The organism is Janthinobacterium agaricidamnosum NBRC 102515 = DSM 9628, from assembly GCF_000723165.1.
Lineage (GTDB): Bacteria > Pseudomonadota > Gammaproteobacteria > Burkholderiales > Burkholderiaceae_D > Janthinobacterium > Janthinobacterium agaricidamnosum.
Genome location: NZ_HG322949.1, coordinates 2,208,234 through 2,264,417 on the forward strand (window position 1 = coordinate 2,208,234; position 56,184 = coordinate 2,264,417).

At 62.0% G+C, this 56,184-nt stretch carries 57 protein-coding genes, 1 tRNA gene and 1 pseudogene (2 of these 59 running past the window's edge); 33 read left to right on the plus strand and 26 right to left on the minus strand.

Going from position 1 to position 56,184, the window contains the following annotated elements; genetic code table 11:
- A pseudogene (locus tag GJA_RS09430) lies at positions 1–287 on the plus strand (IS3 family transposase) (it extends 773 nt beyond the left edge of the window).
- Between the two features lie 15 nt (positions 288–302).
- On the opposite strand, the gene GJA_RS09435 reads toward GJA_RS09430, so the two are convergent.
- The 5 genes from GJA_RS09435 to GJA_RS28230 all read right to left on the minus strand — a co-directional run bounded on the left by GJA_RS09435 (position 303) and on the right by GJA_RS28230 (position 5,712).
- Positions 303–1,007 (minus strand): hypothetical protein, encoded by a 705-nt coding sequence (locus GJA_RS09435; RefSeq protein WP_144241468.1) that lies wholly within the window; start codon positions 1,005–1,007, stop codon positions 303–305.
- 168 nt (positions 1,008–1,175) lie between these two features.
- Positions 1,176–2,177 (minus strand): protein phosphatase 2C domain-containing protein, encoded by a 1,002-nt coding sequence (locus GJA_RS09440; RefSeq protein WP_038491377.1) that lies wholly within the window; start codon positions 2,175–2,177, stop codon positions 1,176–1,178.
- Positions 2,178–2,268: 91 nt separating this feature from the next.
- The gene (locus GJA_RS09445; RefSeq protein WP_081905311.1) at positions 2,269–2,790 is read right to left on the minus strand and encodes an SH3 domain-containing protein; all 522 of its coding nucleotides are present in this window, start codon (positions 2,788–2,790) and stop codon (positions 2,269–2,271) included.
- A 13-nt stretch (positions 2,791–2,803) separates the two neighbouring features.
- The gene (locus GJA_RS09450; RefSeq protein WP_038491379.1) at positions 2,804–4,393 is read right to left on the minus strand and encodes a hypothetical protein; all 1,590 of its coding nucleotides are present in this window, start codon (positions 4,391–4,393) and stop codon (positions 2,804–2,806) included.
- Positions 4,354–5,712, minus strand: coding sequence for an FtsW/RodA/SpoVE family cell cycle protein (locus GJA_RS28230; protein WP_051780555.1), 1,359 nt, complete (start codon positions 5,710–5,712; stop codon positions 4,354–4,356). The genes GJA_RS09450 and GJA_RS28230 overlap by 40 nt, the downstream gene beginning before the upstream one ends.
- A gap of 215 nt (positions 5,713–5,927) precedes the next feature.
- Here GJA_RS28230 and GJA_RS28235 point away from each other — a divergent pair, with 215 nt between their 5' ends.
- Together GJA_RS28235 and GJA_RS28240 are read left to right on the plus strand one after the other, a co-directional pair.
- Positions 5,928–6,317 carry a hypothetical protein gene (locus GJA_RS28235; RefSeq protein WP_051780557.1) on the plus strand — a complete coding sequence of 130 codons (390 nt, stop codon included), beginning with the start codon at positions 5,928–5,930 and terminating at the stop codon, positions 6,315–6,317.
- An 8-nt stretch (positions 6,318–6,325) separates the two neighbouring features.
- On the plus strand, positions 6,326–6,679 hold the full coding sequence (locus GJA_RS28240; protein WP_051780559.1) for a hypothetical protein: 354 nt from the start codon (positions 6,326–6,328) through the stop codon (positions 6,677–6,679).
- 44 nt (positions 6,680–6,723) lie between these two features.
- On the opposite strand, the gene GJA_RS09460 is transcribed toward GJA_RS28240, so the two are convergent.
- The 3 genes from GJA_RS09460 to GJA_RS09470 form a co-directional block, all read right to left on the minus strand.
- Positions 6,724–7,791, minus strand: a complete 1,068-nt coding sequence (locus GJA_RS09460) for a protein kinase domain-containing protein (RefSeq protein WP_051780561.1) — start codon at positions 7,789–7,791, stop codon at positions 6,724–6,726.
- A 135-nt stretch (positions 7,792–7,926) separates the two neighbouring features.
- On the minus strand, positions 7,927–8,373 hold the full coding sequence (locus GJA_RS09465; RefSeq protein ID WP_038491383.1) for a glycine zipper 2TM domain-containing protein: 447 nt from the start codon (positions 8,371–8,373) through the stop codon (positions 7,927–7,929).
- Positions 8,374–8,502: 129 nt separating this feature from the next.
- On the minus strand, positions 8,503–9,036 hold the full coding sequence (locus tag GJA_RS09470) for a GNAT family N-acetyltransferase (RefSeq protein ID WP_038491386.1): 534 nt from the start codon (positions 9,034–9,036) through the stop codon (positions 8,503–8,505).
- Between the two features lie 187 nt (positions 9,037–9,223).
- Here GJA_RS09470 and GJA_RS09475 point away from each other — a divergent pair, with 187 nt between their 5' ends.
- Entirely contained in the window at positions 9,224–10,660 is a 1,437-nt protein-coding gene (locus tag GJA_RS09475; protein WP_038491389.1) for a M20/M25/M40 family metallo-hydrolase, read from the plus strand.
- A 1-nt stretch (position 10,661) separates the two neighbouring features.
- On the opposite strand, the gene GJA_RS09480 is transcribed toward GJA_RS09475, so the two are convergent.
- Positions 10,662–11,519 carry an MBL fold metallo-hydrolase gene (locus GJA_RS09480; RefSeq protein WP_038491392.1) on the minus strand — a complete coding sequence of 286 codons (858 nt, stop codon included), beginning with the start codon at positions 11,517–11,519 and terminating at the stop codon, positions 10,662–10,664.
- 174 nt (positions 11,520–11,693) lie between these two features.
- Between GJA_RS09480 and GJA_RS09485 the strand changes: the two genes are divergently transcribed.
- From GJA_RS09485 to prpF, 6 genes are all read left to right on the plus strand, one after another.
- Positions 11,694–11,921, plus strand: coding sequence for a hypothetical protein (locus GJA_RS09485; RefSeq protein WP_038491395.1), 228 nt, complete (start codon positions 11,694–11,696; stop codon positions 11,919–11,921).
- A gap of 115 nt (positions 11,922–12,036) precedes the next feature.
- Positions 12,037–12,285 carry a hypothetical protein gene (locus tag GJA_RS09490; RefSeq protein ID WP_038491398.1) on the plus strand — a complete coding sequence of 83 codons (249 nt, stop codon included), beginning with the start codon at positions 12,037–12,039 and terminating at the stop codon, positions 12,283–12,285.
- Positions 12,286–12,752: 467 nt separating this feature from the next.
- Entirely contained in the window at positions 12,753–13,652 is a 900-nt protein-coding gene (gene prpB, locus GJA_RS09495) for a methylisocitrate lyase (protein ID WP_038491401.1), read from the plus strand.
- Positions 13,653–13,682: 30 nt separating this feature from the next.
- Complete coding sequence (prpC, locus tag GJA_RS09500) at positions 13,683–14,837, plus strand: bifunctional 2-methylcitrate synthase/citrate synthase (RefSeq protein WP_038491404.1); 1,155 nt, start codon at positions 13,683–13,685, stop codon at positions 14,835–14,837.
- A 15-nt stretch (positions 14,838–14,852) separates the two neighbouring features.
- Positions 14,853–17,450, plus strand: coding sequence for a Fe/S-dependent 2-methylisocitrate dehydratase AcnD (gene acnD, locus GJA_RS09505; protein ID WP_038491407.1), 2,598 nt, complete (start codon positions 14,853–14,855; stop codon positions 17,448–17,450).
- Positions 17,451–17,511: 61 nt separating this feature from the next.
- On the plus strand, positions 17,512–18,702 hold the full coding sequence (gene prpF / locus GJA_RS09510) for a 2-methylaconitate cis-trans isomerase PrpF (RefSeq protein WP_038491411.1): 1,191 nt from the start codon (positions 17,512–17,514) through the stop codon (positions 18,700–18,702).
- Positions 18,703–18,908: 206 nt separating this feature from the next.
- Here the strand turns inward: prpF and GJA_RS28245 are convergent, their stop codons facing one another.
- The gene (locus tag GJA_RS28245) at positions 18,909–19,148 is read right to left on the minus strand and encodes a hypothetical protein (protein WP_038491414.1); all 240 of its coding nucleotides are present in this window, start codon (positions 19,146–19,148) and stop codon (positions 18,909–18,911) included.
- Here GJA_RS28245 and GJA_RS26615 point away from each other — a divergent pair.
- Entirely contained in the window at positions 19,042–19,347 is a 306-nt protein-coding gene (locus GJA_RS26615; RefSeq protein ID WP_242404656.1) for a hypothetical protein, read from the plus strand. The genes GJA_RS28245 and GJA_RS26615 overlap by 107 nt on opposite strands.
- 121 nt (positions 19,348–19,468) lie before the next feature.
- On the opposite strand, the gene GJA_RS09525 is transcribed toward GJA_RS26615, so the two are convergent.
- Positions 19,469–19,555 (minus strand) — tRNA-Leu (locus GJA_RS09525).
- Between the two features lie 192 nt (positions 19,556–19,747).
- On the opposite strand from GJA_RS09525, the gene GJA_RS26105 reads away from it, so the two are divergent.
- Positions 19,748–20,692 carry a restriction endonuclease gene (locus GJA_RS26105; RefSeq protein WP_051780563.1) on the plus strand — a complete coding sequence of 315 codons (945 nt, stop codon included), beginning with the start codon at positions 19,748–19,750 and terminating at the stop codon, positions 20,690–20,692.
- 33 nt (positions 20,693–20,725) lie between these two features.
- The gene (locus GJA_RS09535; RefSeq protein WP_038491420.1) at positions 20,726–21,313 is read left to right on the plus strand and encodes a flavin reductase family protein; all 588 of its coding nucleotides are present in this window, start codon (positions 20,726–20,728) and stop codon (positions 21,311–21,313) included.
- Positions 21,314–21,354: 41 nt separating this feature from the next.
- Here the strand turns inward: GJA_RS09535 and GJA_RS28075 are convergent, their stop codons facing one another.
- Complete coding sequence (locus GJA_RS28075) at positions 21,355–21,942, minus strand: hypothetical protein (protein ID WP_156484111.1); 588 nt, start codon at positions 21,940–21,942, stop codon at positions 21,355–21,357.
- A gap of 63 nt (positions 21,943–22,005) precedes the next feature.
- On the opposite strand from GJA_RS28075, the gene GJA_RS28080 reads away from it, so the two are divergent.
- Positions 22,006–22,464, plus strand: coding sequence for a hypothetical protein (locus GJA_RS28080; RefSeq protein WP_156484110.1), 459 nt, complete (start codon positions 22,006–22,008; stop codon positions 22,462–22,464).
- Between the two features lie 298 nt (positions 22,465–22,762).
- Positions 22,763–23,149 carry a winged helix-turn-helix transcriptional regulator gene (locus GJA_RS09545; RefSeq protein WP_038491426.1) on the plus strand — a complete coding sequence of 129 codons (387 nt, stop codon included), beginning with the start codon at positions 22,763–22,765 and terminating at the stop codon, positions 23,147–23,149.
- 342 nt (positions 23,150–23,491) lie between these two features.
- Here the strand turns inward: GJA_RS09545 and GJA_RS27240 are convergent, their stop codons facing one another.
- Positions 23,492–23,920, minus strand: coding sequence for a hypothetical protein (locus GJA_RS27240; RefSeq protein WP_144241470.1), 429 nt, complete (start codon positions 23,918–23,920; stop codon positions 23,492–23,494).
- 27 nt (positions 23,921–23,947) lie between these two features.
- Between GJA_RS27240 and GJA_RS09555 the strand changes: the two genes are divergently transcribed.
- Complete coding sequence (locus GJA_RS09555) at positions 23,948–24,352, plus strand: response regulator (protein ID WP_038491432.1); 405 nt, start codon at positions 23,948–23,950, stop codon at positions 24,350–24,352.
- On the opposite strand, the gene GJA_RS09560 is transcribed toward GJA_RS09555, so the two are convergent.
- The gene (locus GJA_RS09560) at positions 24,318–25,250 is read right to left on the minus strand and encodes an alpha/beta hydrolase (RefSeq protein ID WP_242404497.1); all 933 of its coding nucleotides are present in this window, start codon (positions 25,248–25,250) and stop codon (positions 24,318–24,320) included. The genes GJA_RS09555 and GJA_RS09560 overlap by 35 nt on opposite strands.
- An 84-nt stretch (positions 25,251–25,334) precedes the next feature.
- On the opposite strand from GJA_RS09560, the gene GJA_RS09565 reads away from it, so the two are divergent.
- Complete coding sequence (locus tag GJA_RS09565) at positions 25,335–25,616, plus strand: hypothetical protein (protein WP_038491435.1); 282 nt, start codon at positions 25,335–25,337, stop codon at positions 25,614–25,616.
- Between the two features lie 4 nt (positions 25,617–25,620).
- On the opposite strand, the gene GJA_RS09570 is transcribed toward GJA_RS09565, so the two are convergent.
- Complete coding sequence (locus tag GJA_RS09570; RefSeq protein ID WP_038491438.1) at positions 25,621–26,193, minus strand: DUF2939 domain-containing protein; 573 nt, start codon at positions 26,191–26,193, stop codon at positions 25,621–25,623.
- Positions 26,194–26,307: 114 nt separating this feature from the next.
- On the opposite strand from GJA_RS09570, the gene GJA_RS09575 reads away from it, so the two are divergent.
- Complete coding sequence (locus GJA_RS09575) at positions 26,308–27,132, plus strand: hypothetical protein (protein ID WP_038491440.1); 825 nt, start codon at positions 26,308–26,310, stop codon at positions 27,130–27,132.
- Positions 27,133–27,210: 78 nt separating this feature from the next.
- Here the strand turns inward: GJA_RS09575 and GJA_RS09580 are convergent, their stop codons facing one another.
- A complete protein-coding gene (locus GJA_RS09580; protein WP_038491443.1) occupies positions 27,211–28,392 on the minus strand; it encodes a trans-sulfuration enzyme family protein in 1,182 nt (393 codons plus the stop codon).
- Entirely contained in the window at positions 28,389–29,768 is a 1,380-nt protein-coding gene (locus GJA_RS09585) for a pyridoxal-phosphate dependent enzyme (protein WP_038491448.1), read from the minus strand. The genes GJA_RS09580 and GJA_RS09585 overlap by 4 nt, the downstream gene beginning before the upstream one ends.
- Positions 29,769–30,059: 291 nt before the next feature.
- On the opposite strand from GJA_RS09585, the gene GJA_RS09590 reads away from it, so the two are divergent.
- Positions 30,060–30,611, plus strand: a complete 552-nt coding sequence (locus tag GJA_RS09590; RefSeq protein WP_038491450.1) for a thymidine kinase — start codon at positions 30,060–30,062, stop codon at positions 30,609–30,611.
- 232 nt (positions 30,612–30,843) lie between these two features.
- On the opposite strand, the gene GJA_RS09595 is transcribed toward GJA_RS09590, so the two are convergent.
- Both GJA_RS09595 and GJA_RS09600 read right to left on the minus strand, forming a co-directional pair.
- On the minus strand, positions 30,844–31,320 hold the full coding sequence (locus GJA_RS09595) for a hypothetical protein (protein WP_038491453.1): 477 nt from the start codon (positions 31,318–31,320) through the stop codon (positions 30,844–30,846).
- 244 nt (positions 31,321–31,564) lie between these two features.
- A complete protein-coding gene (locus GJA_RS09600; RefSeq protein WP_038491457.1) occupies positions 31,565–31,846 on the minus strand; it encodes a putative signal transducing protein in 282 nt (93 codons plus the stop codon).
- Positions 31,847–32,005: 159 nt separating this feature from the next.
- On the opposite strand from GJA_RS09600, the gene GJA_RS26110 reads away from it, so the two are divergent.
- Positions 32,006–32,593 (plus strand): hypothetical protein, encoded by a 588-nt coding sequence (locus tag GJA_RS26110; protein WP_242404499.1) that lies wholly within the window; start codon positions 32,006–32,008, stop codon positions 32,591–32,593.
- 13 nt (positions 32,594–32,606) lie between these two features.
- Here GJA_RS26110 and GJA_RS28590 read toward each other — a convergent pair whose 3' ends face one another.
- A complete protein-coding gene (locus tag GJA_RS28590; RefSeq protein ID WP_339325657.1) occupies positions 32,607–32,804 on the minus strand; it encodes a hypothetical protein in 198 nt (65 codons plus the stop codon).
- A gap of 130 nt (positions 32,805–32,934) precedes the next feature.
- On the minus strand, positions 32,935–34,905 hold the full coding sequence (locus tag GJA_RS09615) for a methyl-accepting chemotaxis protein (protein ID WP_038491461.1): 1,971 nt from the start codon (positions 34,903–34,905) through the stop codon (positions 32,935–32,937).
- A gap of 457 nt (positions 34,906–35,362) precedes the next feature.
- Here GJA_RS09615 and GJA_RS09620 point away from each other — a divergent pair, with 457 nt between their 5' ends.
- The 6 genes from GJA_RS09620 (at position 35,363) to GJA_RS09645 (ending at position 42,824) form a co-directional block, all read left to right on the plus strand.
- Entirely contained in the window at positions 35,363–37,639 is a 2,277-nt protein-coding gene (locus GJA_RS09620) for a carboxy terminal-processing peptidase (RefSeq protein WP_038491464.1), read from the plus strand.
- Positions 37,640–37,851: 212 nt separating this feature from the next.
- Complete coding sequence (gene alaC / locus GJA_RS09625) at positions 37,852–39,066, plus strand: alanine transaminase (RefSeq protein WP_038491467.1); 1,215 nt, start codon at positions 37,852–37,854, stop codon at positions 39,064–39,066.
- A 457-nt stretch (positions 39,067–39,523) separates the two neighbouring features.
- On the plus strand, positions 39,524–40,714 hold the full coding sequence (locus GJA_RS09630; RefSeq protein ID WP_038491469.1) for an acyl-CoA dehydrogenase family protein: 1,191 nt from the start codon (positions 39,524–39,526) through the stop codon (positions 40,712–40,714).
- A 9-nt stretch (positions 40,715–40,723) separates the two neighbouring features.
- Positions 40,724–41,863 carry an acyl-CoA dehydrogenase family protein gene (locus tag GJA_RS09635; protein WP_038491472.1) on the plus strand — a complete coding sequence of 380 codons (1,140 nt, stop codon included), beginning with the start codon at positions 40,724–40,726 and terminating at the stop codon, positions 41,861–41,863.
- 33 nt (positions 41,864–41,896) lie between these two features.
- On the plus strand, positions 41,897–42,376 hold the full coding sequence (locus tag GJA_RS09640) for a MaoC family dehydratase (RefSeq protein ID WP_038491476.1): 480 nt from the start codon (positions 41,897–41,899) through the stop codon (positions 42,374–42,376).
- Positions 42,369–42,824, plus strand: coding sequence for a MaoC family dehydratase (locus tag GJA_RS09645; RefSeq protein WP_038499282.1), 456 nt, complete (start codon positions 42,369–42,371; stop codon positions 42,822–42,824). Before GJA_RS09640 ends, GJA_RS09645 begins: the two co-directional genes overlap by 8 nt.
- 2 nt (positions 42,825–42,826) lie before the next feature.
- On the opposite strand, the gene GJA_RS09650 is transcribed toward GJA_RS09645, so the two are convergent.
- From GJA_RS09650 to GJA_RS09670, 5 genes are read right to left on the minus strand one after another with little or no spacing between them, the layout of a single operon-like run.
- The gene (locus tag GJA_RS09650) at positions 42,827–43,747 is read right to left on the minus strand and encodes a diguanylate cyclase domain-containing protein (protein WP_038491479.1); all 921 of its coding nucleotides are present in this window, start codon (positions 43,745–43,747) and stop codon (positions 42,827–42,829) included.
- Positions 43,744–44,955 carry a response regulator gene (locus GJA_RS09655; RefSeq protein WP_038491482.1) on the minus strand — a complete coding sequence of 404 codons (1,212 nt, stop codon included), beginning with the start codon at positions 44,953–44,955 and terminating at the stop codon, positions 43,744–43,746. The genes GJA_RS09650 and GJA_RS09655 overlap by 4 nt, the downstream gene beginning before the upstream one ends.
- Positions 44,952–45,176 carry a response regulator transcription factor gene (locus GJA_RS09660; protein WP_038491486.1) on the minus strand — a complete coding sequence of 75 codons (225 nt, stop codon included), beginning with the start codon at positions 45,174–45,176 and terminating at the stop codon, positions 44,952–44,954. Before GJA_RS09660 ends, GJA_RS09655 begins: the two co-directional genes overlap by 4 nt.
- Positions 45,177–45,218: 42 nt before the next feature.
- Entirely contained in the window at positions 45,219–46,478 is a 1,260-nt protein-coding gene (locus tag GJA_RS09665; RefSeq protein ID WP_038491489.1) for an acyl-CoA dehydrogenase family protein, read from the minus strand.
- Positions 46,479–46,491: 13 nt separating this feature from the next.
- Entirely contained in the window at positions 46,492–47,571 is a 1,080-nt protein-coding gene (locus GJA_RS09670; protein ID WP_038491492.1) for a phosphotransferase, read from the minus strand.
- 158 nt (positions 47,572–47,729) lie between these two features.
- Here GJA_RS09670 and GJA_RS09675 point away from each other — a divergent pair, with 158 nt between their 5' ends.
- From GJA_RS09675 to selA, 7 genes are all read left to right on the plus strand, one after another.
- Entirely contained in the window at positions 47,730–48,392 is a 663-nt protein-coding gene (locus tag GJA_RS09675) for a TetR/AcrR family transcriptional regulator (protein WP_051780570.1), read from the plus strand.
- Positions 48,389–49,264, plus strand: a complete 876-nt coding sequence (locus tag GJA_RS09680) for an alpha/beta hydrolase family protein (protein WP_051780572.1) — start codon at positions 48,389–48,391, stop codon at positions 49,262–49,264. Before GJA_RS09675 ends, GJA_RS09680 begins: the two co-directional genes overlap by 4 nt.
- 253 nt (positions 49,265–49,517) lie before the next feature.
- Positions 49,518–52,589: a formate dehydrogenase-N subunit alpha gene (gene fdnG, locus GJA_RS09690; protein WP_082771755.1), complete on the plus strand. Its 3,072-nt coding sequence runs from the start codon at positions 49,518–49,520 to the stop codon at positions 52,587–52,589.
- Between the two features lie 13 nt (positions 52,590–52,602).
- Entirely contained in the window at positions 52,603–53,526 is a 924-nt protein-coding gene (gene fdxH, locus GJA_RS09695) for a formate dehydrogenase subunit beta (RefSeq protein ID WP_038491500.1), read from the plus strand.
- Entirely contained in the window at positions 53,513–54,166 is a 654-nt protein-coding gene (locus GJA_RS09700) for a formate dehydrogenase subunit gamma (protein WP_038491503.1), read from the plus strand. The genes fdxH and GJA_RS09700 overlap by 14 nt, the downstream gene beginning before the upstream one ends.
- Before the next feature lie 168 nt (positions 54,167–54,334).
- On the plus strand, positions 54,335–55,360 hold the full coding sequence (fdhE, locus tag GJA_RS09705) for a formate dehydrogenase accessory protein FdhE (protein WP_038491506.1): 1,026 nt from the start codon (positions 54,335–54,337) through the stop codon (positions 55,358–55,360).
- Positions 55,336–56,184: the 5' portion of an L-seryl-tRNA(Sec) selenium transferase gene (selA, locus tag GJA_RS09710; RefSeq protein ID WP_422567907.1), read on the plus strand. 579 nt of this gene lie beyond the right edge of the window; only the first 849 of its 1,428 coding nucleotides appear in the window; it begins with the start codon at positions 55,336–55,338; its stop codon lies beyond the right edge, outside the window. The genes fdhE and selA overlap by 25 nt, the downstream gene beginning before the upstream one ends.

The window sequence follows — 56,184 nt, forward strand, 5'->3', positions numbered from 1 at the left end:
AATTCAGTAGCTACGACTGGCGCGACTTCCTGGACGAGCACAATCTTCAACAGAGCATGAGCCGGCGTGGTAATTGTCATGACAATGCTGTTGCCGAGAGCTTCTTCCAATTGTTGAAACGGGAACGAATTCGGCGCAAGACCTTTGACACCCGGGAGGAAGCGAAGCAGGAGATCTTTGATTACATCGAGATGTTTTACAATCCAAAGCGCCGGCACAGTTTCAGCAATGGCTTGTCGCCGGTCGAATACGAAAAGCGGTATTTCCAACGGCTCTCGAGTGTCTAGCAGACTCGTGGCGATTCAAACGGTCTCGGATGAGCTGCCGTCTATGCTGCTGTAATAATAGGTACGCTGGATGTTCTTGGTGGGTTTCAGTAGCAGGTAGGTAATGTAGGAAATCTGTTTGTCGGTGTTGTTGAAGATGTAGCGGGCGGGGTTCGTTCCGATCATTCCCGAGAGTGGAAAGGCGTAAACTGAACCTGCCGCAGTGCCGTCTGGCCGTTTCATGTAAGCAAACGCGGAATCCGATGAGCTGTATGTGATCTTGCTCAGTGGCTCGGTTGTCTTGATATCGTCGAAAACGGCTTTACTGGCGTACACACAAACCATGCCGACCGCGCAACCTCGCGCGACCGCGATTTCCGATGGCGTCGGCGGGGCGGCTTGCGCAGGCAAGGCCGCAGCCAGCGATGCGAGCGCGAGGCCGATGGCCATGGCTGCCATGGCCTTTGTCTTGGCCAGACGGCCGTGCAGGCGCGACCATAGTGCAGGGCCGGGCGCCGGGCGGCTCGCCCCGGGGTTGAAAACATCGCTTGCCCCGGCTGGGGCTGTAGCTCGGATTGCGTGCTGAACGTGGATGGGCATGATGGCTGCTCCTGTAAACAAAACTGCTGTTTGGCTGCAAGGATGGCGCCGGACCTGCGGCGCGGGCTTTTTTCCCAGGTACAACCCCATACGTCCGGTGCGGGTGATCCGGGTGACGACATTTTTCGATGGCCAGGCCAACGTGGCGCCAAAAAGAAGGGCGCGGGACTGAGGACGATATGGCCAGATTACGCACTTTTAGTAGCCCTGTGGCATCTTTTTTTGCAAGCTGGAATGATATCAAAAAATAATGTTCTTTTCCTGTGGGAACTTATCTCGGCCGGAAATCCATCACCCGCCGAACACCCCTCAATAGCGCGGTTCCATAGGAAAACCCTGGCGTGGCGGCGTTTCCGGCAATGCGGTTTCGTCAAGGTTTTGCGGCCTCAACCGTAACGCGATGGCGCTCAGGTTATCGACATGCAAGCCAGGAGGCGGGGTGTGCATGAAGGTGTCGAACAGGGTATCGACGGCGTCGGCCGCGTCGCGGCCATGCAGCAGTCCCGGCCACGACGCGACCCAGTCGGCCGGCTGGGCGCAGGCCCAGAAGCCGTCGGTGGCCAGCAGGTATAGCGCGTCGCGGCGCAAGTGCAGCACGCGGCGGTCGGCCAGCTGGCGCAAGAACGGCGGCAGGTTGCCGTCGTCCAGCGGACACAGCGGCGCGGCCAGCTGCTGCGGGTCGGTCATCGCGTTGCCGAGGATAAAAGCTTGCGAAATCTGGGCGCGGTGCTCGCCATGCACTTGCCGCCACCATTCCTGTTCGCCCAGCAAGCCATGCATGGCGTAGGTCGTGGCCGGCACATGGTCGATGGTCAGCGGCGCCGCTTGTCCGGCCGTGATTTCATACAGCCGCGAATCGCCGACGTGGTACAGCAGCGGCGCTTGCAGCGGCGGCAATTCCAGCAGGGTCAGCGTGGTGCCGGGCTGTTTGCCGGCGCTGCCGCCGTCCGCTGCGGCAAACTCGGCTTGCAAGCGGTCGTGCAGCCGGTCGAGATGGGCGCCCAAGGTCGCGACATCGTTGCAGGCGGGGATGGCCAGCAGGCCGGCCGCCGCCGCTTCCGCCGCTTCGCGGCCATGGCCATGGCCGCCCATGCCGTCCAGCACCGCCAGCCGCACATGGCCGGCCGGCCAGCCGGGCACTTGCCAACTGTGGCTGGCTTGGCCGCGCAGCGATACGGCGCGGCCGTCGGCGCCGATCACCAGCAGATTGTCCTGGTTTTCCAGGCTCACCAGCGCCACCGCACTGTCGCAGGTGCAGGCGGCGACATCCAGCATGGCGCCGCAATCGGGCAAATTGAATAATGAAGGCATGGTGGTGTAGGTGTCCGGTCGCCGGGATGGTAGCGACAGCTTAGCCGAAAACCGGCTCGCGGCAGAAGGGGGGCTTGTTTTTTACTTATCTTTACTTGCTTTTTAGCGCTTCTTCGTCGCCGCGGCGCAGCCACAGGCTGCTGGCCCAGCCCAGCGTGCCGCCGCCGGCGCTGCCGGTCCCGGCCCTGACTTGCCACCAGTCGCCGTTGCGCCGGCCGGTCGGTATCACTTCAGTACCGCGCGGCACGATGGCCAGCCGCGGCGAGTTGGTGCCGGCGCCGGCCCGCAGGTTGATGTCGCGATGCGCGTGGTAGGCCACGCCACGCTCCGGCAGCGGCAAGACCGGCAATGGCGGCGCGGTGTTGACGGCGGCCGGCGCTAGTGCCGGCGCTGGAATCGCTGGCGGCGCGGCCGGCAGCAGTGCGGCGACCAGGCTGCCGATGCCCCAGGTGCCGCCGGCCAGTATCAGCAGCGCGCGCACGTTGGGCCGCTTCCACCAGGCGCGCGGCGTCAGCCACGCCGCCAGCACCAGCGTCAGGAACAGGCCCAGCGTGAACGCGGCCAGGCGGTAGCCGTGTTCGGGCCACAGGTTGGGCCACAGGTTGGTCCACATAAGGACTCCGTCATCAAGCGTCAAAGCGCAGCACGTAATGGCCGGCCACCAGGTGATGGCCGGGCGGCAGCAGGTAATACGTTTCGTCATCCGTGTCGGTGATGCTGGCGACGAATCGCAATTGCTGGTCGAGGTGGTACAGCGCCTGCGCGGCGGCCAGCCGGCCGATCTTGAATCCTTGCGGCGACGCTTCGAAACTGAAGGCGTTGCGCGACAGGCCGATGCGGTCGGCGCTGGCGCCGTCGGCCGGACCGCTGCGTTGCAGGAAACGCGGCGAATCGAGCAGGCGCAATGCCGCCAGCACCGGCGCGTTGCGGCCGAACACGAAGCGCGCGCCGCCCGCCACCGGCAACACGACCGGCTCGGCCAGGCACAGCATGGCGCAATAACGGTCGGCCATTTCCGGCGCGGCGGCCAGCAGGCGGATGGTGCGCGCATCGAGCGGCGTGAAGCTGGCCGGCGCGGCGATGCGCTGGCGGCCGGCGGCGCTGCTGGCGTACAGTTCATCGGCGGTATTGACCGTGAAGCTGATGGCCGGCTCGCCATTCGGCGAGATGGCCAGGTCGCGGTCGAACGGGATCTCCAGCGCGCTCGCGCCGGTGTCGCGGTAGCGGCTCAGGCGCGGCAAGGCCAGCGCCACCAGGCTGACGCGCTGCTGCGCGATTGGCGCATAGGTGGCGTCGCTTTCGCCGGCCCGGTTCAATGGCTTGGCGGGCCGGTGGCTGACGGGCAGCGCGGTCGGCTCAAGGTCGTCCAGCGTGGTGCGCGGTGCAGGCACAGGCACAGGCACAGGCACGGTCGATGGAGCGGGGCGGCTTTGCCAGACTGCGGCGCGGCTGGCCGGCGCCGGCGCTACCATGATGGGGGCGCTGGCCCGGCTGATTTTCAGCAGCAGGCGCTGTGCCTGGCCGCCGGGCGTTGCAGCGCCGCGTTTCGAGGTGATCGTGTAATAACCGTGTTTTGCGTCGAAAGTGCAGTCGAACGCGTCCCTGGGGCGCATCTGCACGTCGACCGGCGCGTCCGGGCCGTCGTTGATCAGCAAGACCGCGCCGTCCGGGCCGAACGGCCAGCCGCCGGCGGCGAAGCTGGCCTGGCCCTGGTCGCCGCCGATCAGCGCCAGGCGCTGGTTCGGATAGATCGGGCAGACCGCCTGCCATACCGCGCTGTCGCGCGACACGCTGACGTTGTACAGCACTTTTTCATCGGCGGCCGGCAGGTACACGGCGTGGCCGAACTTGACTTCGACCTGGCCCGCGTCCAGCGTCTCGGTGCCGACCACGTCGTAGCGCACCTGGTCGGCGCCCAGCAAGTCGCCGAAATCCTTCTGGTGCAGCGCGGTCAGCGTCTGCGCCAGGTCGCGCGCCCGTGAGCCGCGCGTCAGGTGATAGTCGTCGTCGACTTCCTCTTGCGGCAGCATCAGCGTGACATGCGAAAAACAGCGCGTGGCGGCGCGGCCCTTGTGCTCGCGCGGGCTGCGCTCCAATAGGTCGCGCAGCAGCGGACGGCGCGAAAACAGCGCCAGGCCGGGCGCCTGCCAGATCGCCTCGGCGTTGAATACGTCGGCTACTTTACCCAGGACTTCGTGCTGGACATAGATCGGCATGATGGGTTCTCCTCTAAAGATGACGCGCTGGCCGCAGCAAACGTTAGCAGGGGGCACAGGAAAAACAGCAAATGGCTGCCGCCGGCCGACAGGAAACTCATCGGCTGGCCCATGATCGGGAAGATCGCCAGGTTGGTGCCCCACGACAGCAGGAAATGGCCGAGCACGAAGGCGGCGCCGCCGCACAGCGCAAAGTAGCGGAAGCGGGCCTGCCACGTGTGGCGGTAGTCGCCCGCGCCGGCGCCGGCGACATGGCAACGCAGCGCCAGCATCAGCAGGCCGGCGACGAAGGCCGCCTGCACGCCCCACAGCAGCAGCGCGCCGGCCAGGCCGTGGCGGTTGATGAAAAAGGCCGGCGCAAAATCGTCTTGCACCGCCGGGATGTTCAGCACGCCGCCGGCCGCCTGGCCAAGGCTGGGCACGCCGAGGAATTGGCCGGCGCCCCACCAGCCGCCGTCGCCGATGGCGCGCGCGCCAAGCAGCAGTTGCTGGCCGGTGTGCGGATGGTCGGCCGGCGCCAGCCAGACCTGGAAACGGTCGGCGTAAAAGCTGCCGCCTTGCAGCAGCGTGCCATCGAGCCCGTGCAGCCAGGCGATCGCGCCCGCGGTGCACAGCACCAGCAGCACGATGGCGCCGGCCAGCGGCCGGTTGCGCGCCGCCAGCGCATACGCCAGTACCATTGAGGTGCTCCAGACCAGCAGCAGTATCAACGGCGAATAATCGTCGACCTGCACCAGCGCCAGCCCGAGCAGCGCCAGGAACAGCAGCGCCGGCGCGCCCAGCAGCAGCCAGCGCTTGGTACGCCCCGGGGCGTCAGCGTTGCCGGCATGCCAGCCGAGGCGCAGCGCCAGGCTGTGCGCGGTCAGCGCGGTCAGCGCCAGCTTGGCCAGCTCGACCGGCTGCAAGTCGAACACGCCGGTTTCATCGCCCCACAGCACTTGCATCGCCAGCGCGGCCAGCGCCAGCGCCGCCAGCAGCAACAGCGCCCATTCGATGCCGCGCTGCTGCGGCACAGTGACGTCGTACCGGCGCCACAAGCGCCACAAGCCGCCGGCGCCGCAGCCGATCGCCAGCAGTGCCGCGCTTTTCTGGTAATAGCGCAGCCACGACGATTCCATGCCGCCCAGGCCCATTTCCAGCTGCACCAGCAAGCCGGCCGACAGCAACAGCAGGGCGGCGGCGCCGGCCAATCGCAAGCGGCCCGGCAGCAGCAGCCACAACACCAGCGCGGCGCCGCCCAGGCACATCGAATAGGCGGCGCTGGGCGCCTGGCCGGCGCGCTGCATCACCAGCGCGATGATGCCGTTGGCCAGCACCACGGCGGCGCACAGCGCCGCGCCGCGCGCCTGCCAGGCGCCGGCGCGCAGTACGCTGGCGCCCAGCAGCAGCGCCAGCAGTCCGATGGACAGGCCGGCCCACAGCGGTTTTTTGGCCGGGACCGTGCCACACCTCGCGCGCGCGCCATTGCCAGCTGACCTGCGCCGGCAGCGGGCTGTCGGGCGCGCTGAACAGGCTGACCCGGCGCCCCGGCAGCATGGTCAACTGGCCCGGTTGCGGCACCAGCAGGAAGCGGGTATGGCCGACCACCATCGCCGACACATTGGTCAGCGACTGTTCCTGGCGCCGCACGTCGATGGCGACGCCGTCGCGCATCAGCAGCAGCGACGCGCGTTCGCCGTCCGGATTGCCGGCGCTGAGCCGCAATTGCCCGTCGGCCCGGGCCAGCAGCGCCGCGCCGGGCGTGATGTCGGCCAGCCCGAGGCGGTTGCCGCAATGGATGTTGCCGCCGAAGACCAGCGGCCTGGCGACCGTCAGCCAGTCCGGCATGACGCGGTTCCACAGCATGAGTGCGCGGCTGGCCGGCCTGGCGTCGGCGCATGCCGCCTGGGCCTGGCCGTCGCGGTACAGCACCGCGCCATCGTAGCGCCAGCGTTGTGCACCGCGCCGGAAGCTGATGCCGCCGGCGTCGCTGGCGGTCACCTCGAAGCGCGCGGCGCCGACCTGGAATTGCTGTCCGGCTTGCGGCGCCACGCTGCCCATTTGCCGTTCGCCATCGGCCGTTTGCAGCAGCACCTGCTTGGCGGGACTCAGGTTGCGCAGCCACCAGTTGCCTCCGCTATCGCGGTGCAGCGCGATATGGTTGCGGTCGGCCTGCGGCGCGGCCAGTTCGCGCTGGCCCAGCAGCACTGTTTCGCCGAGCGCCAGCCGGGCCGTCACCGCCGCCGGATACCAGGCGGCGGGCGCATGCCACAAGCTCCAGGCTTGCATCAGGAAAAACAGCAATAGCAGTGCGGCGCAGGTCTTGAACAGCGATGGTTGCGACAATTTTTTCATAGCGTCTGGGCGATGGCCTGGGCCAGCAGCGGCCAGCCGTTTTGCGCGGCTGGCCGTCCGACCCCGTGCAGCAGTTGATTCATCGGCACCGCGCGCGGCGCCGTCAGTCCGCCGCGGATCGCGGCCAGCATGCGGCTGATCTGGATCGCGTGGCCGGGGCGGTTTTCGGGCAGCGGCGCCAGCAGCGCGCGCAGCAGTTTCAGCGCGGCCTGGGCGCAGGCTTCACCGTCCTGGCCAAAACCGCGCGCGAACAGCGCTTCCTCGGCCGGGTGCAGCGTGGCGGGGATGGCGCCGCCGGCGCGGCGGCGCAGCATGGCCGCGCCGCCGACATGGTGTTCGCGGTAAGCCTGGCCGCAATCGCTGCAAAAGCGCAGCGGCACGCCGCCGGTGACGAGGAAGTAGAACAGCGCGCCCAGCGAAAAATAATCGCTGCGCCGGCCGCCGCCGTAGCTGCCGTCGGCGGCCGGGAAAAACTGTTCCGGCGCCTGCCAGCTGGCGGTGCCGGCGTAGGTCTGGGCCTGCGCTTCGCCGGCCAGCCGGTTGGTGCCGAAATCGGTCAGCTTGACGCTGCCCAGCAACGGGTCGAACAGCACATTGGCCGGCTTCAGGTCGAGGTAGGACCAGCCGTACTGGTGCACCTTGGCCAGCGCCTGGTTGATCTGGCCGGTCCAGTCGAGGATATCGACCAGCGGCGGCGCATGTCCCGCTCCGGCCGCGGCGCCTGCCGCGATGTGCCGCGCCAGGTCGCTGGACATCAATTCCAGCGCCAGTACCGGCAAGCCCTGGTGCTGGCCGCTGTCGAGCAGGCGCACGATGTGGCGTTCGTCCCACGGTTCCAGCGATTGCAGGAAGGCGATTTCATTGTTCGCGCTGGTCACCCAGCGTTCGCGCTGGCGCGGCAGGGCCAGCGCCATCTGTTGCTGGTTGATCAGCTTCAGCGCCACGTCGCGCGAGCCGCGCGGCCCGCTGGCGCGCCAGATCACGCCATAGGCCGAGCCGGCGATTTGTTCGCGCAGGCGGTAATGGCCCAGTTGCAAAGTGATGATGGCGCCCGCTGTGAGCATGTTTCCCCCGTGTGTACAGGACGGCAAGCGCCGTCGTGCAGCTGATGCCGGGGGAGCCGAAAAACGGACAAGCCAGCCGCAATTGCTTGCGGCTGGCTTGTGTAATGCGATACGGCCTGGTGCGGCTAGTACGGCTTAACGGTAATAACCGCGGCCTTCATAATAACCGCCGCGATAACCCCGTTCGCGGTAATAGTGGCGCGACGGTTCGACGTAGATCACGGCCGGCGGGCGGTAGTAGCGCGGCGGCGGCGCGTAGTACACCGGTGGCGGAGGCGCGTAATACACCGGCGCCGGGGCGGGCGCGTAATATGTCGGCGCCGGCTGGTAGCCGCGGTTTTCATAATAGCCGCCGCGATAACCGTTGCCGCGGTAGCCGCGATCGTCGCTCAAGCTGCTGCCGACCGCCGCGCCGAGCACGCCGCCGACGATCGCGCCGTCACGGCCGCCGCTGTTGTGGCCGATGGCCGCCCCGATCACGGCGCCGGCGACGGTATTGAAGTCGCGGTCACCAGCGGTCGCTGCCGACGAGACAGCTACCGTGGCCAACATCACCGCACCCAGGATTTTTTTGTTCAACATGGCGATTCTCCATTCCGACGAGACCAATATGATCCGTTCCTGGAGTTCACTATATAGCGCAGGGCGGGAAATGCCACGCGATATACAACTTCTTACAAGTAAAACTGGTTCCGTAACAACTTGCACCAGCTACGGCGATGCCAGTTGCCGCCACTCCGGCCTTAATAAACTGTATATTTTGACATCGCGGATCATGCCGTTATGGAAAAATGCCTGCCGCATCAGCCCCTCGTAATGAAAGCCGCATTTCAGCGCGATTCGCTCCGAAGCCAGGTTGTCCGTATCCATCAGTAATTCCAGCCGGTGGTACTGGTAGGCGCGGAACAGGTGGTCGGCCAGCAGCCGGGTCGCTGCGGTGACGTAGCCGCGTCCGGCCAGGGCGGTGTCGAACAGACGGTAGCCGATTTCGCGGCAAATCGGGGTGCGGCTCTTGAAGTGGCTGATGATGCCGACGATATGGTGGTGACGGTCTTCGATGACGAACATTTCATGGTCGTCGGTGACCAGGCCGGTCTGCATGAAGTCGCGCCGTATCACTTCCGGCGACTTGAAGTTCATCGGGAAAAACTCGCCGCGCGACGGCAAGTCGTTGAGCAGCGCAATGAAGGTATTCAAATCGCTGCTTAACAAATGCCGCACGGTGCACAGGTGTCCTTTTAACATACAGGCTTTCGCGGTCTGGAGTCAATCCGATCTTAGTCGAATGAAAACACTAATGCAATCGGCGAACGTCTCCGCGATGACCTGCTTTGACGGCCCGTCAATAATTCATGTAGGCTATGTTTCCTCCGCTGCATGCATTTGCCTGAAGCCGGGGACGTCATTCAACTTTTCATTACAGGAATCCCGCATGAAGTCCATGTTTTCCCCTCCGCTGCGCAAGACCTTGTTATCGCTGGTCGCCGTGGCCATGTTCAGCGGTGCCGCCCAGGCTGCCGACGATACGGCCGCGCTGGCCCGGATCCGCAACAGCGCCATGCAAAGCGACTGGGCCTATGAACGGCTGGCCGACATGACCGACTTGATCGGGCCGCGCCTGTCCGGTTCGGCCGGCGCCGCCGCCGCGGTGGAGCAGGTGGCCGACGTCATGCGCAAGCTGGGCGCCAAGGTGACGTTGCAGCCGGTCAAGGTGCCGCACTGGGTACGCGGCGTGGAAACGGCGGAACTGGTCGATTATGCCGGGCGTCCGGCCGGCATCAGCCAGCGGGTGGTGCTGACGGCGCTGGGCGGTTCGGGCGCCACGCCGGCGGACGGCCTGACCGCGCCGGTGCTGGTGGTGCGCAGCTTCGATGAATTGAAGGCGCGCGCGGCGGAAGTGAAAGGCAAGATCGTCTTGATCGACGTCGCCTTCGACCAGCAGATGGCGGACCGGGGTTTTGCCGGCCCGGCCTATGGGCAAGGCTCCAAATTCCGCGTGCAGGGACCGAAACTGGCGGCCGAACTGGGCGCGGCGGCGGCGCTGGTGCGCTCGGTCGGCGGCGCCAATTTCCGCATTCCGCACGCCGGTCACAGCGCGCTGGCCGACGGCAAGCGCATCCCGGCGGCCGCCGTGACGGTGGAAGACGCGCTGCTGATCAACCGCCTGGCGGCGCGCGGTCCGCTCAAGATGCACCTGACGCTGACGCCGCAAAACCTGCCCGACGCCGACAGCTTTAACGTCATCGCCGATTTCGCCGGCAGCGACAAGGCCGATGAAGTGGTGGTGGTGTCCGGCCACCTCGATTCGTGGGACCTGGCCACCGGCGCCCATGACGACGGCGCCGGCCTGGTCAGCGCGATGGGCGTCATCGACACCCTCAAGAAACTCAATCTGCAGCCGCGCCGAACGATACGCGTGATCGCCTGGATGAACGAGGAAAACGGCGGCCGTGGCGGCAAGGCATATTTCGAGGCGAATAAAGATGCGCTGGACAAGCAGTTCGCGGCGATTGAAAGCGACATGGGCGCCGGCCGTCCGTTCGGCATCCGCGCCAGCGTCACCCAGCAGGGCGAAAAACTGCTGCTGCCGTTGCGCGCGGCGCTGGAACTGATCGGCGCGCAAACCTTCACGCGCCGCGATGCGCTCGATACCGGCGACCTGGGCTACCTGGAAAAAGGCGGCGTGCCGATTTTCGAGCCGGTGGTCGACAGCCACGATTATTTCCACTACCACCATTCGCCAGCCGACACGCTGGACAAGGTCGATCCGGATAACCTGCGCCGCAACGTGGTGGTGATGACGTCGATGGCCTGGTACCTGGCGAATCTGGAGCAGCCGATCGGCCGCGCCCCGGCCCGGGCCGAGTGACTTAAATGGCGTTCAGCGGTATCTTGAGATAGCGTACGCCGTTGTCTTCGGCTTCCGGCAACTGGCCGGCGTTCAGGTTGACCTGGATCGCCGGCAGTATCAGCGTCGGCATGTCCAGCGTGGCGTCGCGCCGGGTGCGCAGCGCCACGAATTGTTCCTCGGTGACGCCATCGTGCAGGTGGATATTGCCGGCGCGCTGTTCGGCCACCGTCACTTCCCAGCGCGCCTCGCGCCCGGCCGGCGGATAATCGTGGCACATGAACAAACGCGTTTCCGGCGCCAGGCGCAGCAGCCGTTGCGCCGAATGGTACAGCATGCTGGCCGAACCGCCCGGGAAATCGCAGCGCGCAGTGCCCAGGTCGGGCATGAACAGCGTATCGCCGACAAATACCGCATCGCCGATCTGGTACGCCATGTCGGCCGGCGTGTGGCCCGGCACATGCAGCGCGCGCGCTTCCATCGGCCCGATCTGGAACACTTCATCGGGGCTGAACAAATGATCGAATTGCGAGCCGTCCTGCGCCGCCCCCGGCTGGTTGTACACCGCCGAGAACGCATGCTGCACGGTGCGGATCGCCGAGCCGATGCCGATCCGGCCGCCGATATGCCGGGCCAGATAGGGCGCGGCCGACAAATGGTCGGCGTGCGCATGGGTTTCCAGCAGCCAGCGGCATTCCAGGCGGTGCGCCCGCACAAAATCGATCACCTGGTCGGCCGACACATGCGCCGTGCGGCCCGATTTCGGATCGTAGTCCAGTACCGAATCGATGACTGCGCAAGCGCCGCCGTCTTCTTGATAGACAACGTAGGTGACGGTGGACGTGCCCGTATCGAAAAACGCCTGGATCTGTGGCTTCATGTTATTTGCTGACTCGCTAAGGTAAAAAAGTTTCCCAGTATTATAGTTATAAATTGCTCAGTTTTTCCATGATTCATGCGAAAAACAAATAACAATTTTCCAGGAGACCATGCGCAGCTGTGCGCGGGGCCTGCCTTGCTTCATGCTAGGCTCATCATAACAAAAGGAGCTGGCATGAATGTTTTGACGCAGGAATATCGCGGCTACACCATCAGGGTCACGCCGTTCCAGGACCATGACGACTTATGGGATTTCACGTATCAGCTGAGCAAGGATGGCGGGCCGGCCATCGATGGCAGCCAGACGCTGGGTGGCCATCTGACGGCTGAGATCGCTGGTTTCGCGGGTGTCGAAGTGGCCAGGATCGAGGTCGATAATTTACTTGCACTTGATCGAGCGTAGGTCAAGCGCAGGCGGTGTGCAAACGGTTTGGCCTGTTTGGCGCTTTCCGGCATAATCGAATCGTCGCGCGATATCGTTCGTGCTACGATTTTCCCTTATCAACCAGGAGGCGCAGATGGATAGTAGCTCGAAAATTCACTACAAGGGATGGGAACTCATCCCGCTCGCGGTTCCTACCAATGACGGTCAGTGGTCGGCTAGTTGCGATATAGAACGGGCCGGTGCGGATGGGGTGGAAGTGTTTGAAGGATCCACCATGCAATTTGTGCGCGACGATGAAGATGACGCCATCGCCGCCGCTTGCGAAGAGGCCATCCGCCAAGTCGATAACATCATCGCCAATCCGCTGGTGCGGCAGGCTTGACTGCTATTGACGGTGTAACTTGAGCGTAGTCCGCGTGAAGCCATGCGGCTTTGCGCGGCTTGTCGAGCGCTTACTCCGTATGTAGTTAATAGTATTCCTCCTTGTAGCATTCTTTGGTTTGATTCAATCATAGGCATGGTCTTTCTTATTGCCATGTCCTTTTTTCCTTCTATTTTTTCATCATGTTCCGCTTGCCGCCGGCAGCAGCATCGTGGCGTTGAGTCCGGCTGGCCGATTTAAATTGATTGCACCATGTTTCAGGTGAAATTGAATGTTTCAAAATGAAACGTAGATGAAACGTTTATACTTGTTCTTGTGGGCCATCATGAAACATGCAAGCTTGCCATCTTGATTGCAAGTGCTTGATTATCCTGATGAATTTCTATTCTGCTCCAGGCATGGCACGCCGCTTGCAATAGTGGCGGCATATCCTCGTAATATTGTGCAACTCTTAACAAGGTGAATACATGAGTCATCATTCCGCCGGCGCCGCGTTCCGCCAGGCCGTCTCCGAAGAATCCCCGCTGCAAGTGGTCGGCGCGATCAACGCCAACCACGCCTTGCTGGCCAGGCGCGCCGGTTTCAAGGCGATTTATTTGTCCGGCGGCGGCGTCGCGGCCGGCTCGCTGGGCTTGCCCGACCTGGGCATTTCCAGCCTCGACGATGTGCTGACCGATATCCGCCGCATCACCGATGTGTGCGACTTGCCGCTGCTGGTCGACGCCGACACCGGTTTCGGTTCGTCCGCGTTCAACGTGGCGCGCACCGTCAAGTCGATGATCAAGTTCGGCGCCGCCGCGCTGCACATCGAAGACCAGGTCGGCGCCAAGCGCTGCGGCCACCGTCCGGGCAAGGAAATCGTCGGCAAGGATGAAATGGTGGACCGCATCAAGGCCGCCGTCGATGCCCGCACCGATGACAATTTCGTCATCATGGCGCGCACCGATGCGCTGGCCGTCGAAGGCCTGGACGCCGCGCTGGAGCGGGCCATCGCCTGCGTCGAAGCGGGCGCCGACATGATCTTCCCGGAAGCGATCACCAGCCTCGACATGTATAAACAATTCGCCAAGGCCGTCAAGGTGCCGATCCTGGCCAATATCACCGAATTCGGCGCCACGCCGCTGTTTACGCTCGATCAATTGCGCAGCGCCGACGTGGCGCTGGCGCTGTATCCGCTGTCGGCCTTCCGCGCGATGAACAAGGCGGCCGAGAATGTCTACACCGCGCTGCGCCGCGACGGCACGCAACAGAACGTGGTCGACACCATGCAAACCCGCATGGAACTGTATGAAAGCATCAATTACCACGAGTTCGAACAAAAGCTCGACGCGCTGTTTTCGGCGCAACACGCCGCGAAAAAACAATAAGCGACCTGGCTAAATTACTTGGAGACTACGATGAGCGACACCCAAACCGGCACCTTCAAACCTAAAAAATCCGTCGCCCTGTCCGGCGTCACGGCCGGCAATACCGCGCTGTGCTCGGTAGGCAAGACCGGCAACGATTTGCACTATCGCGGCTACGACATCCTCGACGTCGCCAACACCTGCGAATTCGAAGAGATCGCCTACCTGCTGGTGCACGGCAAGCTGCCGAACCAGGCCGAACTGCGCGGCTACAAGGCCAAACTGACATCGCTGCGCGGCTTGCCGGCGTCGTTGAAGACGGCGCTGGAATCCTTGCCGGCGTCGGCCCATCCGATGGACGTGATGCGCACCGGCGTTTCGGTGCTCGGTTGTCTGCTGCCGGAAAAAGATGATCACAATGCGCCGGGCGCGCGCGACATCGCCGACCGCCTGATGGCGTCGTTCGGCTCGATGCTGCTGTACTGGTACCACTTCAGCCACAACGGCAAGCGGATCGACGTGGAAACCGACGACGATACCATCGGCGGCCATTTCCTGCATTTGCTGCATGGTCAAAAACCGTCCGACAACTGGGTGCGGGCGATGCACACCTCGCTGATCCTGTACGCGGAACACGAGTTCAACGCATCGACGTTCACCAGCCGCGTCATCGCCGGCACCGGTTCCGACATCCATTCGGCGATCGCCGGCGGCATCGGCGCGCTGCGCGGCCCGAAACACGGCGGCGCCAACGAGTTCGCCTTTGAAATCCAGAAGCGCTACGACAACGCCGACGAGGCCGAAGCGGACATCCGCAACCGCGTCGCCAACAAGGAAGTGGTGATCGGCTTCGGCCATCCGGTGTACACGATTTCCGACCCGCGCAACGTCGTCATCAAGGAAGTGGCGCGCTCGCTGTCGCAGGAAGCCGGTTCGATGAAGATGTTCGACATCGCCGAACGGCTCGAAACGGTGATGTGGGACATCAAGAAAATGTTCCCCAACCTGGACTGGTTTTCGGCGGTTTCGTACCACATGATGGGCGTGCCGACCGCCATGTTCACGCCGCTGTTCGTCATTTCGCGCACTTCCGGCTGGGCCGCGCACGTCATCGAGCAGCGCATCGACAACAAGATCATCCGCCCGAGCGCCAATTACGTCGGCCCGGAAGACCTGCCATTCGTCGCCATCAAGGAACGCAAGTAAAAGGAACGCAAGTCAATGAATACAGCATACCGTCAAGCCCTGCCCGGCAGCACACTGGATTATTTCGACGCGCGCGGCGCGGTCGAGGCGATCCAGGCCGGCGCCTACGACAAGCTGCCGTACACCTCGCGGGTACTGGCGGAAAACCTCGTGCGCCGTTGCGACCCAGCCACGCTGAGCGCGTCGTTGACCCAGTTGATCGAGCGCCGCCGCGACCTCGATTTCCCGTGGTTTCCGGCGCGCGTGGTGTGCCATGACATCCTCGGCCAGACCGCGCTGGTCGACCTGGCCGGCTTGCGCGACGCGATCGCCGCGCAGGGCGGCGACCCGGCGCTGGTCAATCCGGTGGTGCCGACCCAGCTGGTGGTCGACCATTCGCTGGCCGTCGAATGCGGCGGTTTCGACCCGGACGCTTTCGACAAGAACCGCGCCATCGAAGACCGCCGCAACGAAGACCGCTTCGATTTCATCAACTGGACCAGGAAGGCGTTCAAGAACGTCGACGTGATCCCGCCCGGTAACGGCATCCTGCACCAGATCAACCTGGAACGCATGTCGCCGGTGGTGCAGGTGCAACACGGCGTGGCCTTCCCGGATACGCTGGTCGGCACCGATTCGCACACGCCGATGGTCGATGCGCTGGGCGTGATCGCCATCGGCGTCGGCGGCCTGGAAGCGGAAAGCGTGATGCTGGGCCGCGCTTCGTGGATGCGGCTGCCGGACATCATCGGCGTCGAATTGACCGGCAAGCCTCAGCCGGGCATCACCGCCACCGACACGGTGCTGGCGCTGACCGAATTCCTGCGCAAGCAAAAAGTAGTGTCGTCCTACCTCGAATTCTATGGCGAGGGCGCGGCGCACCTGACGCTGGGCGACCGCGCGACGATTTCCAACATGGCGCCGGAATACGGCTCGACCGCCGCGATGTTTTACATCGACCAGCAAACCATCACATACCTGAAATTGACGGGCCGCGACGATGAGCTGGTCAAGCTGGTGGAACTGTACGCGAAACACACCGGCCTGTGGGCCGACAGCCTGAAACACGCCGAATACGAGCGCGTGATCCGTTTCGATTTATCGTCGGTGGTGCGCAATATCGCCGGCCCGTCGAACCCGCACAGCCGGGTGCCGACTTCGGAACTGGCGGCGCGCGGCATCAGCGGCGTCGTGGAAAACGAGCCGGGCCGGATGCCGGACGGCGCGGTGATCATCGCCGCCATCACCAGCTGCACCAACACGAATAACCCGCGCAACATGATTGCCGCCGGCCTGCTGGCGCGCAACGCCAATACGCGCGGACTGACCCGCAAGCCGTGGGTCAAAAGCTCGCTGGCGCCCGGTTCCAAGACCGTCACCCTGTACCTGCAAGAAGCGGGGCTGATGCCGGAACTGGAGCAACTGGGCTTCGGCGTGGTGGCCTATGCCTGCACCTCGTGCAACGGCATGTCGGGCGCGCTCGATCCGGCGATCCAGAAAGAAGTCGTCGGGCGCGACCTGTACGCCACCGCCGTGCTGTCCGGCAACCGCAACTTCGACGGCCGCATCCACCCGTACGCCAAGCAGGCGTTCCTGGCGTCGCCGCCGCTGGTGGTGGCCTATGCGATCGCCGGCACCATCCGTTTCGACATCGAGAAAGACATCCTCGGCATCGATGCCGGCGGCCAGCCGGTGACGCTGAAGGATATCTGGCCGTCCGATGAGGAAATCGACGCCATCGTCGCGGCCAGCGTCAGGCCGGTCCATTTCCATCAAGTGTATATCCCGATGTTCGCGCGGCAGCCGGACGATGGCGAGCAGGTCAGCCCGCTGTACGACTGGCGTCCGCACACCACCTACATCCGCCGTCCGCCGTACTGGGAAGGCGCGCTGGCCGGCGCGCGGCCATTGAAGGGCATGCGGCCGCTGGCGGTCTTGGGCGACAACATCACCACCGACCATCTGTCGCCGTCGAACGCGATCATGCTCGACAGCGCGGCCGGCGCCTACCTGGCGAAAATGGGCTTGCCGGAAGAAGACTTCAATTCCTACGCAACCCATCGCGGCGACCATTTGACCGCGCAGCGCGCCACCTTCGCCAATCCGACGCTGAAAAATGAAATGGTGCGCGATGCGGACGGTAAAGTAAAAGCCGGTTCGCTGACGCGCATCGAGCCGGACGGGCTGGTGTCGCGCATGTGGGAAGCGATCGAAGTTTATATGGAGCGCAAGCAGCCGCTGATCGTCATCGCCGGCGCCGATTACGGCCAGGGTTCGTCGCGCGACTGGGCCGCCAAGGGCGTGCGCCTGGCCGGCGTGGAAGCCATCGCCGCCGAAGGTTTTGAGCGCATCCACCGCACCAACCTGGTCGGCATGGGCGTGCTGCCGCTGGAATTCCAGCCCGGCGTGAACCGTTTGACGCTGGGCATCGACGGCAGCGAAACCTTCGACGTGATCGGCGAGCGCACGCCGCGCGCCAGCGTGACGCTGGTGATCAACCGCAAGAATGGCGAACGGGTCGAGGTGCCGATGACCTGCCGCCTCGACACCGCCGAAGAAGTGTCGATCTACGAAGCGGGCGGCGTATTGCAGCGCTTCGCCCAGGACTTCCTGGAATCGACCAAGGCCGCCTGACAGCCTTTATCACGCCGGGCGGCGCAGGCACGCGCCGCCCGGCTTTTTTACGAAAGCATTCATGGCCCACGCACCACAAATCAAGATCGCCGCCACCTATATGCGCGGCGGCACCAGCAAGGGCGTGTTCTTCCGCCTGCAGGATCTGCCCGAGGCCGCCCAGGTGGCGGGACCGGTGCGCGACGCGCTGCTGCTGCGCGTGATCGGCAGTCCCGACCCGTACGGCAAACAGATCGACGGCATGGGCGGCGCCACGTCGAGCACCAGCAAGACCGTGATCCTGTCCAGGAGCGACAGGCCGGAGCACGACGTCGATTACCTGTTCGGCCAGGTGGCCATCGACACTGCCTTTGTCGACTGGAGCGGCAATTGCGGCAACCTGTCCGCGGCGGTCGGCTCGTTCGCCATCAGCGGCGGGCTGCTCGATCCGGCTCGGATTCCGCATGACGGCATGGCCGTGGTGCGCATCTGGCAAGCCAATATCGGCAAGACCATCATCGCCCATGTGCCGATGGTGGACGGCGCGGTGCAGGAAAGCGGCGACTTCGAACTCGACGGCGTGACCTTTGCGGCCGCCGAAGTCAAACTGGAATTTATCGACCCGGCCGCCGAGGAAGAGGGCGCCGGCGGCGCCATGTTCCCGACCGGGAACGTGGTCGACCAGCTGGACGTGCCGGGCATCGGCACGCTGAGCGTGACGATGATCAACGCCGGCATCCCGACCATTTTTGTCGACGCCGCGGCGATCGGCTATACCGGCACCGAATTGCAGGGCGCGGTCAATGGCGACGACAAGGCGCTGGCCATGTTCGAAACCATACGCGCGCATGGCGCGCTGCGCATGGGCTTGATCAAGCATCTCGATGAAGCGGCCAAACGCCAGCATACGCCGAAGGTCGCCTATGTTGCCAGGCCGGCCAGCTACATGGCATCCAGCGGCAAGCCGGTCGAAGCCGGCCAGATCGACTTGCTGGTGCGCGCCATGTCGATGGGCAAGCTGCATCACGCGATGATGGGCACGGCGGCGGTCGCCATCGGCACCGCCGCCGCGATACCGGGCACGCTGGTCAACCTGGCCGCCGGCGGCGGCGCGCGCAACGCGGTGCGCTTCGGCCATCCATCCGGCACCTTGCTGGTCGGCGCCGAAGCGGTGCAGGCGGCTGGTCAATGGCGCGTCGCCAAGGCCATCATGAGCCGCAGCGCGCGGGTCTTGATGGAAGGGTGGGTCAGGGTGCCGGGCGATGTTGTGTGATTCCTGATTGATGCCGGCAGCTACGTGACGGTGCGTTTTTGCACCAGACCAGTTCATTTTTCATGTCATGGGCTGAAACGGCGCGGCGGAAGGGGGGAATTCAGGTATCCGGCGGCTGGCATGAAGCATGCATCTGCAAGCGGCATCGTACCTGGAGAGACCGACATGGCAAAACCGCAGCTGACCGCAATCCGCACCATCCAACCTCAGGCGTCCGCATCGGCGGTCGATGAAATACCGCCGCCGGCCCGGCTGGCGACGCTGGGCTTGCAGCATGTGCTGGTGATGTACGCCGGCGCCGCACTGGCCTTCATGCTCGGCAAGACCGACTTCGCCAAGGTGGCGGCCGCCAAATCATTCGCCGTGGTGACGCCGTTCCAGTTCGGCTGGCCAACTTTCGACGCTGTCGCCATCCTGACCATGAGCCTGGTGATGGTGGTCGTCATGAATCCGGATCTTGTCCGGCGTCGATTACGCAAGCAGCCGCAACAACCTGTTCATCGTTGCCTTGTCGATCGGTTTCGGCATGCTGCCGCTGGTGGCCGAGAATTATGCGCAGCAGATGCCGCCAGTCTTGTCGCCGTTATTACACAGCGGCATCCTGCTGGCGGCGCTCGCGGCGGTGTTGCTGAACTTGTTCTTTAACGGCGTTGGCACGGCGGACGCGGCGCGGGCGGACGCCAGGGCGAACAGCCATGGCAGCGAGTAGCGAAGCTTCAGGCGGATAAATGAAAACGGCCTCCATGAATGGAGGCCGCATATTCGTTGGTGCCCGGGACCGGAATCGAACCGGTACGCCCTTACGGACACGAGATTTTAAGTCTCGGGTGTCTACCAGTTTCACCACCCGGGCAACGAGGCAAGATTCTAGCACATGTCGGAAACATAAACACCATACGGCACAGCCTACTTGACAGCTTTTTTTCGCATCGTAGATGCATACTAAAAGACAAACACCGATAGCGTTCCCGGCGCTACACTTGGCACACCCGGCAAGTAGTCGATTGTAAAAGACTGGGCATCCACAAGAATAGCCTGAGGAACAATGTCAAATTTCACTTTGGAAGTATCAAAACCGAAAAGCGCGGAAGATTTCGAGTCTTACTGCCTGCATGTGTATTGCGTCGTATTTTCCGATGCGCTGCCGTCCAACAATGGCCGCAGCGGCCAGGCCCAGGGCGGCGTCGACCTGTTTGTGCACGACAAGAATGCAGGGCGCATCGGCATCCAGTGCAAGCGTTACTGGGAATCGGCATTGACGAAGGCCATGATCGATAACGAGATTAAAGAAGCGGACCAACGCGGCTGGCAGATGGTGCAATTGATCATCGCCACCACGCTGCTGGCGGACAGTCCGCTGGAACAATACATTCAGAAAATCTCGGACATGCGTGAGGCGCAGGGTAAATTCAAGGTCAAGATTGAATTCTGGCCGAATATTTGCAGCCATATCAACAGCCATCCCTCCTTGCAAAAAATCTATAGTCCGAATAGTCCGAATGGCATGTTCACGGAAATCCGCGACCGCTTCGATGAAACACAGGCGATGCAGCATAAAATCCTGCAAGGAGTGGAAACATTGAAGCGCGGCCCGCTGCATGCTGCCGGCCGGCTGGAGCCAAGCTCAGCCAATGGGATTGAGATGCTTCCTTTGCTAAAAGAAAAGTATGCCAGGTATCTGAAATCGAATATCTTATCGATAAAGTTCCTGCAAAAAGCAGACCGCTGCATGCTGGAAATGACGGTCGAAGAGCATATCGCCGGCTATCTGACAAACGAAATAACAACCCGTACCGACCTCGGTTTTGTCGCCGGTGGTTCTGACGATGGGTATTATTTTAGTCCGCAGCGCTCGGTACTGGAAAACTCGATCCGCTTCCTCGATGATTCTGATGAGATTTCGATCATCAACTGTACCGATATTTTCACGCACGAAGCGGCGACGTTCATCGATGCGTACTGGCGCGAGCACGGTGCGCCGCCGCCCTGACTCATCAGATCATTTTCAAAAAAAGGAATAAAAATGGATCAACACATCGCGCCGGTGGCGCTGGAAAAAGCGAGCCGGCTCCTCAATCACGGTCCGACGGTGCTGGTATCGGCGCGGCATGGCTGCGTGCAGAACGTCATGGCCGCGGCGTGGGCCTGCACGCTGGACTTTCTGCCGCCGAAACTCACCGTGGTGCTGGACAAGAGCACCAGCACGCGCGCGCTGATCGAGCGGAGCGGCACCTTCGTGATCCAGGTGCCGACTGTGGCGCAACTGACGCTGACCCACCAGGTGGGCACCCGCGGCCTGGCCGACCACCCGGACAAGCTGGCGCATGCCGGGGTCGAACTGTTCGACATGGAAGATTACGACCAGCCCTTCGTTGCAGGCTGTTCAGCCTGGCTCGCCTGCAAACTGTTGCCGGAGCCGCGCAACCAGCAAGTCTACGACCTGTTCATCGGCGAGGTGGTCGGCGCGTGGTCGGACACGCGCGTGTTCACGGACGGCCGCTGGCACTTCGAGACCGCCGATCCTGCCTTGCGCAGTTTGCACTATGTGGCCGGTGGCCACTTCTACGCCACTGGCGACGCCATGGATAGCGGCATCGACGACGTAACGTAGTGGTAGCGATTTTGCCGGCAGGGCAGGGATCGGCGCGCCGCTTAAACCGGCGAAGTTCCCACGCCGCTGCGCAACTGGTTCGCCTTCTGCTGGCGGCTTTCGACCATGCCGCCGACGACCGCCCCGGCGATGCCGAACGCCGTGCCCGCCATCCATAACGAGGATGACAGGCGGTTCAATTCCGCATCGTTGCCATTCGACGTGGCGGTACTGCGCAGGCTGACGCCCGCCGCCGCCGCGTTGGCCACGCCGCCGGCGACTTGCAAGGCGCTGGCGGTATAGGCCAATGCCGATGTACGGTACTGGCAAGCCAATTGATAGCCATTCTTGATGCCCGATAGCGCCGCCAGTCCGCCGGCGATGCCCCACAAGGTATTCGAACTGGTGGCGGCGGTGTTGACCGCCGTTTGGTTCAGATTGGCGGCATGGCTGAAGCTGGTCGCTACCATGCTGAGGGCGCCGGCGCCGAAATTGGCGGTATCCGACAGCAAGTCCAGCGTGCTGCGTTCCTTGGCCAGCAAGCCATGATCGATGCCATTGAACGTGGCGGAGGCGGCCCAGGTCGCGCCCGACATCATCGACCTGATATATAAACTCTTGCTGCTCAGTACCGCGGCGGAATAGCTCAACGTTGACGCCGCGGCATCGCTGAGCTGGGCCGCCACTTTGACCGGAGTGGCCAGGCGCGTAGCTTGTTCGGCAACCGGAGCCGCGGTCGGAGCGGTAAGCGCAGCGCGAGTGTCGGCCTTGGCAGGACGGGTGTCAGCCGGCGGCAGCATATTCTGCAAATTGCGCCGGCCCCTGGCGGCGGCGTTCTTGCTTTGCGCCTGTTTATGGGCCGCCGCCGTCGCGCCTTGTTGCAGATGGCGTTGGAGCGCCACATCGTCATGCAGCGCCGAGTATTCCAGATTGGTCAGTGTATTTTTTCTGGTTCCGCGCAGTACTTGCGCCTCAGCCACGATTGTTGTGCATTGCGCAGCGTGCTCCTTGTTGTCGATGATGCCTTTTTCGAGCTGTTCCTGGGCATTTTGCAGACGTTCTCCGAGTGCGGACGCTGCTGGATTTGTAGACAAAAGCAATACATTACGGATGGCGGGCAAGTCGGCGGCGGTTTTTGGTGCCGGGTTCGTGCCATATTGGGTTGCTTCTGATGGCTGCCTGGTGGGCAGCAAAATGGCCTCGGGACGGTTTGGTAAAGTGTACTGAGGATGAGTATGGATGGATGGCATCTTGCACTTTCATTGCAATGATAGTGCTGTATGAGTAGGGTGCAACAGGGAAAATGTTCCAACTTACCAGTACAAGAAATTATCCGGGGTGGCTGTCATGCGCGTAGTCGGATTCCGCATGGATGCCGGATAGTCAGGCCAATGGCAGAGCCCGCAGCTTGTCGATCTTGAGCGCAGTATAATGAGCGGCAACTATTTTAATCCCCTTTTGGTGAGTACAATGAGCATCACGAAGCAATTTCCAGGTTCGCCCATCGAACGCGCGCTGGGGGTGATCTCCGGTCGTGGCAAGATGCTGCTGATTTACGTCTTGCTGGAGGGCCCCAAGCGTATTGCCGAATTTGAACAGCAGATTCCCGGCCTGTCGCAAAAAGTGTTGATTCAACAGCTCAGGCAGCTTGAAGAACATGGCTTGATCAATCGGCAACGCTGCGACGATGCGCCGCGGCGTGTCGAATATGTATTAACGCCGTTGGGCCTGAGCCTGAAGCCGATGATCGCATCGCTGTATGAATGGGGACAACAGCATGCCCACGAACTCGGCGAAGGCGAGATGCTATTGCCTTTCGGCATGATAGTGTATCGTCCCGGGACGGCCATTCATTGATCACTTTCCTTGACCGTGGCCGTTGACGGTTGCGGCGGCAGGTCCGAGTTGATCTCCTTGCCGGAAAAATCGAACGGACAGTAGTCGCATGTCACGGCGTCTTGCGGGAGTTCCGCGTCGCACAGTGGACAAGTTTTTGTCGGGCTCGGCAATTGGTTCATCGTGATCCTCTCAGCAGCGGCTTATTGGATCAATTATATGAAAACTTAAAATTGTGAAACTATCGAATTATTGCTTCACAATTAAGCTTTTGCGACCTTGCCATCGTTTCCCTCTGCAGGCGTGATGAAACCGGCTCGGCATCTTGAAGCTGAGCCTGATTTTTTGCGATGCAGCTGTTGTTTATCCGGCACGAATGGCGCGGATCTGGTGCGCGGTTTCCTCGATCTCGCGATACGCTTCCTGGATATAGCCGGAAATCGGATGCGCATCGATCCACTCGTAATACGCGTCGTCTTCCCCGTGTGCGATGGCAAAGGGCATGTGATGATCCCGGATGGATTCGGCGCAATCGCGCACTTGCGAAGCAAACAGCAGTTCCATGATGTCCATGACGATCACCTGACGATGAGTGAAAAGGAGTTGCTGGTAAATGTAGCACGGCTCCGGGGCGCACGCTTGAACTGGTCGGCAGCGGTGTTTGAGTGATGAAGAAAACAATTTTTCTAAAATGAATGTATAATTTCCTTGAATAAATAAAATGATGCGCCTAGCCCCGCGACCATTTTTCACTTCGGCCTGGAGCCTGCCGAAACCGCTGTCTGGAATCATCCAGGCAGATTACGTTTCGGAGAAATCATGGCTCAGAGACTCGATCCCCAGCGCATCCTGATCGTCGACGATAATCGCGATGCGGCCGATATCATTGTCGAATTCCTCGTCATGTACGGCCATGACGCCAAGTCCGCCTATGATGGCGAAGACGCGTTGCGGGTGGCCGCCAGTTTTGTCCCCGATGTCGTATTCCTCGATATCGGCATGCCGGGCATCAATGGCTATCAAGTCGCGGCCAGCATGCGCGCCACGCCGCGTTTTGACAAGACCCGGGTGGTCGCGTTGACGGCCTGGAGCGATGACGAGGCGCGCCGCCGCGTCGCCGCTGCGGGCTTTCATTTACACCTGATCAAGCCGGCCAGCTTCGACACCATCCTCGGCGCGCTCAACATGTTCAATGTGCTGGAGCAGGCGGACGCCCTGTTTTGAGAGGTGCCGGCGCCGGCTTGAGCGCCCACATCAAGCCGCGCGTGAGGATCGCCGGGGCGACCGTCAAATGGTCTTCGTCGGCGATCACCTTGCTTTGCACTTGCAAGCCGGGATAGCGGCGCGACTCCAGCGTGCGCGTGAATTTTCGCAGGTCGCGCAGCATGTCGTGTTCATTGGCATGGCGCGGATCTGTCGATGCCGGCTTGATGGTCTCGTCACTGCCGATCGCCAAATACACTTTGGCCGGCAAGTCCTTGTGGCTGGCCGCATAGTCCCGTTCGCGCGCGAACATGACGTGATTGTTGAACCACAGCGAAGGGCTGCCGAGTATGTAATGCTGGAACATCGACGGTTCGGTCAGCAGCATGTGCAGGCCGAGCAGACTGCCGTAGGAATGACCGGCGTAGATCTTGCGGCGCATGTCGGCGCGGTAAGTCTTGGCGATGAAGGGAAATACTTCAGCGGCAATGAAGCGGCGGTAGCCTTCGGCTTCGCCAAACCTGGCTTCCCGGCCCGGCATGTCTGACGTCATGGCCTGGCCAAAGCCGCTCGGCGTGTAGTCGCGGCGCCGGCTGTATTCGGGCGTGTCGCCCTTGGCATAGGACAGACCGACCAGGATGAAGTCGTCGATATCCTTGCCGCCATTGCCGGCCCGTCGCGCGATGCTGCGGATTAATGGAAAGGCATAGTTGGCGTCGGTCACGAACAGCACCGGATAACTGCGTGCCGACGTCGCGTAGCCGGCTGGCAAGCTGACAAACAATTCATAGTCGCGCTGCAGCGCCTGGGCGTGGATGGCGCGCACTTCGGTCTGGTCGAGCGTATAGGGTTGCGGTGTTGCGGCGCTGGCGGCGCCGCTTGTCGCCAGCAACAGCATGGTCAGGAATTTGTTCAGCAAATCGCCCTCTTGAATATTTGATTTTTATCAACCATCGGATATTACCCGATGATACTGTTTTCAAGTTGATCAACGAGGGACGCCATGAAAGCGAGCAGTGCGGCAATCGCAGCAACTGGACACCGGCGACCGCAATGGCGCCAGGATTTCGCCAGCGCCTGCATCATCGACCGCTGCCTGGAGGTGCAGGCGGCTCACGGCACGTATCTGGCGGCTTTGTTGCTATACACAAATAAAGTCGATCTCCAGGTGGCCTTGCGCGTGCTGTCGAGCAAACGTCGCCGCCCGCTATTGGCCGACTCGCTGGCCGTGCCGCGTACTTATATCAATCCGCCGCCGCTGGTTTACTGCTGTGAACACTATTAAACACTCATGGATACGACAGCAGGTCGGGCGGCAGCGCGATCGAGGTCAACTTCCAGCTCCACAGGCCGCTACGTTGCAAGGTGAATTCGCCGGCGTGCTCTTGCGAACCGACGCGGCGCACCACGACTTCGTTCAATGAACGGTAAGACAGCGAAAACTGGCTTTTTTGAGTGTGACGCGGCGCCGGCGCTGCAGTCTTGACGTCCTGGCCCACACGGTGTTCGGCGCTGTTGACCGGCTCGTTATGCGGGATGTTCTTGATCAGCGCGGCGATGCCGGCCGGCGACACCATCGCATCGATCATCGGGTTCAGCAATTTGGCGGCCAGTTCCTGGCTCAGGTGGGCGAAGGGATTGTTGTCCAGTCCGGATGCCCGCATTTCCGTGCCCATCACTTCGATCAATTGCGCCTTCAAATTCTTGCGCAGCACGGGAAAATCGACGTGCTGCGACAGCGCGGCGGCGTCGTGCGCCTTGGCCGCGCTGCTGATGCGGTACATCGTGACATACGGGCTGACGTAGGTAAAACCGGCCAGTGCGACTGCAATAATGCCGGCGGCGGCGTAGCTTCTTTTCATGTGGCTGGTGTTCCTTTTTTGTTTTCTTGATAGTAATTTTACCCGGCTTGGCGCGGCAGATGGTGTAGCATGCGTGCCGGCGCCTGTCACCGCGCCGTATCACTAAGGACATCCATGAATATCACTATCAATCAGGTACTGCAGTCGTACATCGACCCGCTGACCGTCAGCGAATACTCGGCGCTGGAACGCAGCCTGCTGGCCGAAGGTTGCCGCGACGCGCTGGTACTGTGGAACGACGTGCTGATCGACGGCCATAACCGCTACGCGATTTGCCGCAAGCACGACATCCCGTTCAAGACCATACAAAATACCAGTTTCACGTCGATCGACGACGTCATGCTGTGGATGATCGACAATCACCTGGCGCGGCGCAGCGTATCAGACTTCCAGCGCGGCGTGCTGGCCTTGCGCAAAAAGGAAATCGTCGCCGCGCGCAGTGCGGCGACTGCCGGCGTCGCGGATCAGGCGGCCGCCGCGGAGCCGGAAGTGCAGCCATTCGCCACCCGTGAAGACGTCGCCAAGGTGGCGCGCCTGAGCAGCAACCAGATCAGCCAGATCGAGAAAATCCAGAAAGCGGCGACGCCGGAACTGGTTGACGCGGTGCGCTCCGGCACCATTTCGATCAATGCGGCGGCCACCGTCGCCTCGCTGCCGCAAGCCGAGCAAGTCGCGGCGGTAGCCGGCGGCAAGAAGCTGTTGCAGCAGGCAGCCAAGGAAATTCGCGAATTGCGCGCCGCCAGCCGTCCGCCGAAAGCGCCGAAGGAAGTGCCAGAGGGCGCGCAACAAACGGTCACCGCCACCGCCACGGCTGCCGCGCCGACCGAAGTGGAGCGCCTGCGGGCTGAAATTGCAGAATTGAAGCAGCGCAATAGCGCGTTGAAGGCGGAAAATGAGGAATTGAACCAGCGCATCGCCGCGCTGATCGATGCATCGTGAGCGGCCTGGTCCGTTAGCCAGACCAGGCCGTAGGTTGGCTTAGCGCTTGGCGCATAAGCCAACGTAAGCGATATAATCTTAAATCGCGTCCAGCGCCTGGCGCAAGTCGTGGCGCAAGTCTTCCAGGTCTTCGATGCCGACCGACAGCCGCACCAGGCCGTCGCCGATGCCCAGCCTGGCCCGCTGTTCCGGCGGGATGGTGGCGTGGGTCATCAGCGCCGGATGTTCGATCAGGCTTTCGACGCCGCCCAGGCTTTCCGCCAGCGCGAACACTTCGCAACGCTCCAGGAAGCGCCGCGCCCCGGCCAGGTCGGTATGCAAGTCGATCGAAATGATGCCGCCGAAACCGTCCATCTGCCGTTTCGCCAAGTCATGCTGCGGATGCGACGCCAGGCCCGGGTAATACACTTTCTTGACTTCCGGCTGGGTTTCCAGCCACAAGGCCAGCGCCAGCGCGCTCTTGCAATGGCGTTCCATGCGGATCGCCAGCGTTTTCACGCCGCGCAGCGCAAGGAAGCTGTCGAACGGACCGGCGATGGCGCCGACCGAATTTTGCAGGAAGCCCAGTTGTTCGCGCCATTTTTCCTGGCGCTCCTCGGCGCCGACGATGGCGATGCCGCCGATGATGTCGGAGTGGCCGTTCAGGTACTTGGTGGTCGAGTGCACCACGATGTCGAAACCGTGTTCCAGCGGACGCTGCACCAGCGGGCTGGCGAAGGTGTTGTCGGCCACCGCGATGATGCCGCGCTCGCGGCAAATCCTGGCGATCGCCTGCAAGTCGGCCAGTTTCAGCATCGGGTTGGTCGGCGTTTCGACCCAGATCATCCGTGTTTCAGGGCGGATCGCGGCCAGCAGGTTTTCCGGATTGGTCAGGTCGACATAGGTAAAATCGAGGCCGGCGCTGCGGCGGCGCACGCGCTCGAACAGGCGGTAGGTGCCGCCGTACATATCGTCGCCGGCCAGGATGTGCGCGCCCGGTTCCAGCAATTCCAGCACCGTCGAGATCGCGGCCAGTCCGGAGGCGAAGGCGAACGCCTGGCTGCCGCCTTCCAGGTCGGCCACGCAGCGTTCCAGCGCCCAGCGGGTCGGATTATGCGAACGGCCGTAATCGAGACCCTTGTGCACGCCAGGGCTTTCCTGGACAAAGGTGGACGTCGCGTAGATCGGCGGCATGATCGCGCCGGTCGACGGATCGGGACTTTGGCCGGCGTGGATCACGCGGGTGGCGAGGTGGCTCTTGCGGTTGGTTTGTTCGCTCAAGATAATGTCCTGCGTAAATGGTTAAGAAGGTCGAAACGCGTAATCAAACCGTAGAATTTTTCTTCATCGGCGACCACGGCGGTCAGGCCGCGGTCCAGTGTACTGCGTAATTGGGCCAGACCGGCGGATGGATGCAATGTTTCCAGTTGCGTAGTCATGGTGGTGCCGACCTGGCTGGAAAACAAGGCCGCGTCGCCTGCCACGTGCAGTAATAAATCCGACTCGTCGATGATGCCGGCCAGCCGCGCGCCGTCGAGCACCGGCAATTGCGCCAGGTCGGTGCTGCGCATGCGGTTGAACGCGGTCAGCAGCGTGTCGGACGGCGCTACGCTGACCACGTCGCCTTCATCGAAGCGGCGGCCGATCAAGTCGCGCAAGTCGCCCAGCGGCGGGCGCTTGATCAAGCCCTGGTCGAGCATCCAGCCATCGTTGTAGACCTTCGACAGATAGCGCGTGCCGGTATCGCAGACAAAGGTCACTACCCGTTTCGGCGTGGTTTGTTCGCGGCAGTACTTCAACGCCGCCGCCAGCAGCGTGCCGGTCGACGAGCCGCCCAGGATGCCTTCGGCACGCAGCAGTTCGCGCGCGCTGTCGAAGCTTTCCTGGTCGCTGATGGTATAAGCCCTGCGCACGCCGTCGAGGTCGGCGACCGACGGAATGAAATCCTCGCCGATGCCTTCGACCGCCCACGAACCGGTGGTGGCCGACAGCTTGCCGGTATCGATGTACCTGGCCAGGATCGAGCCTTGCGGGTCGGCCAGCACGAATTCCAGCTTCGGCTGGGCGCGCCGGAAGAAATTGGTCAGGCCGGTCAGCGTGCCGCCCGAACCGACGCCGACCACGATGGCGTCGACTTCGTGGCCGCTTTGCTCCCAGATTTCCGGGCCGGTGGTGGTTTCGTGCGCCAGCGGATTGGCCGGATTGTTGAACTGGTCGGCGTAAAAAGCGCCGGGCAATTCGCGCGCCAGCCGCGCCGCGTAATCCTGGTAATACTCGGGATGGCCCTTGGCGACGTCGGAACGGGTGGTGCGCACTTCGGCGCCGAGTGCTTTCAGGTGCAAGACTTTTTCGGTCGACATCTTGTCGGGCACTACCAGCACCACGCGGTAGCCCTTGATGCGGCCGACCAGGGCCAGGCCGAGGCCGGTATTGCCCGCGGTGGCTTCGATGATGGTGCCGCCCGGCTTCAGGCGGCCATCCGCTTCGGCCGCTTCGATGATAGCCAGGCCGATGCGGTCCTTGATGGAGCCGCCGGGGTTTTGCGATTCCAGTTTCAGGAATAATTGGCAAAGGCCGGTGTCCAGCCGGGTGACTTCGACCAGCGGCGTGTTACCGATCAGGCCGAATAGCGCGGCTTGTTTGTGAGGGTTATGCATAAAAACTCCTGTCAGCGGAACAGCGCTTCCGGATTGTGTCCAGGGTTGCTTTCCGTGAAAAAGGGCGGATGTTAGGCGCGCCGGTACACATTGGGAAGGAATGTTTCCGTACTTATATATGCGAATTCCATCTTAACGGCGGCCGATAAACTTGCCGCCGTTACAAGTAGTATGCACCGCTTTTCGATCGCGTGTCGCACTTGCCGTTCTATCAAATTTGATGCAACAAGGGGAGCCGGCGATTTATAATCGCGTTCTGCCAAACGGGCAGGTCAATCGGGCAGGGTAGCAGTGGCAAAACTTTATTTCAGATATTCCGCAATGAACGCCGGCAAATCGACCGCGTTATTGCAGGTCGCACATAATTATGAAGAGCAAGGCCAAGCGGTACGCCTGTACACCGCCGCGATCGACAGCCGCTACGGCGTCGGCCGCGTCACTTCGCGCCTCGGCCCGCAGCGGGTGGTCGAGATCTTCGACGCCGACACCGACTTTCTGCATGCCATCCCGAAAGTGGCGTGCCTGCTGATCGACGAGGCGCAATTCCTCACTACCCAGCAGGTCCAGCAATTGCACCAGCTGGCGCAAGTCAAGGGCGTGCCGGTGATCTGCTACGGCTTGCGCACCGACTTCAAGGGCGAGCCATTCCCCGGCTCGGCCTATCTGCTGGCGCTGGCCGACGATATCGAAGAGTTGAAAAACATCTGCACCTGCGGCAAGAAGGCGACCATGAATATCCGCGTCGACGACAACGGCAAGCGCATCAAGGAAGGCGAGCAGATCAGCATTGGCGGCAACGAGCGCTACCGGCAGGCTTGCGGGCGGTGTTTTTACACGGGTTGAGCAAGTGCCGTGTGCTGCTGTTACGCCAGTTTTCCGGGGCAACTCGTCGTCGAATTCCTTGACCAGCTTGGCGAGAAGGGAGTTGACCGCGACCTGGATATTGGTGACGAGGTAATCTCACTCTTGAAGATTTGATGGAATGACTGGTGCATGACCGTAGACAGCAGGTTGCCGTTTCCAAGAATCTGTTTCCATAAAAATGCTCTTTCGATAATTTTTCGATTGTGCGCATTTAGCATTCGCATAGCCTTGCTGATAAATCCGGCTTTAGGCGCAGGAGCTTGATCAACGCCTCCAATTCCTCCCAAGTTTGTCCGGTGCGCTGCTCATAGATGGTGCGTACCATGCCGCAATACCACTGGTTGTCCGCGCCGTCACGAAAGATAGCGTCTAATACCCACAGTAACTCGCGTTCTGTGATGTCATTAGAGAGTTCATCAATTCTTTCGTGGGTGGTATTGGCCAGCTTGAAGCGTGCCTGCCTCAAGCTGGGCCGGTCCAGACCGCATGTTTGAATTGTCGCCTTGCCATATGGACTTTGATTGAACGGCACGATTTCGCCAAGTCGACCGTAATCGAAAGGCGGCTTGCTTTGAGAAGAGCGCTGATGAGAGCTTGTGAAGTGGATGCGTAGTTTGTCCAGCAGCTTGGGTGCTTCATGCCGAAGAATGTCCGGTTCGGGGACATCCGAGCGGTTAATTGGAGTCATGGATGAGCGACTTGATGATATGTTAGGCCCTAGAATAAGTTAATTGGAATGAAATTCCTAGCAACAATTACGAGTCGTAGGTTGCTGCGTCCATGCAACTACTGCCGCTTCGGGCCGGTATTGCAATGGGAGGGGGGAATGGCAATATCAACGATAATAAGAAATGGATAGAAATCAGCAGATTCCATCGGCGCCGCAGATTTTTATTGATATGGCCCGTAGTGAAGGCCGTGCCATGCTTAGATCATCGCTTGCCATCATCCTCTTCCACGCCCACATCCGCATCCTCCGAAATCGCCAGCTCGCCCCGTTCGAAGGCGGCCAGGATTTCACGCGCCAGTGCCATGTTTTTTTCCTGCACCAATACCCTGGCGCCGCCGATGGCGGGCGCCAGCAGCAGGTTCGCCTGCATGTGCTGGTCGTCGGTCAGGATCACCGGAATGCCGGCTGCTTCGAGGCAGCCGCGGATCACGTGGGCGTCGGTCGGCACCATCATTCTTGCAACCAGGCAGTAGTCATCGTGCATGCGTTCTCCAGTATCGGGCAGGGTTTTGCGGCAGGGATGTTGCGGCTCGGGCCTATCTTAGCACTGTGGGTGCGCATTGTTGCCGCCGCGCTTATGCCAAGTCGGCCCGGCCCTTGTATAGTGTCGATATCGCAGACTGCATAGGGCGCCACGCCGAGCATGATCACCAGCCACTGTTACGCGCTATCGCCGCTTTTGCTATGCCGCTACGGCGACATCTTGCTGTACCTGGCGCCGTCGTTGTTGCTGGCGCTGCTGATCCGTTTCCTGTCGGCGCGCCATCCGTTCTTTTTCCTGTTTTCGCTGGCCGGCACGATTTGCCATGAGCTGGCGCATTTTTGCGTCGGCTTTTTGACGGCCGCGCAGCCGCGTTCATTCACCATCGTGCCGCGCCGGGTCGGCGATGGCTGGGAGCTGGGGTCGGTGATGTTGCGCCGGGTGCGCTGGTATAACGCGGCGCCGGCCGCGCTGGCGCCATTCCTGATCCTGGCGCTGCCGTTCGCGGTGGCGGCGTGGCGCACGTATCCGGGCTGGACTTTCCAGTTGACCGATATCGTGCTGGCGTTCCTGGTGGCGCCGCAATTTCTCGCGTGCTGGCCATCGGCGATCGACTGGAAGATCGCGCTGCGCTCGTGGCCGTATTTGCTGATCGTCGCGGCCATCTGCATGCTGCTGCGCCAGTTCCGGCCCGAGTGGCTGGAGTTGGCGCATCTGCTGCCGGCCGTGCGCAGCCTGTTATTGGCTTGATATTGGCTGGACTTTACAAGACGGCCAGCATGTCTTGCGGTTCCGGCCGGCGGGTATAGTCGGGATTGACTTCCGCGTACACAATCGTGCCATGCGGCGGCGGCACCGCCCGGGCTTTTACCCGAGATGGCGTGGAAGTGTCGGTGCGGGTGGCCGGCAAGGTCAGCGTCAATGCGGCCGAAGGCGTGCGCGCGGCCGTGCTGGCCGACATGGGCTTGACCATTGCCTCGGAATGGATGTTCGGCCAGCGCCAAGGCGCGCGCCTTCATCGATTTTGTCGAATACCGGCTGGCCATTGCAAGCTGATTCAAGCTGCGTTACAGCTTGAACTACAGCTTGAACTACAGCTTGAATATCTGCACCACTTGCCGCAGATCGTCGGCCTGGTCTTGCAACGCTTCGGCGGCGGCCGCCGCTTGCTCGACCAGCGCGGCGTTTTGCTGCGTCACCTGGTCCATTTGCGCGATGGCCTGGTTGACTTGTTCGATGCCGCTGCGCTGCTCTTCGCTCGCTTGCGTGATATCGACCATGATGTCGGTAACGCGCCGTACGCTGGCCACCACTTGCTCCATCGTCGCGCCGGCATGGGCCACCTGTTTGTCGCCGGCCTCGACCTTGCCGGCCGAATCCAGTATCAAGTCCTTGATTTCCCTGGCCGCCGCGCCGGAACGCTGGGCCAGGTTGCGCACTTCGGTCGCCACCACCGCGAAGCCGCGCCCCTGTTCGCCGGCGCGCGCCGCTTCCACCGCCGCGTTCAGCGCCAAGATATTGGTCTGGAAAGCGATGCCGTCGATGACGCCGATGATGTCGGCGATCTTGCCCGACGATTGTTTGATGGCGTCCATCGTCGCCGTCACCTGCGCCACCGCCGAGCCGCCCAGCGCGGCGACATCCGACGCTTGCCGCGCCAGCTGGCTCGCTTGGCGCGCATGCTCGACGTTGTTGCCGACGGTGGCGCTCAGTTGCTCCATCGATGCGGCGGTTTCTTCCAGCGAACTGGCTTGCTGTTCGGTGCGACTCGACAAATCCTGGTTGCCGCTGGCAATCTCTCCCGATGCGGTGGCGATTTGCTCGGCGCCGCCACGCACCTGGCCGACCACGCCGGACAGGTTGCCGCTGATGCGGTTCATCGCGTGCAGCAGGCGGGCGATTTCATCGTGGCCGCTGGCTTGCAATTGCACCGTCAAGTCGCCGCCGGAAATTTGTGCGGCAGCCGCTTCGGCGCGCAGCAGCGGGCGCGTGATGCTGGCCCGCACCAGCAGCCACAGCAGCCCGCCGAATATCAGCAGGGCGACCGCGCTGAACAACGCGGTACGGTTGCGCAACTGGCGCGCTTCGGCGGTGATTTCATCGGTGAAGGCGCCGCCGGCGACGATCCAGTTCCAGGGCTTGAATTCGCGGTAGCTCAGGTGTTTTTCGCGCGCCTGCGATGCGCTCTCGCCCGGCGCGGCCCAGGTGTAGCGCAGCGTGCCGTTTTTCTGGTCCAGCATGTGCTGGATGAACGGCTGGCCATCGGCATCCTTGAAATCGAGCGCGCTCTTGCCTTCGCTGTTCGGGTGCAGGACCAGCTTGCCGTAATCCTTGCCTTGCGCCGTGCTGATGATGAACAGGTAGCCGGTCTGGCCCAGCTTGACCTGGCGCAGCTTGTCTTTCAGCATGGACAGGTTGGTGCTGACGTCGAGGCCGATGAACAGCACGCCGATCACCTTGCCGCCGGCGTCGCGCAGCGGGTCGTACTGGGTGATGTATTGCTTGCCGAACAACGTGGCGAGGCCGACATAAGACTTGCCGGCGCGCAGTTGCGCATAACTCGGATGGCCATGGTCGAGCTTGGTGCCCACCGCGCGTTCGCCGTTTTCCTTTTTCAATGAGGTGCTGATGCGGATGAATTCGTCGCCGCTGGCCGCGAAGATGGTGGCGACCGCGCTGGTCTGCGCAGTGTAGCGGTCGGCCACGCTGAAATCCATATTGAGCAGCTTGCCATCGCTTTTCAGCGCCGGCGCCGGCGTGCCGGCCACGTCCACCGGATTGCCGTCGTCGAGCGTGAACGGGCCGGGTAGTTCCGACGCGAACAGGCGCGCCATACTGGCCGCTTCGTTGACCATGGCGTTGTTGAAGACTTCGGTAGCCGTCATCACGGAGTTCAGTTCGGCCGTCACGGCGTCGGCGGCGCGCTGTTCCAGGATGCTGGACGTGCGGGCATTGATCAGCAGGATCAGGGCGCTTAGCGTGATGCCGGCCAGTATCAAAGTACATGCCGTGATTTTGGCGCCGACGCCCCAATGGCGCGGATGGAAGGAAGAAGTTTGCATATGATTGTACGAAAAAAGGTCAATACGGCGCCGCCAGCCTTCGAGCGCAGTAGCTCGAGCAGCTTGTTTTCAGGTGACTATCTTGACAGGTGCGGGCTGTGCCGAGTGAATCAGGCGCACGCCAGAGCGACAGCAAATGCGTGCGATAAGAGCAGGATGATAACATGTTTCCGTAGGGTAAATCTTGCTTGTGCAAAGAAACATCAATTAATACAATGACTTGCCCGAAATGTTATCTGTATTGTCAAAAATATAGCACTCTTTATCGCCTTCAAGGATGTTTTATTTTGTAAGTATTAAAACATCGCCTTTAATCAGCGCTTAAGCTTCTGCGCAGAAACTAGGGTTCCATAGGGGAGATACTGCATGTATCCTGTAGAATAATTCTGTACAGTCCTTTGCTGGCGGGCAATGCAAGACGGCCCGCGATTGAATATATATTTTTTCGGAGAAGCCGATGAAGAAGAAAATGATGCTGGTAGCCCTGGCGCTCGCTTTGTCAGTGCAAGCCGGCGCGGCCCAGACGGAAAAAAGCGCTGCTCCCGTGTTGAAACCGCTGGCGCAGCAAACCCAGGCCGCCCTGTGGGCGTCGCGGGTGCTGTCGCGTTACCATTACAAGGCCGTGCCGCTTGACGATGCGATGTCGGAAAAGATTTTCGATCGTTATTTCAAGTCGCTGGATGCCGAGAAACTGTTTTTTGTGCAAGCCGATCTGGATCAGTTCGCTCCTTTGCGCACCAAGCTGGACGACGCCATCAATAATGAAAACATGGGCGCGCCATTCGCGATCTACAATGTGTACCAGCAGCGTTTTGAAGAGCGTATTAATTATGCGCGTGAATTGCTGAAGACCAAATTCGATTTCACCACCGATGAAAGTTACCAATACGACCGCGAAAAAGCGAACTGGGCCAAATCGGACGATGAAATCCGCGAATTGTGGCGCAAACGCATCAAGAATGACTGGCTGCGCCTGAAACTGGCCGGCAAGGATGACAAGGGCATCCGCGAAACGCTGGACAAGCGCTACGAAAACTACATCAGCCGTTCGCGCAAGCTCAACAGCGAGGACGTGTTCCAGATCTTCATGAACGCGTATGCGATGTCGATCGAACCGCATACCAATTACCTGGGCCCGCGCGCGTCGGAAAACTTCGATATCGCCATGCGTTTGTCGGTCGAGGGCATCGGCGCGACCTTGCAGACGCGCGATGAAGACACGGTGATACGCGACTTGACGCCCGGCAGCCCGGCCATGTTGTCGGGCAAGCTGAAGGTTGGCGACCGCATCATGGGCGTCAGCCAGGGCGCGAGCGGCCCGTTCACTGAAATCCTCGGCTGGCGCATCGACGACGTCGTGCAATTGATACGCGGACCCAAGGATTCGACGGTGCGGCTCGACATCCTGCCGCTCGACGCGGGACCGGATGGCAAGCACATCACCGTGACGCTGGTGCGCAAGAAAATCACGATGGAAGAGCAGGCCGCCAAGAAATCGGTGATCGAAGTCAAGGATGGCGCCGTCAAGCGCCGCATCGGCGTGATCGCCTTGCCGACCTTTTACCAGGACTTCGAGGCCCGCCGCCGTGGCGACAAGGATTACAAGAGCGCCACCCGCGACGTGGCGCGCCTGCTGGGCGAGTTGAAGAAGGATAAGGTCGATAACGTGCTGATCGACTTGCGCAACAATGGCGGCGGTTCGCTGAACGAGGCGGTCGAATTGACCGGCCTGTTCATCGACAAAGGTCCGGTGGTGCAGCAGCGCAATGCCGAAGGTAAAGTCGATATCGAGAGCGACACCAATGCCGGCCTGGCGTGGGATGGACCGGTCGGCGTGCTGATCAATCGCGGTTCGGCGTCGGCGTCGGAGATTTTCGCCGCCGCGATCCAGGATTACGGCCGTGGCCTGATCATCGGCGAAGGCAGCTTCGGCAAGGGCACCGTGCAAACCATCATCAACCTGGACCGTTTTGGCGGTGGCGACAAGGCCCGTTTCGGCGAGTTGAAAATGACGGTCGCGCAATTCTTCCGCATCAACGGCGGCACCACCCAGTTGCGTGGCGTCACGCCGGACATCAAGTTGCCTGGCAGCTCGGATACCGACAATTTCGGCGAATCGAGCTACGACAACGCCTTGCCTTGGGTGGCGATCAAACCGGCGAACTATGTGCCGGCCGGCGACTTGAAGGAGATCGTGCCATTGCTGGACCGCAAGCACGATACGCGCGTGGCGAAAGACAAGGATTTCCAGTACTTGCAGGAAGACATAGCGCTGGTCGTCAAGCAGCGCAAGGAAAACCTGATTTCGCTCAATGAAACCGTGCGCCGCAAGGAGCGCGACAGCCAGGAAGCGCGCGCCAAGCTGCGTGAAAAACGCTTGCTGGCGGCGATCGCCAATCCGGGCGACGACCTGGTGATCTTGCCTGATCCTAAGGATGCGCTGAACAAGGCGCTCGGTGCGAAAACCAGCAGCAGTGCTGCCAAGCAAATCGCCGCCGTCAAGGGCGCCTTGCGCACCGACGATGGCTTGCAGGGCGACGAGCGCTCGCTGACGGCCGAACTGGATGCCGAAAAAGCGGCCAAGAGCGCCAAGGACGTGCTGCTCAATGAAGCGGTGCGCATCTTGTCGGACGAGGTCGGCCTGTTGAAGGGCGACACCCGCTTGGCCGCGCGCGTCTTGCCTTACGCGAGCGATGTCGGCACGCCGGCGGCAGCGGCAACCGCCGCCAAGTAAATTACGGCAATGCACCTTGCCCTGAACGTTTTGTCAGGCGCTCCAAGCCGTGCATAGAATGGCCGCCGATTATTCGGCGGCCATTTTTTTTGTCGCATTAAATTCCCCAAAAGGGCTTGTCGGGTCCGTTTCCATCCTTTATGATCTTTGCAGATGCACTCATTGCATCAACGTCGCTCGGACGGATCCGGGCGCTTACGTAAAGACACATCATGACCGAAGCCCAAGCTCCGCGCAGCTTTTCGCGCATCAACCGTTTGCCTCCCTACGTTTTTAACATCACCGCCGAATTGAAGATGGCGGCGCGCCGCCGTGGCGAAGACATCATCGATATGTCGATGGGTAATCCCGATGGCGCCACTCCCGCTCACATCGTCGACAAACTGGTCGACACCGTGCACCGTCCCGACACCCACGGTTATTCGGCGTCCAAGGGCATACCGCGTTTGCGGCGCGCCATTTCGCACTGGTACAAAAAGCGCTACGAGGTCGACATCGACCCGGATGCGGAAGCCATCGTCACCATCGGTTCCAAGGAAGGGCTGGCGCATTTGATGCTGGCCACGCTGGACCGCGGCGACACGGTGCTGGTGCCGAATCCGAGCTACCCGATCCACATCTGGGGCGCGGTGATCGCCGGCGCCGATATCCGCTCGGTGCGCATGAGCCCCGGCGTCGACTTTTTTGCCGAGCTGGAACGGGCCATCCGCGAAAGTTATCCAAAGCCGAAAATGATGGTGCTCGGTTTTCCGTCGAACCCGACCGCGCAATGCGTCGAACTGGAATTTTTCGAGCGGGTGGTGGCGCTGGCGAAACAGCATGATATTTTGGTGGTGCACGACCTGGCCTATGCCGACATCACCTTCGACGGCTGGAAAGCGCCGTCGATCATGCAAGTGCCGGGCGCGCGCGACGTGGCGGTGGAATTTTTCACGCTGTCGAAAAGCTACAACATGGCGGGCTGGCGCATCGGCTTCATGGTCGGCAACCGCGAACTGGTGGCGGCGCTGGCGCGCATCAAGAGTTACCACGATTACGGCAGCTTCACGCCGGTGCAAGTGGCGGCCATCGCCGCGCTGGAAGGCGATCAAGGCTGCGTGACGGAAATCTGCGCGCAATACCAGAACCGCCGCGACGTGCTGGTCAAAGGCTTGCTGGAAGCCGGCTGGCCGGTCGACAAACCGAAGGCGTCGATGTATATCTGGGCCCATATCCCGCAAGCGTACCGCCACCTCGGCTCGCTGGAGTTTTCCAAGCGGCTATTGGCCGAAGCGAAGGTGTGCGTGTCGCCCGGTATCGGCTTCGGCGAGTATGGCGATGAATACGTACGCTTCGCGCTGATCGAAAATGAGGCGCGGATACGCCAGGGATTACGCGGCATCAAGGCAATGTTGCGTGCCGGCCCCAACGCAAAAAGTGCCGAATAATGGCCTGACGCCCTAGATATATCGCCGCCTTATTTCTATCATCACCACTCTAAAGTGGTTTTATATGCGGCGTCGCAGCATAATTGACTTGTCTCCTCTATCTCCTCCAAGGAAATAGATTCAGCCCGCTACTGTAGCGGGCTTTTTTTTGCCCGCGAAACAAGCTTGCCGGGTGCGGCGCGCGCCTGATCGCTGAAGATATTCGTCATCCTGATTTCTATCATCACAACAAACAATTTGATTAATATGCTGCGATGCGTCAAGATGCATCTGTCTCCTCTATCTCCTCCAAGGAAATAGATTCAGCCCGCTCCCGTAGCGGGCTTTTTTTTCGCCTGCTTTTTTGATGTCCGCTTTGCTGATCAAATGACGCGGCGGGCGCGCACTTCTGATGTACAATTCTTGAGAACGGTCGTGCTTTTTTTGAGGGCGCCGCTACCGACAACCAGGAGACAGCATGGACTTGAACTACAACAAGGAGGAACTGGCTTTCCGCGTGACGGTGCGCGCCTTCCTCGATAGCAATTTGCCGGCCGAGTTGCAGCACAAGGTGCGTGGTCATTTGCGTTTGGCGAAGGACGACTATGTGCGCTGGCATAAGATTGTCGCCAAACAGGGTTGGGCCGCACCGGCCTGGCCGGTCGAATATGGCGGCGCCGGCTGGAATGCGGTGCAGCGCCATATCTGGGAAGATGAATGCGCGCGCGCCGGCACGCCGCAGATATTGCCATTCGGTATCAACATGGTGGCGCCGGTGATCATGGCGTTCGGCAACGAGGCCCAGAAAGCCTATTATTTGCCGCGCATCCTGCACTGCGACGACTGGTGGTGCCAGGGCTATTCGGAGCCGGGCGCCGGTTCCGACCTGGCCGCGCTGACAACCAGCGCCGAACGTCGCGGCGACCATTACCTTGTCAACGGCCAGAAAACCTGGACCACGCTGGGCCAGCACGCCGACATGATCTTTTGCCTGGTGCGCACCGATCCATCGGTGCGCAAGCAAGAGGGCATTTCCTTCTTGCTGATCGATATGAAAACGCCGGGCGTCACGGTGCGGCCCATCATCATGCTCGATGAAGACCATGAAGTGAACGAAGTGTTTTTCGATAAGGTCAAGGTGCCGGTGAGCAACCTGGTGGGCCAGGAAAACAAGGGCTGGACTTACGCCAAGTATTTGCTGGGCCACGAGCGCACCGGCATCGCGGCGGTCGGCCGTTCCAAGCGCGAACTGGGCTTCCTGAAGAAGCTGGCGATGACGCGGCAAAAACGCGGCCGCCCGCTGCTCGACGATGCTCTGTTCGCGGCCAGGGTGGCGACGCTGGAAATCGAATTGATGGCGCTCGAAATGACGGTCTTGCGGGTGATTGGCGAAGAGGACAAGGGACCGGGGCCGCAGGCGTCGATGCTGAAGGTGCGCGGGTCGGAAATCCAGCAAACGCTGACCGAGCTGATGATCGAAGCGCTGGGACCGCAAGCGTTGCCGTTCGACCCGGCTTACCTGGGCGGCACAAGCGAGCACAGCAGCGCAGGCGACGACCTGGCCGCGCCGCTGGCCGCGCATTACTTCAATTACCGCAAGACATCGATTTACGGCGGCTCGAACGAAATTCAGAAAAACATCATTACCCAGATGATCCTGGGTCTGTGAGGAGGCGACATGGATTTTAATGTAAAAGAAGAGCAGCAACAATTCGCCGATGCGCTGCGCCGCTGGGTTGCCAGGGATTATGCTTTCGGCACCCGCCAGCAGATCATCCATTCGGCCGCCGGCGTGTCGGACAGCGCCTGGGCTACCTTGACCGAGCTGGGCATGACGGCGCTGCCGGTGCCGGAACAGCAGGGCGGTTTCAGCGGCAGCGCGGCCGATATGCTGGTCGTGATGCAAGAGCTGGGACGCGGCCTGGTGGTCGAGCCGTATCTGGCCACGATGATGGCCGCGCAATGCCTGACCCTGGCCGGCGGCCATGAACGCTTGCTGGAACAGGTCGCCGCCGGCCAACTGAAACTGGCCAGCGCGCTCGGCGAGCGGCAGGCGCGCCACGATTTGTCCGATATCCAGACCAGCGCCATCGCCAGCGGCGACGGTTTTATCCTCGACGGCGCCAAGACGGTGGTGATCCACGGCGCCCAGGCGGGAGCGCTGATCGTGTCGGCCCGCAGCAGCGGCGGCCAATACGATACGGAAGGCATTTCGCTGTTCGTGTTGCCGGTCGATACGCCGGGCATCGGCATTCGCGACTACCGCACCATCGATGGCCAGCGCGCCGCCAGCGTGACCTTCAGCCAGGTGCGGGCAAGCAAGGAAAGCTTGCTGGGCCAGGCCGGCGCCGCTTGGGACATTCTTGAAGCGGCCGCCGATTACGGCGTCGCCTTGCTGTGCGCGGAAGCGATCGGCGTGATGGATGCACTGTTCGCGGCCACCCTCGATTACGTGAAAACCCGCAGCCAGTTCGGCGCGCCGATCGGCAAGTTCCAGGCCTTGCAGCACCGCATGGCCGATATGTTCATTCACCTGGAGCAAGCCCGTTCGATGGCGATGCTGGCGGCCGGCAAGGTCGATAGCGCCGATGCCGAGGAACGGCGCCGCATTGTGTCGGCCGCCAAGATGCGGGTCGGCCAGGCGGCGAAATTTGTCGGCCAACAAGCCGTACAATTGCATGGCGGCATGGGCGTGACCGATGAACTGCCCGCCGCCCATTATTTCAAGCGCTTGACGATGATAGAACTGACGCTGGGCGATAGCGACCATCACCTGCAGCGATTTATGGCCCAGCCGGGTTTCAGGCACACTGCATAATCAAGCACACTGCATACAACAGGAGACAAGCATATGACAAGCAAGCGAGACTGGTATTTCGAGGATTTTTTTGTTGGACAAGAAATTGAACTGGGCCAGCGCCATGTGACGGAAGACGAGATCATCGCGTTCGCGACGCAATTCGATCCGCAACCGTTCCATGTCGATCACGAGGCCGCCGAGCAGTCGATCTTCAAGGGCGTGATCGCCAGCGGCTGGCATACCTGCAGCATGATGATGCGGCTGGTGGTCGATAATCTGCTGAGCCAGTCGTCCAGCATGGGCTCGCCCGGCCTGGACAGCGTGCGCTGGATCAAGCCGGTGCGCGCCGGCGATACCTTGAAGGTGGTCTACGTCACCAAGGATGTGCGGCCGTCGGCATCGAAGCCGGACCGCGGCGTGGTGGTGTCGATCTGGCGCGCCAGCAACCAGCATGGCGAAGTGGTCGCCACCGTCGAAGGGATGGGCATGTTCGGCCGCCGCCATGTCGATGGGGCAGCGCCGCATGCGTGATTTGTCCAGCCTGGAAGATTTGCACAGCCTGGTGGGCCAGCATGTGGCGTATTCCGACTGGGTCACGATTACGCAAAAACACATCGATGATTTTGCCGAGACCTCCGGCGACCGCCAGTGGATCCATGTCGATGCCGAACGTTGTCAGCGCGAATCGCCGTTCGGCAGCACCATCGCGCATGGTTTTTTGACGCTGTCGCTGGTGTCGGCGATGCTGGAAAACGCGGTGCGCCTGCCGGCCGCCAGGGTGACCTTGAACTATGGCTTGAACAAAGTGCGCTTTCCGGCGCCGGTGCCGGTCGACAGCCGCTTGCGCGCCAGCCTGGCCATCCTGTCTTACGAGGTGATCGACAAGGGCGTGCAACTGGGGTGGAAAGTGGTCATCGAGCGCGATGGCGGCGACAAGCCGGTCTGCGTCGCGCAATTCCTGATGCATTTCTATCCCTGAGCTCAGTCATCCGAGGCGCAGCAGCGATTGCGTCCAGTGTGCTTGGCGCGGTACAACAGCGCATCGGCGATCCGTATCAGCACGCTGGAATCGGCGGCTTCGGCCGGCATGATGCTGGCCATGCCGAGGCTGACCGTCACATGCGGGCCGACCGGCGATCTGGCGTGGACGATTTGCAATTGCCGCACCTCGTCGAGGATGCGCTGCGCCACCACTGCCGCGCCTTCGCGTGTTTCTTGCGGCAATAAAATGATGAATTCCTCGCCGCCGTAACGGGCCAGCAGGTCGGGCGGCCGCACCGCGCAGCGTTTCATCGCCGCGCTCACCTGTTGCAAACACAGGTCGCCGGCCTGGTGGCCGTAGGTGTCGTTGTAATCCTTGAAGTGGTCGATATCGGCCATGATCAGCGCCATCGGCGCGCCGTCGCGGGCGCAGCGGCGCCATTCGCTGTCGATGGTGTCGTTGAAGCTGCGCCGGTTGGCGACGCCGGTCAGCGGGTCGGTCAGCGACAATTCGCGCATCGCATCGGCTTGCCGCTTGATGGTCAGCTGGCTGCGCACCCGCGCGCGCACCACGGCGGCGTTGAACGGCTTGCTGATGAAGTCGACCGCGCCCGCTTCCAGCGCCCGGGTTTCATCTTCCGGCTGGCTCAGCGCGGTGACGAAAATCACCGGGATGCCGCACAGCGTACTCGATGCGCGCAGCGCGGTGCAGACCGCGTAGCCATCCATGCCGGGCATCATGGCGTCCAGCAAGATCAGGTCGGGCGACTGCTGGTCGGCGATTTCCAGCGCCTTTTCTCCGCTCAGCGCAAACAGCACGTCATGCTCTTCGTGCAGCAACTGGTGCAGGATTTGAACATTCTCCATCGCGTCGTCGACGACCAGGATACGCCCATTCATGGCCAGCGAAGTCCAGCTCATACGCTGTCCTTTCTTTTTAGCAAGCCGAGTAACAGTTTTTCAGCGTCGCTGAAATTCAGCGTTTCAATCGCATCGGCCATCGCCAGCGCGGTTGCGCGGTCGCGCCGTTCCAGCGCCGGACGCAGCGACTGGAACGACGCCAGCGCTGTCAGGTTGTTGTCGCGGATCTGGAGCAGCAATTGTGCCAGCGCTTGCGGCAAGTCGCCGCTGGTACTGGTACTGGTGCTTGCCGGCGGCGCCAGCGGCAAGGTCCGCACCGTGGCGATCACCAGGCTCATCGCTTCATCCAGCCGCTGCAGCAACGGCGCCAGGTCGCGATCGCGGCCTTGCTTGACGGCGCGTTCCGCTTGCGCGCCGAGGCTGGCGATCTGGCTGGCGCCCAGGTTGGCCGCGACGCCGCACATGCGGTGCAGCAATTGTGCCGCAGAGTGGCGCTTGCCGCCGGCCAGCAAGCCGCGCGTCTGCGCCACCGTGTCGCCCTGCGAATTTTCAAACCGCTTTAACAGGCCGATGAAGACGCCGTAATCGCCGTCGAAGCGGTGCAGCGCCGCTTTCAGGTCGATGCCGGGCATGTTGCGCGGAATGCCAGAAGGATTCTGCAGCGGCTGCTTCGTTGCCGGCCAGGCCAGCCGGCGCAGCGTGCCGATCAGGTCGTCGACCTCGATCGGCTTGGCGACGCAGGCGTTCATGCCGCTGCTGATGGCGCGGCTGCGGTCTTCATCCATCACGTTGGCGGTCATCGCGATGATCGGCAAGTCGCTCAAGCCCATCGCGCGGATGGCGCGGGTCGCTTCATAACCGTTCATCACCGGCATGTGCACATCCATCAGCACCGCGTCGAACTGCTCCGGCGCAGCGCGCAGCAAGTCGAGCGCGATGCGCCCATCGGCCGCCACCGTCACCCGCGCACCCGCATGCAGCAAGATGCAGGATGCCACGTCCTGGTTGATTTGATTGTCTTCCACCAGTAATAGGCGCATGCCGGTGAGCAATCCCGAGAGCGGCGTCGAGACGGGCAGGGCAGGCGGCGCGCTGCCGGTGTGCACCGCCGTGACGGCGGCCGGCAGGCGCTGCGGAGTGGTCGGTTTGCTCAAAATGGCAGCGATATCGAGACTGTCGGCGATGTGCTCCAGGTTTTCACTGGCATGGTCGGCCACCGGCATGGTCACCGGCGGCAGCACCAGGGCGTAGTCGCGTGCCTGCTTCACATGGAAATGCCGTCCATGCCGGGCATCGCGCTGTCCAGCAGCCATACATCGGGATGCTGCTGGTCTATCTTTAATTGTCGCAGTAAATCGGCTCCGGTGTCGCCGCTGTCGGCGCCCCGGCTGCAAGCGATGTGCCAGCCGAATATCTGGCCAATCGCTTGCAGCCGGGAGCGCACGGTGTATTGGGTCGCTGGGTCGTTGGCGCCTTGCGTAGCTCGCATCAGCGCGCAGCGCCTAATCCGGCAAGTCCGGCGTTCAAGCCGTCAGCCACGCGTTACCGGCAAGCTCAAATCTTCTTGCAACTTGGTATGTTTCGCCAGTTCCAGCTTGGCGATCGCGTTGCGGTGCACTTCGTCCGGGCCATCGGCCAGGCGCAGCGTGCGGTTGCCGGCCCATTGCGCCGCCAGCGGGAAATCGTCCGACACGCCGGCCGCGCCATGCGCCTGGATGGCCCAGTCCAGCACTTGCTGGGCCACGTTCGGCGCCAGCACCTTGATCATCGCGATTTCCGCCTGTGCGTGTTTGTTGCCGACGGTATCCATCAGCGCGGCGGTTTTCAGCGTCAGCAGGCGCGCCGTGTCGATCTGGATGCGGGCCTCGGCGATGCGTTCGCGCCACACGCCCTGTTCGGAAATCTTCTTGCCGAACGCCACGCGCTGGTTCAGGCGCAGGCACATCAATTCCAGCGCCCGCTCGGCGACGCCGATGGCGCGCATGCAATGGTGGATGCGGCCCGGTCCCAGCCGGCCCTGGGCGATTTCAAAACCGCGTCCTTCGCCGAGCAGCAAGTTGCTGGCCGGCACGCGCACATTCTCGAACAGGATTTCGCAATGGCCGTGCGGCGCGTCGTCGTAGCCGAATACCGGCAGCGGCCGCACGATGGTGATGCCGGGGGTGTCGGCCGGCACCAGTATCATCGATTGCTGGGCATGCCGTGGCGCGTCGATATCGGTCTTGCCCATCGTGATGAAAATCTTGCAGCGCGGATCGCCGGCGCCGGAGATCCACCATTTATGGCCATTGATGACGTAATCGTCGCCATCGCGGTCGATGCGGGTGGCGATATTGGTCGCGTCCGACGACGCCACACCCGGTTCGGTCATCGCGAACGCCGAGCGGATCTCGCCGCGCAGCAGCGCTTCCAGCCACTGCTGTTTATGCTGCTCGGAACCGTAGCGCTCGAGGGTTTCCATATTGCCGGTATCCGGCGCGGCGCAATTGAACACTTCCGGCGCCCAGACGACGCGGCCCATGATTTCGCACAGCGGCGCGTAATCGAGGTTCGACAAGCCTTGCGGCGCGCGGGCGGAGCGGGGCAGGAACAGATTCCACAAACCCTGTTCGCGCGCCAGCGGCTTCAGTTGTTCGATGATGCGGGTCGGCAGCCAGCGGTTGCCGCGTTCGGCGCCGTTGGCATCGACTTGCTGCTTGAATACTTTTTCATTCGGGTAGATATGCTGGTCCATAAAGGCCAGCAACTTGCCTTGCAACTCTTTGCAACGGTCGGAATAGTCGAAATTCATGCGTGTCCCCTGATCAGATTGGTTTGCCGCTGGCGTATGCCCAGCCCAGTTCGGCCATCGGCCGCGCCATTTTTCCCGATTCCAGCGCCTGCGCGCTGGCGGCGGTGCCGTCGACGTAGCGTTTCATGATGCCTTGCATGATGCTGGCCAGCCGGAACATATTGAAGGCCAGGTAAAAATTGAAATCCTCCAGGCGTATCGTCTTGCCGGTGCGGGCCGCGTATTGGGCGATGTATTCTTGCTGCGAAGGAATCCCCAGCGATTCCAGGTCGAGGCCGGCGATGCCGCGGAACTGGCCCGGCGCGATATGCCAGCTCATGCAGTGATACGAAAAATCGGCGAACGGATGGCCCAGCGTCGACAATTCCCAGTCCAGCACCGCCAGGATGCGCGGCTCGGTCGGGTGGAAAATGATGTTGTCGAGGCGGAAGTCGCCATGCACGATGCTGGTGTCGTCGCCCGGCGGAATATGATGTGGCAGCCATGCCATCAACTGGTTCATCGGAGCGATGTCTTCGGTCACCGAGGCCAGGTATTGCTTGCTCCAGCGCTCGATCTGGCGCTGGAAATAATTGCCGGGCTTGCCGTAATCGGCCAGGTCGATGGCCGTGTAATCGGTGCTGTGCAGCAATGCGATGACGCGGTTCAATTCGGCGTAGATGGCGCCCCGTTCGTCTGGCGTCATGCCGGGCAGCGACTGGTCCCACAAGACCCGGCCGTCGATGAATTCCATGATGTAAAAGGCGCGTCCGATCACCGCTTCATCCAGGCACAGGGCGTATTGGCGCGCGGCCGGGAAACCCGCCTGGTGCAAGGCGTCCATGACGCGGAATTCGCGCTCGATCGCATGCGCCGACGGCAATAATTTGGCGGCCGGACCGGGCTTGGTGCGCAACACATAATGCTGCGGGCCATGCTGGCCCGGCACCGTCAACTTGAAGGTCGGGTTCGATTGCCCGCCCTTGAATTGCTCGACGGCGGGAATGCCGCCGGGATAACCATCGACATTGGCTTCCAGATAGGCCGCCAGCGCCGCGACATCGAATTTCTGCCGCTCCGACACCGGCTTGGTGCCCATGAACTCTTGGTACATCCTGTCTCCCCCGGGCCTGTGCCCATGTTCGTGATATGGCTGATTCTAACTGATGAAAAGTACGATCGTACTATTTATTTGTCAATAATGCCACACTGCATGCCGACAGTGCATTGCCGTGCTTGACTAGAATTATATTCTAGAAGATTATTCTAGTCATGCACACATCTGACACTTTCAAGGAACCGGGCGCGGTCATTGCCGCCGTGGACCGCAAGTCGGTCATCCTGGCCGCCGCGCTGGCCGTCTTTACGGAGAAGGGCGTGGTCGCGGCCACCGTCGACGATATCCGCCAGCGCAGCCAGGCTTCGGTCGGCAGCATTTATCACCACTTCGGCACCAAGGAAGGCATCGCGGCGGCGCTGTTCATGCATGGCCTCGACGATTATTGGGGCCGCTTGCAGGTCAGTCTGCAAGCGGCGCCGAATGCCGAGCGGGCCATCCACGCCTTGCTGGAAACCCATCTGGTGTGGATCGTCGGCCAGCCGGACCTGGCGCGTTTCCTGTTTGCACGGCGCCAGGCGATCAGCGCGGACCATGAACAAGCGATCCGGCAACGCACGGCCGCTCATTTCAAGGCCTTGTTCGAATTGTTCAAACCCTGGTTCCGGCAGGGAATATTGCGCCGCCTGCCAGCCGAGCTGTATTCGCCGTTGCTGCTGGGGCCGGCGCAAGATCTGGCGCGCCACTGGCTCGGCGGCCGCATCGAGTTCGATCCACTCAGCGTGATCGACGAACTGAGCGGCGCCGCCTGGCGCAGCCTGGCCGTCGATCCATCCCGGCCGGGTTCGGCCAGCGCCCCACAGGAATCCATGCCATGACACGCACATCTTTTACCCTCGATACCGCCGATGGCCAGGTCTTGCGCGCGTATCGCTACCAGCCGCAACAGCAGGTGCGGGCGGAAGTGGTGATCGGACCGGCGATCGCGGTGCCGCAGGTGTTCTATACCTTGTTTGCCGGCCACCTGGCCAGCCTCGGCTACCGGGTCTGGACCTTCGATTACCGTGGCATCGGCGCATCGCGCTCGGGTTCGCTGCGTCATTGCCAGGCCGATCTTTTGACCTGGGTCGAACAAGACTTGAATGCGATGGTCCTGCATGCCAGCCGGCAAGTGGAAGAGGTGCCGCTGTTTTTGCTGGGACACAGCCTGGGCGGGCAAACCGCGCCGTTCCTGCCGGCGATACGGCAGGTCGCCGGCCTGATCAACATTTCCGTCGGCAGCGGCGCCGTGCGCCACAACCAGCCCGCTATGCGGCGTTCCGCGCAACTGCTGTGGCATGTGCTGGCGCCGGTGTTGTGTCCGTTGTTCGGGTATTTCCCGGGCAAGCGCATCGGCGTGGTCGGCGATTTGCCGCGCGGCGTCATGTTGCAGTGGCGCCGCTGGTGCCTGGCCCATGATTACATGCTGGACGGCGAGCCGGGTGCGCGGGCCGCGTATGCGCGCGCCAGCTATCCGGTGCTGAGCCTGTTTTTCAGCGACGACGAGTTACTGGCGGAAGCCGGATCGCGCATGCTGCACGACGCCTACACCGGGACCGAGGTCGATTACCGGCCGCTCAGCCCGGCGCAATTCGATCTGCCGCGCATCGGCCATTTCGGGTTTTTCAAGCAGGAACAGGAAAAAATCCTGTGGCCGCTGGTGGCCGACTGGCTGGCCCAGCGTTGTCCGCAGGCCGATCTGGCGGCCTGAGCCAGTGGCTTGCTACGGGCTTGATAGCGCCGCGCCGCGGGACGGCAGCAGAGCCGCGGCAGACGCGGCCGTTGCAATATTTGGCATTACTTTATTGCAATTTATCTTAATTTTTGATACTAAATTTTTCTCTTGCCGCTTTGAGGCGTAAAATGTCGGGACATGGAATAAATTGCGTGTGTATATCTTGCAAGGTATAAAACATGGCAAAAGTAGCCATTATTTTTCTTTCCCTACATAATAGAGGCGACATATGGTTCAGATGTCCCGGCGCCAGTTCCTTCGGGTAACTGGCGCGACAATTGCCGGCTCCAGCCTGGCCTTGCTCGGCTTTGCGCCGAGTACGGCCCTGGCTGAAGTACGCCAATACAAACTGGCGCGTACCACCGAGACGCGCAATACCTGCCCTTACTGCTCAGTCGGTTGCGGCATCCTGTTGTATGGTCTGGGCGACGGCGCGAAAAATGCCGTGTCCAGCATCATCCACATCGAAGGCGACGCCGACCATCCGGTCAATCGCGGCACCTTGTGTCCGAAGGGCGCCAGCCTGATCGACTTCATCCATAGCCCGAACCGTTTGAAGGCGCCGGAATACCGCGCGCCGGGCGGCACGGAATGGCAGCCGATCTCGTGGGACAAGGCGCTCGACCGCATCGCGCGCCTGATGAAAGAGGACCGCGACGCCAACCTGGTCGAGAAAACCGCCGAAGGCAAGACCGTCAACCGATGGCTGACCACCGGCATGCTGGCCGCGTCGGCCGCCAGCAATGAAGTCGGTTATTTGACGCACAAGGCCGTGCGCAGCATGGGCATGTTGACCTTCGATAATCAGGCGCGTGTATGACACGGACCGACGGTGGCAGGTCTTGCCCCGACGTTTGGCCGTGGCGCGATGACGAATCATTGGGTCGATATCAAGAATGCCGATGTGATCCTGGTCATGGGCGGCAATGCAGCGGAAGCACATCCTTGCGGATTCAAATGGGTCACGGAAGCAAAGGCGCATAACAAGGCCAAGCTGATCGTGGTCGATCCGCGCTTTACCCGTACCGCATCGGTGGCCGATTATTATTGCGCCACGCGAACCGGCACGGACATCGTTTTCCTCGGCGCGATCATCAATTACCTGCTGACGAACGACAAGATCCAGCATGAGTACGTCCGCAATTACACGGACATGCCGTTCATCGTGCGCGAAGACTTCGGCTTCGAGGATGGCCTGTATTCCGGCTACGACAAGGAAGCGGGCAAATACACCAGCAAGAGCAGCTGGGATTACGAAATGGGCGACGATGGTTATGCCAAGGTCGATCCGACCTTGCAACATCCGCGCTGCGTGTTCCAGTTGATGAAGAAGCACTATTCGCGCTACACGCCCGAGATGGTGCAGCGTACTTGCGGCGTCGCGCCGGACAAGTTCCACAAGGTTGCCGAGGCGCTCGCCTCGACCGCCGTGCCGGGACGCGCCGGCACCATCCTGTACGCACTGGGCTGGACCCATCACTCGACCGGCGCGCAAACCCTGCGCACCGGCGCGATGGTGCAACTGTTGCTGGGCAATATAGGCATCGCCGGCGGCGGCATGAACGCCTTGCGCGGCCACTCCAATATCCAGGGCTTGACCGACCTGGGCCTGCTGACCAACGCCTTGCCGGGTTATATGACGCTGCCGCTGGAAGCCGAGCAAGAGTACGAAACCTTTATCGGCGCGCGCGCCACCAAGCCATTGCGGCCGAACCAGCTCAGCTACTGGAGCAATTACCGCAAGTTCCACGTCAGCTTCATGAAGACGTGGTGGGGCGACGCGGCCACCGCCGAAAATAACTACGCCTACGATTATTTGCCGAAGCTCGACAAGCTGTACGATTTGATGCAAGCCATCGAGTTGATGCATCAAGGCAAGATGACCGGCTATATCTGCCAGGGCTTCAACGTGCTGGCGTCGGCGCCGAACAAGAAAAAGGTCACCGAAGGGCTGTCCAAGCTGAAATACCTGGTGGTGATGGACCCGTTGGCGGTGGAAACCAGCGAATTCTGGAAACCGCATGGCGAATTCCATGAAGTCGATCCGAGCAAGATCATGACCGAGGTGTTCCGCTTGCCGACCAGCTGTTTCGCCGAGGAACGCGGTTCGCTGGTCAGTTCGTCGCGCGTGCTGCAATGGCACTGGCAGGCGGCCGAACCGCCGGCCCAGGCGCGCAGCGACCTGGACATCATGTCCGGCTTGTTCTTGCGCATCCGCAAGATGTACCAGACCGAAGGCGGCAAGTTCCCCGATCCTATCGTCAACCTGACGTGGAATTATGCGCATCCGGAAAGTCCGACGCCGGAAGAGCTGGCCAAGGAGTTCAATGGCCGCGCGCTGGCCGACCTGTACGATCCGAAAGACGCGACCAAGCTGCTGGTCAAGAAAGGCGAGCAATTGTCGTCGTTCGCCCAGTTGCGCGACGACGGCAGCACCGCCAGCGGCTGCTGGATTTTCGCCGGTTCGTGGACCCAGGCCGGCAATCAGATGGGACGCCGCGACAATAGCGATCCGACCGGCATCGGCCAGACGCTGGGCTGGGCCTGGGCCTGGCCGGCCAACCGCCGGGTGCTGTACAACCGCGCTTCGTGCGATGTCAAGGGCAAGCCGTTCGACCCGACCCGCAAGCTGATCAGCTGGAATGGCAGCAGCTGGGGCGGCGCCGACATCCCCGACTTCAAGGCCGACGAACCGCCTGAAAACGGCATGGGCCCGTTCATCATGCTGGGCGAGGGCGTGGCGCGCTTCTTTGCGCGCGGCGCAATGGCGGAGGGACCGTTCCCCGAGCATTACGAGCCGTTCGAAAATCCGCTCGGCTACAACCCGATGCATCCGAAGAATCCGCGCGCGACCAGTAATCCGGCCGCCCGCGTGTTCGCCGACGACCGGGCCTTGTTTGGCACCCATGAGGAATATCCGCATGTGGCGACCAGCTACCGGCTGACCGAGCATTTCCATTTCTGGACCAAGCATGCCCGTTTGAATTCCATCATCCAGCCGCAGCAATTCGTCGAAATCGGCGAAGAGCTGGCCAAGAGTATCGGCGTGGTGGCCGGCGGCGATGTCCGCGTCAGTTCCAGGCGCGGCCACATCATCGCCAAGGCCGTGGTCACCAAGCGCATCAAGACGCTGATCATCGACGGCAAGCCGGTGCACACGGTCGGTTTGCCGTTGCACTGGGGCTTCACCGGCGTGGCCAAGCCCGGTTATCTGATCAACACGCTGACGCCTGGCGTCGGCGATGCGAACTCGCAGACGCCGGAATTCAAGTCCTTCCTGGTGAAGGTGGAAAAAGCATGATGGGAGCACAATAATGTCTATGCAATCATTGGATATCCGGCGTTTGTCGGCCACCACGGTGCAGCCGCCGCAAGCGCGCACCCCGGTGACCGGCACGGTCGCCAAGCTGATCGATGTGTCGAAATGCATCGGCTGCAAGGCGTGCCAGACCGCCTGTATGGAATGGAACGACTTGCGCGATGAAGTGGGCGAGAACCACGGCACCTACGACAACCCGACCGACCTGACGCCGCAATCGTGGACCGTGATGCGGTTTTCTGAAGTGGAAAGCAACGACGGCAACCTGGAGTGGCTGATCCGCAAGGACGGCTGCATGCACTGCGAAGACCCGGGCTGCCTGAAAGCCTGTCCGGCGCCGGGCGCCATCGTGCAATACACCAACGGCATCGTGGATTTCCATCAGGAAAACTGCATCGGCTGCGGCTACTGCGTGGCCGGGTGTCCGTTCGACGTGCCGCGCATCTCGAAAAAGGACGACCGCGCCTACAAGTGCACCTTGTGCTCGGACCGCGTGGCGGTCGGCCAGGAACCGGCGTGCGTCAAGACTTGCCCGACCGGCGCGATTGTGTTCGGCACCAAGGAAGACATGCAGGAGCACGCGGCCGAGCGCATCGAAGACTTGAAGTCGCGCGGGTTCGAGAATGCCGGCCTGTACGATCCGGCCGGCGTCGGCGGCACGCATGTGATGTATGTGCTGCACCACGCCGACAAGCCGACGCTGTACCACGGCCTGCGCAAGAACCCCAAGATCAGTCCGCTGGTCGGCTTGTGGAAGGGCGCCGCCAAACCGCTGGCGGTGGCCGGCATGGCGGTGGCGGCGCTGGCCGGGCTGTTCCACTATACCCGCATCGGGCCGAACGAAGTGAGCAGGGATGAGGAGCGCGAAGCGTTGGAAGAGGCGCGGCGCATCAAGGAGGATCAACATGAAGCACGGTAACGACAAGCTGCGCGACAAGGATGGCAATCCCCTCATCGAGCGCTACAACCCGAACGAGCGCAGCAACCACTGGGTGACCGCGATCGCCTTCGTGCTGCTGGCCTTGTCCGGGCTGGCCATGTTCCATCCATCGATGGCGTGGCTGGCGCTGCTGTTCGGCGGCGGCCAGTGGACCCGCATCCTGCACCCGTTCGCCGGGCTGGTGATGTTCGTCTCGTTCGCCTTGCTGGTCGTGCGCTTCTGGCACCACAACAAGTTCGAAGAGGGCGACACCCAGTGGCTGAAACAGATCGGCGACGTGCTCAACAACCGTGAAGAAAAGCTGCCGAAGATCGGCCGTTACAACGCCGGCCAGAAGCTGCTGTTCTTTACGTTGCTGTTTTGCATGGCCGGACTGTTTTTGTCGGGCATCGTCATCTGGCGCGCGTATTTCGCTTTCTATTTCCCGATCGACGTGGTGCGCGCGGCGGCCTTGCTGCACGCCTTCTGCGCCTTCGTGCTGATTGTCTCCATCATCGTGCATATCTATGCCGCGCTGTGGATCAAGGGCTCGATCGGTGCGATGGTGCGCGGCACCGTCACTTACGGCTGGGCCCGCAAGCATCACCCGCGCTGGTTCGAGGAAGAGGCGCGCAAATAAGCTTGCCTTAAAGTTGTCTTAAGGCCGTCTAATAGTTGCTTTCAGATGCGGGCCGGATGCGATACTGCTCCGGCCCGCATGCTCTTTATCGATTAAAATGCGTTGAAATACAGTCCAATCCAGCGGGTTGGCTGACGACGCTTGACTTTTTGTGATGGGAAAACTCCATTGGTACAACGAATTCTTCAGCCAGGCGAAATTGAAGGACTGGACCACAACGCGATTCCGCGCCTGCTGCTGCCGCAGCCCGGCAGCCTGTTCAGCGCGCGCGCCCAACGGCTGCGCCAGCTGGCGCAAGGCGAAGTGGCCGGCATCCCGGTCGAAGCCAGCCTGCAAGGTTATCTGCTGCTGATGGCGCAATTGGCCGAGGCGCAAGCCGGGGTGGTGGCGTCCCTGACTCCTGATGCGATACCCCCGGCCGACGCCGAAGCGCTGTCGCGCGCGGCCAGGCACCGCATGCCGGTGCTGCCGGTCAGCGACGAACGCGCGCCGGTATGGCGCGACATCCTGCGCCAGATCCTCGACCGGCTCGAAAGCGCCGCCGCCGCTCAGCCGCCGCTGGCGGCCGTGCTGGCCGATTTGCGCGCGCAGGACGACAGGGCGCTGGAAGCGGCGGCCGACGCGGTCGTCGCGCAGGACGCCGGACAAGTCAATCCGCTGCAAGCGCCATTCATCGCCGCCGCGCTGCAAATCCTGTGGTCGGTGCGCGCCAGCGGCTTGCGCGCCAATCGCGTGCCGGAACTCGACACCGGCACGCTGTGCCCGGTATGCGGTTCGCACCCGGTGGCCAGCGTGATCCGCATCGGCGGCCAGTCGCAAGGCTACCGCTACCTGCATTGCGGCATCTGCGAAAGCGAATGGCATATGGTGCGGGTCAAATGCTCGACCTGCGAACAAAATGCCCATATCGCCTACCAGGGCCTGGATGCGGCCGACGCGGCGCCGTTCGACCCGTCCGAGGAAGTCAGGAGCAAGTCCGGCAACAAGGCCAACGACCCGAAAAAGGTGGCCCGCGCCGAAACCTGCGAAGACTGTCATACCTACCGCAAGGTATTCAACCAGGAGCACGACTTGCATGTCGAAGCGGTGGCCGACGACCTGGCCAGCCTGATGCTCGACTTGCTGGTCGGCGAAGCCGGTTACCAGCGCGCCAGCGGCAATCCCTTGCTGTGGCTGGGAACGGACGGCGCATGAGCGCTACGCAAACCGTGCGCCTGCCGTCGATCGACCGCATCCTCGGCGATGCGGCCTGCCAGCCGCTGATTGCCCAGTACGGCCGCAGCCAGACGCTGGCCGCGGCGCGCGCGTTATTGGCGGAACTGCGCGGTGCCATGCTGGGCGGCGCCACCGTGGCTGGCGCCGCGATCGATGAGTTAAGCGCGGAACTGGGGCGGCGCCTGGCGCGGCAAGTCCGCTCGCAACTGCGCCCGGTATTCAACCTGAGCGGCACCGTGCTGCACACGAATCTGGGACGCGCGCTGCTGCCCGACAGCGCGGTGCAGGCGGTGGTCGAAGCGCTGCAGTGGCCGATGAACCTGGAATTCGACCTCGACACCGGCAAGCGCGGCGACCGCGACGACCTGGTCGAGCAATTGCTGCGCGACCTGACCGGCGCCGAAGCGGCCACCGTGGTCAACAATAACGCCGCCGCCGTGCTGCTGCTGTTGTCGACGCTGGCGCCGGGCCGCGAAGTGATCGTCTCGCGCGGCGAGCTGGTCGAAATCGGCGGCGCCTTCCGCATCCCCGACATCATGACCCGCGCCGGCGCGCTGCTGCGCGAAGTGGGCAGCACCAACCGCACCCACCTGGCCGATTACGCCAACGCGGCCGGTCCCGACACCGCGCTGATGATGAAGGTCCATTGCAGTAATTATGCGATCACCGGTTTCACCAAGAGCGTCGAGCTGGACCAGTTGGTGCCGCTGGCGCGCCAGCACGGCATCCCGACCGCCGTCGACCTGGGCAGCGGCACGCTGGTCGACCTGGCCCAGTACGGCTTGCCGCACGAAACCACGGTG

Bases quoted from the DNA above. Each gene is read 5' to 3' on its own strand.
- GJA_RS09570 (WP_038491438.1), bottom strand. From the start codon at position 26,193: ATGAAAAGAAGCTACGCCGCCGCCGGCATTATTGCAGTCGCACTGGCC.
- GJA_RS09670 (WP_038491492.1), bottom strand. From the start codon at position 47,571: ATGTACCAAGAGTTCATGGGCACCAAGCCGGTGTCGGAGCGGCAGAAA.
- GJA_RS09450 (WP_038491379.1), bottom strand. From the start codon at position 4,393: ATGCCGATCTATGTCCAGCACGAAGTCCTGGGTAAAGTAGCCGACGTA.
- prpC (WP_038491404.1), top strand. From the start codon at position 13,683: ATGAGCGACACCCAAACCGGCACCTTCAAACCTAAAAAATCCGTCGCC.
- GJA_RS09465 (WP_038491383.1), bottom strand. From the start codon at position 8,373: ATGTTGAACAAAAAAATCCTGGGTGCGGTGATGTTGGCCACGGTAGCT.
- prpB (WP_038491401.1), top strand. From the start codon at position 12,753: ATGAGTCATCATTCCGCCGGCGCCGCGTTCCGCCAGGCCGTCTCCGAA.
- GJA_RS09645 (WP_038499282.1), top strand. From the start codon at position 42,369: ATGCGTGATTTGTCCAGCCTGGAAGATTTGCACAGCCTGGTGGGCCAG.
- GJA_RS26110 (WP_242404499.1), top strand. From the start codon at position 32,006: ATGATCACCAGCCACTGTTACGCGCTATCGCCGCTTTTGCTATGCCGC.
- GJA_RS27240 (WP_144241470.1), bottom strand. From the start codon at position 23,920: ATGATTCCAGACAGCGGTTTCGGCAGGCTCCAGGCCGAAGTGAAAAAT.
- GJA_RS09585 (WP_038491448.1), bottom strand. From the start codon at position 29,768: ATGCATAACCCTCACAAACAAGCCGCGCTATTCGGCCTGATCGGTAAC.
- GJA_RS09640 (WP_038491476.1), top strand. From the start codon at position 41,897: ATGACAAGCAAGCGAGACTGGTATTTCGAGGATTTTTTTGTTGGACAA.
- GJA_RS09635 (WP_038491472.1), top strand. From the start codon at position 40,724: ATGGATTTTAATGTAAAAGAAGAGCAGCAACAATTCGCCGATGCGCTG.
- GJA_RS09490 (WP_038491398.1), top strand. From the start codon at position 12,037: ATGGATAGTAGCTCGAAAATTCACTACAAGGGATGGGAACTCATCCCG.
- GJA_RS09575 (WP_038491440.1), top strand. From the start codon at position 26,308: ATGAATATCACTATCAATCAGGTACTGCAGTCGTACATCGACCCGCTG.
- GJA_RS09600 (WP_038491457.1), bottom strand. From the start codon at position 31,846: ATGCACGATGACTACTGCCTGGTTGCAAGAATGATGGTGCCGACCGAC.
- GJA_RS09445 (WP_081905311.1), bottom strand. From the start codon at position 2,790: ATGTGGACCAACCTGTGGCCCAACCTGTGGCCCGAACACGGCTACCGC.
- GJA_RS28235 (WP_051780557.1), top strand. From the start codon at position 5,928: ATGGTCAACTGGCCCGGTTGCGGCACCAGCAGGAAGCGGGTATGGCCG.
- GJA_RS09545 (WP_038491426.1), top strand. From the start codon at position 22,763: ATGAGCATCACGAAGCAATTTCCAGGTTCGCCCATCGAACGCGCGCTG.
- GJA_RS09565 (WP_038491435.1), top strand. From the start codon at position 25,335: ATGAAAGCGAGCAGTGCGGCAATCGCAGCAACTGGACACCGGCGACCG.
- alaC (WP_038491467.1), top strand. From the start codon at position 37,852: ATGACCGAAGCCCAAGCTCCGCGCAGCTTTTCGCGCATCAACCGTTTG.
- GJA_RS09700 (WP_038491503.1), top strand. From the start codon at position 53,513: ATGAAGCACGGTAACGACAAGCTGCGCGACAAGGATGGCAATCCCCTC.
- GJA_RS09620 (WP_038491464.1), top strand. From the start codon at position 35,363: ATGAAGAAGAAAATGATGCTGGTAGCCCTGGCGCTCGCTTTGTCAGTG.
- GJA_RS09595 (WP_038491453.1), bottom strand. From the start codon at position 31,320: ATGACTCCAATTAACCGCTCGGATGTCCCCGAACCGGACATTCTTCGG.
- prpF (WP_038491411.1), top strand. From the start codon at position 17,512: ATGGCCCACGCACCACAAATCAAGATCGCCGCCACCTATATGCGCGGC.
- GJA_RS09480 (WP_038491392.1), bottom strand. From the start codon at position 11,519: ATGAAGCCACAGATCCAGGCGTTTTTCGATACGGGCACGTCCACCGTC.
- GJA_RS28590 (WP_339325657.1), bottom strand. From the start codon at position 32,804: ATGTCGGCCAGCACGGCCGCGCGCACGCCTTCGGCCGCATTGACGCTG.
- GJA_RS09555 (WP_038491432.1), top strand. From the start codon at position 23,948: ATGGCTCAGAGACTCGATCCCCAGCGCATCCTGATCGTCGACGATAAT.
- GJA_RS09615 (WP_038491461.1), bottom strand. From the start codon at position 34,905: ATGCAAACTTCTTCCTTCCATCCGCGCCATTGGGGCGTCGGCGCCAAA.
- GJA_RS09440 (WP_038491377.1), bottom strand. From the start codon at position 2,177: ATGCCTTCATTATTCAATTTGCCCGATTGCGGCGCCATGCTGGATGTC.
- GJA_RS09650 (WP_038491479.1), bottom strand. From the start codon at position 43,747: ATGAGCTGGACTTCGCTGGCCATGAATGGGCGTATCCTGGTCGTCGAC.
- GJA_RS09660 (WP_038491486.1), bottom strand. From the start codon at position 45,176: ATGCGAGCTACGCAAGGCGCCAACGACCCAGCGACCCAATACACCGTG.
- GJA_RS26105 (WP_051780563.1), top strand. From the start codon at position 19,748: ATGTCAAATTTCACTTTGGAAGTATCAAAACCGAAAAGCGCGGAAGAT.
- acnD (WP_038491407.1), top strand. From the start codon at position 14,853: ATGAATACAGCATACCGTCAAGCCCTGCCCGGCAGCACACTGGATTAT.
- GJA_RS09460 (WP_051780561.1), bottom strand. From the start codon at position 7,791: ATGCTCACAGCGGGCGCCATCATCACTTTGCAACTGGGCCATTACCGC.
- GJA_RS09470 (WP_038491386.1), bottom strand. From the start codon at position 9,036: ATGTTAAAAGGACACCTGTGCACCGTGCGGCATTTGTTAAGCAGCGAT.
- GJA_RS09680 (WP_051780572.1), top strand. From the start codon at position 48,389: ATGACACGCACATCTTTTACCCTCGATACCGCCGATGGCCAGGTCTTG.
- GJA_RS09485 (WP_038491395.1), top strand. From the start codon at position 11,694: ATGAATGTTTTGACGCAGGAATATCGCGGCTACACCATCAGGGTCACG.
- GJA_RS09630 (WP_038491469.1), top strand. From the start codon at position 39,524: ATGGACTTGAACTACAACAAGGAGGAACTGGCTTTCCGCGTGACGGTG.
- GJA_RS09665 (WP_038491489.1), bottom strand. From the start codon at position 46,478: ATGAATTTCGACTATTCCGACCGTTGCAAAGAGTTGCAAGGCAAGTTG.
- GJA_RS28245 (WP_038491414.1), bottom strand. From the start codon at position 19,148: ATGACGACCACCATCACCAGGCTCATGGTCAGGATGGCGACAGCGTCG.
- GJA_RS09535 (WP_038491420.1), top strand. From the start codon at position 20,726: ATGGATCAACACATCGCGCCGGTGGCGCTGGAAAAAGCGAGCCGGCTC.
- GJA_RS09675 (WP_051780570.1), top strand. From the start codon at position 47,730: ATGCACACATCTGACACTTTCAAGGAACCGGGCGCGGTCATTGCCGCC.
- GJA_RS09475 (WP_038491389.1), top strand. From the start codon at position 9,224: ATGAAGTCCATGTTTTCCCCTCCGCTGCGCAAGACCTTGTTATCGCTG.
- fdxH (WP_038491500.1), top strand. From the start codon at position 52,603: ATGTCTATGCAATCATTGGATATCCGGCGTTTGTCGGCCACCACGGTG.